Origin of the sequence: Actinotignum vesiculae, from assembly GCF_051267215.1 — a bacterium.
In the GTDB taxonomy this organism is placed as follows: Bacteria; Actinomycetota; Actinomycetes; order Actinomycetales; family Actinomycetaceae; genus Actinotignum; species Actinotignum schaalii.
Window position 1 is genome coordinate 1 of record NZ_JBOZGG010000015.1, and the last position, 45,491, is coordinate 45,491.

37 protein-coding genes are annotated in these 45,491 nt (G+C 62.2%); 16 read left to right on the plus strand and 21 right to left on the minus strand.

What is annotated here, in order from left to right:
- On the plus strand, positions 1 to 1,221 hold a 1,221-nt coding region (locus tag ACRQHG_RS07925), incomplete at its 5' end, for an Ig-like domain-containing protein (protein ID WP_435719908.1).
- Positions 1,222 to 1,432: 211 nt separating this feature from the next.
- Positions 1,433 to 2,149 carry a YczE/YyaS/YitT family protein gene (locus ACRQHG_RS07930; protein ID WP_126134898.1) on the plus strand — a complete coding sequence of 239 codons (717 nt, stop codon included), beginning with the start codon at positions 1,433 to 1,435 and terminating at the stop codon, positions 2,147 to 2,149.
- Between the two features lie 83 nt (positions 2,150 to 2,232).
- Here the strand turns inward: ACRQHG_RS07930 and ACRQHG_RS07935 are convergent, their stop codons facing one another.
- From ACRQHG_RS07935 to ACRQHG_RS07960, 6 genes are all read right to left on the minus strand, one after another.
- Positions 2,233 to 3,282 carry a glycosyltransferase family protein gene (locus ACRQHG_RS07935; RefSeq protein WP_435719909.1) on the minus strand — a complete coding sequence of 350 codons (1,050 nt, stop codon included), beginning with the start codon at positions 3,280 to 3,282 and terminating at the stop codon, positions 2,233 to 2,235.
- Positions 3,279 to 5,876, minus strand: coding sequence for a sodium-translocating pyrophosphatase (locus ACRQHG_RS07940; RefSeq protein ID WP_435719910.1), 2,598 nt, complete (start codon positions 5,874 to 5,876; stop codon positions 3,279 to 3,281). The genes ACRQHG_RS07935 and ACRQHG_RS07940 overlap by 4 nt, the downstream gene beginning before the upstream one ends.
- A 254-nt stretch (positions 5,877 to 6,130) precedes the next feature.
- Positions 6,131 to 6,886, minus strand: coding sequence for an alcohol dehydrogenase catalytic domain-containing protein (locus ACRQHG_RS07945; RefSeq protein ID WP_164545879.1), 756 nt, complete (start codon positions 6,884 to 6,886; stop codon positions 6,131 to 6,133).
- Positions 6,887 to 7,255: 369 nt separating this feature from the next.
- Positions 7,256 to 8,701, minus strand: coding sequence for an IS3 family transposase (locus ACRQHG_RS07950; protein WP_435719911.1), 1,446 nt, complete (start codon positions 8,699 to 8,701; stop codon positions 7,256 to 7,258).
- 280 nt (positions 8,702 to 8,981) lie between these two features.
- Positions 8,982 to 9,179, minus strand: coding sequence for a YbdD/YjiX family protein (locus ACRQHG_RS07955; protein ID WP_126135385.1), 198 nt, complete (start codon positions 9,177 to 9,179; stop codon positions 8,982 to 8,984).
- A 12-nt stretch (positions 9,180 to 9,191) separates the two neighbouring features.
- A complete protein-coding gene (locus ACRQHG_RS07960) occupies positions 9,192 to 11,690 on the minus strand; it encodes a carbon starvation CstA family protein (RefSeq protein ID WP_435719912.1) in 2,499 nt (832 codons plus the stop codon).
- 542 nt (positions 11,691 to 12,232) lie between these two features.
- Here ACRQHG_RS07960 and nrdD point away from each other — a divergent pair.
- The 4 genes from nrdD to tal all read left to right on the plus strand — a co-directional run bounded on the left by nrdD (position 12,233) and on the right by tal (position 16,933).
- Positions 12,233 to 14,392, plus strand: a complete 2,160-nt coding sequence (nrdD, locus tag ACRQHG_RS07965; protein WP_026429199.1) for an anaerobic ribonucleoside-triphosphate reductase — start codon at positions 12,233 to 12,235, stop codon at positions 14,390 to 14,392.
- Between the two features lie 162 nt (positions 14,393 to 14,554).
- The gene (nrdG, locus tag ACRQHG_RS07970; RefSeq protein WP_435719913.1) at positions 14,555 to 15,184 is read left to right on the plus strand and encodes an anaerobic ribonucleoside-triphosphate reductase activating protein; all 630 of its coding nucleotides are present in this window, start codon (positions 14,555 to 14,557) and stop codon (positions 15,182 to 15,184) included.
- Positions 15,185 to 15,324: 140 nt separating this feature from the next.
- On the plus strand, positions 15,325 to 15,735 hold the full coding sequence (locus tag ACRQHG_RS07975; RefSeq protein WP_026429197.1) for an OsmC family protein: 411 nt from the start codon (positions 15,325 to 15,327) through the stop codon (positions 15,733 to 15,735).
- 97 nt (positions 15,736 to 15,832) lie between these two features.
- Positions 15,833 to 16,933 (plus strand): transaldolase, encoded by a 1,101-nt coding sequence (gene tal / locus ACRQHG_RS07980; protein WP_435719914.1) that lies wholly within the window; start codon positions 15,833 to 15,835, stop codon positions 16,931 to 16,933.
- Between the two features lie 100 nt (positions 16,934 to 17,033).
- On the opposite strand, the gene ACRQHG_RS07985 is transcribed toward tal, so the two are convergent.
- From ACRQHG_RS07985 to ACRQHG_RS08000, 4 genes are all read right to left on the minus strand, one after another.
- The gene (locus ACRQHG_RS07985; RefSeq protein WP_435719915.1) at positions 17,034 to 18,671 is read right to left on the minus strand and encodes a glycoside hydrolase family 32 protein; all 1,638 of its coding nucleotides are present in this window, start codon (positions 18,669 to 18,671) and stop codon (positions 17,034 to 17,036) included.
- Positions 18,672 to 18,673: 2 nt separating this feature from the next.
- Entirely contained in the window at positions 18,674 to 19,552 is an 879-nt protein-coding gene (locus ACRQHG_RS07990; RefSeq protein ID WP_435719916.1) for a carbohydrate ABC transporter permease, read from the minus strand.
- The gene (locus ACRQHG_RS07995) at positions 19,549 to 20,532 is read right to left on the minus strand and encodes a carbohydrate ABC transporter permease (RefSeq protein WP_435719917.1); all 984 of its coding nucleotides are present in this window, start codon (positions 20,530 to 20,532) and stop codon (positions 19,549 to 19,551) included. Before ACRQHG_RS07995 ends, ACRQHG_RS07990 begins: the two co-directional genes overlap by 4 nt.
- Positions 20,533 to 20,598: 66 nt before the next feature.
- On the minus strand, positions 20,599 to 21,897 hold the full coding sequence (locus tag ACRQHG_RS08000) for an ABC transporter substrate-binding protein (RefSeq protein ID WP_435719918.1): 1,299 nt from the start codon (positions 21,895 to 21,897) through the stop codon (positions 20,599 to 20,601).
- Between the two features lie 232 nt (positions 21,898 to 22,129).
- Between ACRQHG_RS08000 and ACRQHG_RS08005 the strand changes: the two genes are divergently transcribed.
- Positions 22,130 to 23,146 carry a LacI family DNA-binding transcriptional regulator gene (locus tag ACRQHG_RS08005; RefSeq protein WP_435719919.1) on the plus strand — a complete coding sequence of 339 codons (1,017 nt, stop codon included), beginning with the start codon at positions 22,130 to 22,132 and terminating at the stop codon, positions 23,144 to 23,146.
- A gap of 15 nt (positions 23,147 to 23,161) precedes the next feature.
- Here ACRQHG_RS08005 and ACRQHG_RS08010 read toward each other — a convergent pair whose 3' ends face one another.
- Positions 23,162 to 24,271, minus strand: coding sequence for a hypothetical protein (locus tag ACRQHG_RS08010; RefSeq protein ID WP_435719920.1), 1,110 nt, complete (start codon positions 24,269 to 24,271; stop codon positions 23,162 to 23,164).
- Positions 24,272 to 24,401: 130 nt separating this feature from the next.
- Here ACRQHG_RS08010 and ACRQHG_RS08015 point away from each other — a divergent pair, with 130 nt between their 5' ends.
- Both ACRQHG_RS08015 and ACRQHG_RS08020 read left to right on the plus strand, forming a co-directional pair.
- A complete protein-coding gene (locus ACRQHG_RS08015; protein WP_435718485.1) occupies positions 24,402 to 25,343 on the plus strand; it encodes a nucleoside hydrolase in 942 nt (313 codons plus the stop codon).
- Between the two features lie 2 nt (positions 25,344 to 25,345).
- Positions 25,346 to 26,755, plus strand: a complete 1,410-nt coding sequence (locus ACRQHG_RS08020) for an MFS transporter (RefSeq protein ID WP_435718480.1) — start codon at positions 25,346 to 25,348, stop codon at positions 26,753 to 26,755.
- 47 nt (positions 26,756 to 26,802) lie between these two features.
- On the opposite strand, the gene ACRQHG_RS08025 is transcribed toward ACRQHG_RS08020, so the two are convergent.
- Positions 26,803 to 27,549, minus strand: a complete 747-nt coding sequence (locus ACRQHG_RS08025; protein ID WP_435718478.1) for a hypothetical protein — start codon at positions 27,547 to 27,549, stop codon at positions 26,803 to 26,805.
- A 315-nt stretch (positions 27,550 to 27,864) separates the two neighbouring features.
- Here ACRQHG_RS08025 and ACRQHG_RS08030 point away from each other — a divergent pair, with 315 nt between their 5' ends.
- Positions 27,865 to 29,238, plus strand: coding sequence for a class II fumarate hydratase (locus tag ACRQHG_RS08030; protein ID WP_435718484.1), 1,374 nt, complete (start codon positions 27,865 to 27,867; stop codon positions 29,236 to 29,238).
- 33 nt (positions 29,239 to 29,271) lie between these two features.
- Here the strand turns inward: ACRQHG_RS08030 and ACRQHG_RS08035 are convergent, their stop codons facing one another.
- The 7 genes from ACRQHG_RS08035 to ACRQHG_RS08065 form a co-directional block, all read right to left on the minus strand.
- Complete coding sequence (locus ACRQHG_RS08035; protein ID WP_435718477.1) at positions 29,272 to 30,294, minus strand: SGNH/GDSL hydrolase family protein; 1,023 nt, start codon at positions 30,292 to 30,294, stop codon at positions 29,272 to 29,274.
- Positions 30,295 to 30,861 (minus strand): dihydrofolate reductase, encoded by a 567-nt coding sequence (locus ACRQHG_RS08040; protein WP_435718476.1) that lies wholly within the window; start codon positions 30,859 to 30,861, stop codon positions 30,295 to 30,297.
- 9 nt (positions 30,862 to 30,870) lie between these two features.
- Positions 30,871 to 31,671, minus strand: coding sequence for a thymidylate synthase (locus ACRQHG_RS08045; protein ID WP_087069792.1), 801 nt, complete (start codon positions 31,669 to 31,671; stop codon positions 30,871 to 30,873).
- A gap of 111 nt (positions 31,672 to 31,782) precedes the next feature.
- The gene (locus ACRQHG_RS08050) at positions 31,783 to 32,241 is read right to left on the minus strand and encodes a DUF2505 domain-containing protein (RefSeq protein WP_435718475.1); all 459 of its coding nucleotides are present in this window, start codon (positions 32,239 to 32,241) and stop codon (positions 31,783 to 31,785) included.
- 94 nt (positions 32,242 to 32,335) lie between these two features.
- The gene (locus ACRQHG_RS08055; protein ID WP_435718474.1) at positions 32,336 to 32,515 is read right to left on the minus strand and encodes a helix-turn-helix domain-containing protein; all 180 of its coding nucleotides are present in this window, start codon (positions 32,513 to 32,515) and stop codon (positions 32,336 to 32,338) included.
- 86 nt (positions 32,516 to 32,601) lie between these two features.
- Complete coding sequence (locus ACRQHG_RS08060) at positions 32,602 to 32,784, minus strand: hypothetical protein (RefSeq protein WP_435718473.1); 183 nt, start codon at positions 32,782 to 32,784, stop codon at positions 32,602 to 32,604.
- Positions 32,765 to 34,411 carry an amino acid permease gene (locus ACRQHG_RS08065; protein ID WP_435718472.1) on the minus strand — a complete coding sequence of 549 codons (1,647 nt, stop codon included), beginning with the start codon at positions 34,409 to 34,411 and terminating at the stop codon, positions 32,765 to 32,767. Before ACRQHG_RS08065 ends, ACRQHG_RS08060 begins: the two co-directional genes overlap by 20 nt.
- Before the next feature lie 150 nt (positions 34,412 to 34,561).
- Here ACRQHG_RS08065 and ACRQHG_RS08070 point away from each other — a divergent pair, with 150 nt between their 5' ends.
- Complete coding sequence (locus ACRQHG_RS08070; protein WP_301575445.1) at positions 34,562 to 36,019, plus strand: sensor histidine kinase; 1,458 nt, start codon at positions 34,562 to 34,564, stop codon at positions 36,017 to 36,019.
- A 111-nt stretch (positions 36,020 to 36,130) separates the two neighbouring features.
- Here ACRQHG_RS08070 and ACRQHG_RS08075 read toward each other — a convergent pair whose 3' ends face one another.
- Positions 36,131 to 36,391 (minus strand): WhiB family transcriptional regulator, encoded by a 261-nt coding sequence (locus tag ACRQHG_RS08075; protein WP_016441656.1) that lies wholly within the window; start codon positions 36,389 to 36,391, stop codon positions 36,131 to 36,133.
- Positions 36,392 to 36,627: 236 nt separating this feature from the next.
- Here ACRQHG_RS08075 and ligA point away from each other — a divergent pair, with 236 nt between their 5' ends.
- The gene (ligA, locus tag ACRQHG_RS08080) at positions 36,628 to 39,192 is read left to right on the plus strand and encodes an NAD-dependent DNA ligase LigA (protein WP_435718471.1); all 2,565 of its coding nucleotides are present in this window, start codon (positions 36,628 to 36,630) and stop codon (positions 39,190 to 39,192) included.
- Positions 39,193 to 39,302: 110 nt separating this feature from the next.
- Here ligA and ACRQHG_RS08085 read toward each other — a convergent pair whose 3' ends face one another.
- Positions 39,303 to 40,544, minus strand: coding sequence for a phospholipase D-like domain-containing protein (locus tag ACRQHG_RS08085; protein WP_435718470.1), 1,242 nt, complete (start codon positions 40,542 to 40,544; stop codon positions 39,303 to 39,305).
- An 80-nt stretch (positions 40,545 to 40,624) separates the two neighbouring features.
- On the opposite strand from ACRQHG_RS08085, the gene gatC reads away from it, so the two are divergent.
- From gatC to ACRQHG_RS08105, 4 genes are all read left to right on the plus strand, one after another.
- Positions 40,625 to 40,921 carry an Asp-tRNA(Asn)/Glu-tRNA(Gln) amidotransferase subunit GatC gene (gene gatC, locus ACRQHG_RS08090; RefSeq protein WP_435718469.1) on the plus strand — a complete coding sequence of 99 codons (297 nt, stop codon included), beginning with the start codon at positions 40,625 to 40,627 and terminating at the stop codon, positions 40,919 to 40,921.
- Complete coding sequence (gene gatA / locus ACRQHG_RS08095; RefSeq protein WP_435718467.1) at positions 40,922 to 42,451, plus strand: Asp-tRNA(Asn)/Glu-tRNA(Gln) amidotransferase subunit GatA; 1,530 nt, start codon at positions 40,922 to 40,924, stop codon at positions 42,449 to 42,451. It abuts the gene before it with no gap.
- A 3-nt stretch (positions 42,452 to 42,454) separates the two neighbouring features.
- A complete protein-coding gene (gatB, locus tag ACRQHG_RS08100) occupies positions 42,455 to 43,954 on the plus strand; it encodes an Asp-tRNA(Asn)/Glu-tRNA(Gln) amidotransferase subunit GatB (protein WP_435718466.1) in 1,500 nt (499 codons plus the stop codon).
- Between the two features lie 150 nt (positions 43,955 to 44,104).
- A complete protein-coding gene (locus ACRQHG_RS08105) occupies positions 44,105 to 45,289 on the plus strand; it encodes an NAD(P)-dependent malic enzyme (RefSeq protein ID WP_435719921.1) in 1,185 nt (394 codons plus the stop codon).
- Positions 45,290 to 45,491 lie beyond the last annotated feature (202 nt).

Below are 45,491 nucleotides of genomic sequence, written 5' to 3' on the forward strand. Positions count from 1 at the left end.
TCGTGTGAGGCGACTGGTGGTGCTACTTGCGTGATTGGTGAGGATGGCAACGTTGTTGTCAAGGTTCCTGGTGACGCTACTCCGGGTACTGAAATCACCGTGACCGTCAAGGACGGCGACAAGACCTTCGATACTTCCAAGGTAACGGTTACCGAGCCGGACAAGCCCATCTGGAATGACGGAAGCAGTAAGCCGGGTGTCCCGGTTGATATTCCTAATACCGGCGGGCCGGTACCTGACGGCACGACGGTGGAAGTGAACGGTCCGGGTACTGCGACACTCAATCCTGATGGTTCGATCACGGTTACTCCGGATCCCGATGCGAAGGATAAGGACGAGGTCGTCGTTACTATCAAGGATCGGGATGGTAAGGAACTGGATACCGTGACCGTGACGGTGACCGATCCGGATACCGATGGTGACGGACTCACCGATGGTGAAGAGAAGAAGATCGGTACCGATCCGAAGAACCCGGATACCGATGGTGATGGCATCAATGACGGTGACGAGGTGAATGGCACCAAGAATCCGTTCAAGGATGACAAGTCTGACCCGAACGGTAAGCCTGGTAATACCGATCCGCTCAACCCTGATTCGGATGGCGATGGCGTGAATGACGGTGACGAAGTCACTGGCAAGCACAACAACGGTAAGCCGACCAACCCGAATAAGGCCGATACCGATGGTGACGGCGTGACGGATGGGGATGAGAAGAAGGATGGAACCGATCCGAACAACCCCGACACTGATGGCGATGGCCTGACGGATGGGGATGAGAAGAAGATCGGTACTGATCCGAAGAACCCGGATACCGATGGTGATGGCATCAATGACGGTGATGAGGTGAATGGCACCAAGAATCCGTTCAAGGATGACAAGTCTGACCCGAACGGTAAGCCTGGTAATACCGATCCGCTCAACCCGGATACTGACGGTGATGGTCTCACCGATGGTGACGAGGTGACCGGTGCCAAGAATGGCGGTAAGCCAACCAACCCGAATAAGGCCGATACCGATGGTGACGGTATCAACGACGGTGACGAAATCAAGAACGGCACCGACCCGTTGGATCCGAACGATCCCGGTAAGCCTGCGCCGAAGCCCAAGAAGGTCAAGAAGACTCTTCAGGTGACAGGTGCAACGAGCGTCGGTCTTGCCGGCACGGCAGCACTCCTGCTGCTCGCCGGTGGACTCGTGGTGACGCGGCGCCGCAAGGCATAAGCTGCTGAACTAATCGCATAACACAAGCGAGGGGCTGGTAGAGAATCCTCTAGAGGATGATCTACCAGCCCCTCCTTGCGGATGAAGCCGCTCGCACGAATGACGAAAGCGACCTCCGCCACGGCCCAGGAAATGCCCGCCCGCATGCACTACGCTGGTGATGCCGCGGTGTGGCACGGCGGCTTCCCTGAGATTGAAAAGGTGGCTCGTCATGTTTGAGACACTGCGCTGCGCCCGCGAATGGACGTTACGCCCGGGCAGCCTGCTGCGTCGCTCGCTGGTATGCCTCATCGGCGTGATCCTCACCGCCATCGGCATCACCGTGGCCCTCAAAGGTCACGCCGGCGTGGATCCCTTCACGGCCCTGCTCCAGGGCGTCAGCCACGTGACGGGCCTGTCCTTCTCCTGGGTGGTCCCGGCGGTCAATATCACCCTCATCGCCCTCATTTTCCCCTTCGATCACAAAGTCTTCGGGCTGGGCACCGTCCTCAACTTCACCCTGGTCGGGGTACTCGTCACCAGCTTCACCGGCATCCTCGATTCCATCTACGTTTTCACGTATTCCATCCCCGGGATGCTCGCCCACCTCGCGGTAGGGCTAGTTATTTTCGCGCTCGGGCTCTCGCTCTACATCACCCCGGATATCGGGCAGGGCGCCGCCGACTGCATCGTCCCCGTCCTCCTGCGCCGCTTCCCGGGCCACTCCTACCGCACCTTCCGCGTGGCCCAGGACTTCATCGTGGTCCTCATCGCCCTCGCACTCTTCCGCTTTGACCTCAGCAGCGGCGTGATCGGCATTGGCACCGCGATTATGGCGCTGGGAATTGGCGTCGTCGTCGATTTCTTCAACCGCACCGTCGCGTACCGCCTGGTAGGTACGACGACGCCCTACACGGCCCGCCCCGCCCCCGCTATCACCGAGGAATAAAACGCGAGGTCAAAGCGAGGCCGCAGGCGCTGGCGCCGTCGTCGTTATGTTTGCGCCTAACCCTACGCACACCGCACCGACTGCTACGAGAACCACCTCTGTACCGCGGCTGTGATTTCCCGGTCGAAGGCATCATCGGAGTGATGCGCCGCGATCCACTCGCGGAAACTCCCGCCGCAAGCCGCATCCAGATCCACCCGGCACTGCGCGGTGCGGGTAAGAACCCTGGTGAGCATGGCCGCGGCGGCCGCGGTATCGCCATCCGGATAGAAGAAGGGATAGTGCTCGGGCAGCAGGGCGCGGGCCCAGGGTACGTCCGGGAATACCCCGAGCGCCCCGGCGCCCAGCGCCTCCACGTAGGACAGCCCGTAGGATTCCTCCGCGGCCGTGGCCAGGAACGCCGTGGTATGCGCGAGAGCCTCGTAATACGAAGTGCGGGTATCGGTGAGCGGCCCCACGTGCATCCACGGCAGGCGCGAATACGTCATGGCTTTCTCGGAAACCAGATGCGCTTCGTGCAGGCGCATCTCCACCGTGAGGGGAATAAGCTCACGCACCCGGGTCAGCACATCCATAAAGAACTCGGGGCGTTTGCGCGGGGAAAGGTAGATCGCGGGGTAGAGCACCACCGGGACGTCCGGCTCGTGCCGCTCCTGCACGTGATCGAGGCGGAAACCGAGATTCACCCACCCCAGTTTCAGGCGCCCGGCCAGCGGCGGCACCGTCCACTTATTGACCATCTCGCGGATCTCCCCGGCGGTGCGCTCCGAATTCGCGAACGTGGGGAAGAGCGCGCAGGAAAGCGCCACCGGGGCGAGTTCCTCGGCGCTTTCCAGGGTCGACACCGGCAGCCACACAAAATTCATGAGGCGCGGGGTAGCGTGGCCGGCCTTGCGCAGGCGCGCCCACAGCGCCGGAGTGTCATGCACATCCATGGTGATAACAACCGTATCCGGGGCAAGATCTTGCGCGGATGCTGCCGCCGGGTTAAGAACCGCGGTGCCCGGGTTAAGAACCGCGGCGCCCGGGAAAATACGCAAGAGACGCCGCAGCAGGGTGGCGCCGGCATCCTGGCCGACTATATTTCCTTCCGGGCTGAGCTGCGCGCCGGACCAGTGCACGGCGATATTCATGCCAGGACTCCCTTCTCGGGTTCAGAGGTAGGTTCAGAGGTGAATCCGGATCCGGGTTCGGATTCTGATGCGGATTCTGACGCAGGTGCGGGCTCGTCCAGCAGCGGATCCTCCGTGGAGGCCTGGATTCGCATGCTGTAGAAGGAACGGTAAATAAAGACGAGCGCGAGGGCCCCGAAGCACACCGCCAGGCCGGTGACCACCGCGGTGAGATTCTGGGCATTGAGGCTCACGGCCAGCTCCACGGCGAGCAGGCCGAAGAGGGTGGTGAATTTAATAATCGGGTTGAGGGCCACCGAGGAGGTATCCTTGAACGGATCGCCCACGGTATCGCCCACGATGGTGGCATCGTGGAGCGCGGTGCCCTTCGCGTGCAAATCCACCTCCACGATCTTCTTCGCGTTATCCCAGGCCCCGCCCGCATTCGCCATATAAATCGCCTGGTAGAGGCCGAAAATAGCGATGGAAATGAGGTAGCCGATGAAGAAGTACGGCTCGATAAAGGCGAAGGACAGCGTGGCGAAGAAAACCGCCAGGAAAATCGTGAGCATTCCCTGCTGCGCGTACTGGGTACAAATTTCGACGACGCGCCGCGAGTCATCATGGGAAGCCCGCTCCGCATTCTTATCCAGGTGGATGGAATCCTTGATGAACTCCACCGCCCGGTAGGCCCCTGTGGTCACCGCCTGCATCGACGCCCCGGAGAACCAGAAGATCACCGCGCCCCCGCTGATAATCCCCAGCAGGAACGGGGCGTGCATGAGCGACAGCATCTCGATTCCGGCTGTCAGCCCGCCGGTCAGCCCGATAATAATGGAGAAAATCATCGTGGTGGCACCCACCACCGCGGTGCCGATGAGCACCGGCTTGGCGGTTGCTTTGAAGGTATTGCCGGCGCCGTCGTTCTCCTCCAACATGAGCTTGGCGCGATCCCACTGCGGCGCGAAACCGAAACCGGAGCGAATATCGGCGTCGATATCAGGAAGAGCCTCAATGCGGGAGAGCTCGTAAACCGACTGGGCGTTATCGGTCACCGGCCCGTAGGAATCCACCGCGATCGTCACCGGCCCCATGCCCAGGAAACCGAAAGCCACCAGCCCGAAAGCGAAAACCGCCGGCGCTAGCATGAACTCGCCCAGGGTGGCATCCGCGATCACAAACGCCCCGGCCATGAGCCCCACAATGGTGATACCCAGCCAGAAAGCGGAGAAATTCCCGGCCACCACGCCGGAGAGAATATTGAGGGAAGCCCCGCCCTGGCGCGAACTTTTCACCACTTCACGCACGTGCCGCGAGGTCGTGGAGGTGAAGACCTTGACCAGCTCCGGGATGAGCGCCCCCGCGAGAGTCCCGCAGGTGACGATCGTGGCGAGCGCGAGCCACAGTGCGCCGTCGTGCCCACCCAAAACGAGCCAGGAGATCTCGTACACGCAAGCAATGCAGAAAATCGAGGTGAGCCATACAAGTGAACTCAGAGGTTTTTCGAAATTGAGGGTGGTGGCCTGCGCGTAGCGGGTCGCGGCCAGGCGCGCATTGAGCCCGTAGGCTAGAGCCGAGGCAATAATCATCGCCACCCGCACCGTGAACACCCACACCAGCAGGGTGGCTTGCAGCGCCGGATCATGAACGGCCAGCACAATAAAGGTCACCAGCGCCACCCCGGTCACACCGTACGTTTCGAAGCCGTCCGCGGAGGGGCCCACCGAATCCCCGGCATTATCACCCACGCAATCGGCGATAACACCCGGGTTCCGCGGGTCGTCCTCATCAATTTTGAACACGATTTTCATGAGGTCGGAGCCAATATCGGCAATCTTCGTGAAAATACCACCGGCGATGCGCAGGGCCGACGCCCCCAGGGATTCCCCGATGGCGAAGCCAATAAAGCACGCCCCGGCCACATCCGCGGGCAGGAACAGCAAAATGACGAGCATCATCAGCAGTTCCAGGGAAATGAGCACCATCCCGATGGACATCCCCGAACGCAGCGGCACCTGGTGCAGCGGCAGCGGCCGCCCGCGCAGCGAAGCGAAAGCCGTGCGCGCATTAGCCAGGGTGTTCACGCGAATCCCGAACCACGCCACCGCGTAGGACCCGCCCATACCCAGCAGCGAGAACGCCACCACAATCGCGAGCTTGCCCCACGTGAAGCCCACGAGGAACTTGTAGTAGACCACGATCACCGCGGTGATGAAGGCCCAGAGCACCAGCAGGAATCGCCCCTGCTTGACCAGGTAGGCTTTGCAGGTTTCGTAAATCAGGTCCGCGACCTCGGCCATGGCCCGATGCACCGGAAGCTTACGCAGATTCATATACGTGATGAGCCCGAAGCACAGCCCCAGCACGCATACCCCCACCCCGATGAGGAGGAGCAGCCGGCCGGAAACCCCGCCCACCGCGCTCACGCCCGACAGATCAGGCAGTACGATATTTGCTTCACCTCCGTGCACAGTTGCCCCACCGGCGGGCGCGCTCGCGGATGCGGCGCACGAACCTAGGGCAACGGGAGCCAGCGCGAGCGCCCCGAGCAGGGGGAGCAGCCGGCGTGGACGCGAGGTGTTCTTGTGTGTGGATACAGAAAAACAACGTCCCATAATTACCTCGACATAAAATGATGAGGCTCCTTTGCCTCTCTTTCATCCTAGGTCGGCCGGGCGATCAGTAATAGGGACCAGGTACGACGACGCCGCACAAGTGTGCGCCACTTTCGCCGCGAGAGGCCGGTCGTCGCCGCGTCTAGGCCCGAGGTCCCACGGTGGGTGGGTCTTTCGGGGTGGGTCTTTCGGGGTGCGGCCTTTCGGGGCGCGGCCTTTCGGGGCGTCCGGACAGGCACTCTGAGCCGGGCGGGCTAGATCGCGCTTTCTGAACCGGCGAGGCACGACGTGTTTTCAGAGCTGTACTTCATTTGTCGTACGTTCGAAGTACACCTCAGGAAAAGCACCTCGCCCCGCCGCTGCGGAGACCCGGCTCGGCGGGCGCGAGAGGCGGATTGCGGAAGCGGATTGCGGATGTGGATTGCGGATGTGGATTGCCTGGCGGTGGGGTGAGGCATATCGGTATGCCGGTGTCGCGGGTGGGTGTGGTTGGCGTAGTGGTACTGGAGAACATCGGTCCTGACAGAGTGGTACTGCACGACAGAAAATCGGGTATTGGTTGTAGCTCCAATACCACTTTGTTTGTGATCGCCGCGGGTGCCCTCTCGGAGACCGGAAAATGCATCCTCTCGGCCGGAGGTCTTGTAGAAAGAAACGCTATGGCGGTGGGTGCCACAGAAAGCAACCCCATGACGGTGGGTGCCACAGAAAGCAACCCCAGTGCATGATTTGGAAAACTTAATGTATTTGCTGTTGCATTTTGTGCGGAGCGGGAAGTGGGACACCGCGGGCACGCCGAAGACTCGGTCACCGGGGCGGATATTGGTGACGGCTTCGCCCACTTCGCGCACCACGCCAACGTATTCGTGCCCGATAATGAAATCGGTATCCACTCCCATGTGGCCAGCAACAATATGGGTATCCGAGCCGCATACCGTGGTTGCGGTGATGTCGATGAGTGCATCGGTGGGGGCTTCCAGACTGAGATCCGGGATTTCCACCAGTTTCACGTGGCCAATGTCAGTGAATTAAATACCGCGCATAAAGTCCTCCTTTGGATCGCGCAATTTGTGGTGTGGCGTTCACTCTAACAGTGTTTGCCGGTGCCGGGTAGCGGGGGCTGGGCGTGCCGGGCTGGCTATGGTGGGCCGCAAAATGTACATTTCGGACCGCGAATCTCGTGAAGTGTACGTCCCTGACATAAATTCGGGCTACATATGTCACTGGCGTACATTTTGCGGGCGGGGCACGGCCGTGGGTTGGCTGCCGGTGGGCTTGGGCTACCGGCATGCCGGTGTTGAGGCCGCGCTGGTCTCAAAGTGCAAATCCTGGACTTCGAGGGGCGCAAAGTGTAAGCCAGGAACGGGGCTGCGGACTGTTTATTGGACATTATTGCTTAAAACCGTTTGACGGTGCTCCGTGATAGTTAAACCATCGAACTTCAAGGTAATACGCTTCTGGTTATAAAAGAGCATATACTCGTCTATCGCCTCGCATAACTCATCAGTTGTAGCCCACTTCTTCCCGTAATAAATCTCGGTTTTCATCCGCCCGAAAAACCCTTCACAAGCCGAGTTATCCGGACTACACCCCTTCTTCGACATCGACCGCGTCAAACCGTAACGCTGTGTAATCCCTATCCAGGAACCCGCCCGATAGTGAACTCCCCGATCCGAATGAATCACGAGCCGGTGCTCAGGCTGGCCGGCTTGCAACTCGTTTAGACGCTGGTGCGGGAGAGTAGCCAGGGCGTTTTCAAGGGAGGAATCAACCAACACTGAGGTTGGGTGTAAACCCCTCGCATAGGCCACGACTTTCCCGTCATAACAATCAATAATCGGGGAAAGATAAACCTTGCCGTTAGCTGCGTGGAACTCGCTAATATCGGTGAGCCATAACCGTCCTGGCGCATCAGCGTGGAAGTCACGTTTGACCAGGTTTTCCGGCGCGGGGCTGATCTCCCCTCCGTAACTGGAATACTTCCGGCGTGCTTTAGCATACCTGACCGGGATTTCCTCTTCCCTCATCAAACGCCGCACAACTTTCTCCGAGACCACATACCCAAGCTTTCTGAGTCCGAAATGGATACGCCGATACCCATACGTATACAAGCCCTCGCGCGCGATCTGGGCGATCAACCCACGCAAGCGAGCATGCTTGTCAGGCCCATCTAAGTGTTGAGCGGTGTAGTAGTAAGAACTAGCCGCCAGCTTGAGTTCCTTGAGGACCATGGTTAGGGGCGTGGTAGAGCGTAGCTGGTTAGCTACCCGTGTTTTCTCTACCGCTTCACTATGCTCGCTTTTGCGGGCTTTTCCTTTTTTTGCTAGCTCGAGCTGGGCTTTTAAAACACGCTCACGCACGATGAGTTCGGCTGCTAGAGCACGTAATTCTTGCGGGTCTTGGGGTAGCTGGGCTTCCAACTGGTGGCGGGTTTTCGCTTTTATCTGGTCGCGTTCTTTCTCATTCACGGGGCTTTTCCGGCCTTTCAGCTTGAACTTTGTACACCAAGCATAAATGTTGGCCGGCGTAGCGATCCCTAGATCCTGGCCGATGGTATTGACGTTTTCCCCGTTCAGGTAACGCCGGCAAGCTTCTTTCTGAGTCATGAGAGACACGCGTTGGCGTGGTTGGTGCCCATCGTTGGTTTTCCACGCCGGGTCTTTCGCGTTTTTCTTGGCCCACCGCCATAACGTTGCCTGGTCAGGATAACCCAGTTCTAGGACTGTTTGCCTTAGAGAGCCAAGCTTTTCCAGGATGGCGAGAGCTCTTTGCTTGTCTTTGGCGGAGTACCTGATCCCGTTTGCAACTCCCGGTTTCTTATTCATTGAACGATCTCCTTAAAAATCTCTAGGAAACCGTCCGCACCCCCAACAGAAAATCGGGGAAAACGGTGCGTGGATTTGCACTTTGCTGGTGGGTTAACAAGGGGACACAAAGGAAGGGGACAAAGCACCGCTCCCCGAACGGCGGACCGAAGTCCGAGGTTCGGGGAGCGGTGTTATTGGCCAGTTTCCTGCCCGGCGCCTCATGCCAGCTCAGCGTCCGGCGCCTCATGCCAGCCCAGCGCCCGGTGGCGACCGCTAGCCAGCGCCCAACGCCCAGCGCTTAGCAGCAGCCGGTGGAGACATTCTCCTCGTCGAAGGCTGCACGCTGGCGCCAGAACTCGCGCTTGGCGAGCGGCGGATGATCGGGGTGTTCACGGGCATGCCGGGCTACGTATTTGTCGTAGGCCGATTCGCCGGTGAAGTCCCGCCACAGGCTGCGAGCATGTGCCGCGAAGGCGCGAAGCTGGGTGATAAACATGGACCTGATCTCCTAGTGCTGGGCGGACTCGGAAGAATCCGCGTCGCTGGCAGAGCCCGCCTTGGCTGCGGGCGCCGTCGTACCAGAACCAGCGCCAGAACCATCGCCAGAACCAGCACCCGCACCGTGCGGTGCCGCGCCCTTACGGTGATCGAAACCGGGAATCAACGCCGGGTCGCCCACGGCGGCGTATTCCGCCACCACCTTCTTCTCCAACTTGGTCGGGAAGAGCTGGGTAGGCGCGTAGAAGTTGGATTCCTGGTAAGGATCTTCGGAATTCACGTACTTCTTCGCGGTGATAACCCGGATGATCTTGATAATCGCGCAGACCAGCACGAAGGCCACCGTGGCCAGGAAGATGACGGAGAGCCAGCCCTGGATGAAGGTGTTGCGCACAATCGCGGACTGGATACCGATGGCCTCGGTATCGCCGGCGGCCTGCGCCTTTGCGAGCGCTACCTTAGCGTTGGTGTTCTGGGTGAAGTACCCGATGGCGGCATCGGAGGAGAAAATCTTTTGCCAGGACGCCGCGAAGGTGACCACCAGGTCGAAGGCCGCGGCAATGCCCGGGATCCAGGCCCACTTCGCCCAGCCCTTATTGACCACTACCACGGTGCACAAAATAAGCGCCATCGCGGCAATGAGCTGGTTAGCCACCCCGAAGAGCGGATAGAGGGTTTGGATACCGCCGCGCGGGTCGGTCACGCCCATGAGCAGCAGCGAGCCCCAGGCCGCCACCACGATGGCCGTGGTAATCCACGCGCCCACCCGCCAGGAGGGATCCTTGAACTTGGGCAGCACATTGCCCAGCGCGTCGCCCAGCTGGAAGCGGGCCACGCGGGTCACGGCGTCCACGGCGGAGAGAATGAACAGCGCCTCGAACATAATCGCGAAGTGGTACCAGAAGCCCATCATGGCCTGGCCGCCACCTACCTGGTGCAGAATATGGGCGATGGCCACCGCGAGGGTGGGCGCACCACCGGTACGCGAGGTGACGGAGGTTTCCCCAACGTCCTCGGCGACCTTATCGAAAGCCTCCGCGCCCACGTAGGTCTTTTCATTGCCGTTCTCATCCCAGGATTCCCAGCGGGCTTCCACCGAATTACCGTGGGTATCGGTAACCGCGAGGTTTTGAACCGCGGCCGCTGAGAGCTCGGAGCGGTTATCGGTCATCTGCACGATGGCCGTGCCCGCCAGCTTATCGGTGGTGTGCTCGGAGGTATTCATACCGAAGTAGATACCCATATTGAGGGAGGAGGCCGCCGCCAGCGCCATGATCGCCACGAAGGATTCCATGAGCATGCCGCCGTAGCCGATCATGCGGACCTGGGATTCCTTCTGGATCATCTTCGGGGAGGTACCCGAGGACACCGTTGCGTGCATCCCGGAGAGCGCCCCGCAGGCGATGGTAATAAAGAGGAAGGGGAAGAGTTCCCCGGCGAATACCGGGCCGTCCGTATTTGAAGCGAATTCGGTGACGGCCGGCATTTCCACCAGCGGGCGCACGATGAGGATGCCCAGCGCCAGCACCACGATGGTGCCGACCTTCATGAAGGTGGACAGGTAGTCACGCGGGGTGAGGAGCAGCCAGACCGGCAGCACGGCCGCGAAGAAACCGTACACAATCATGCACCACACGAGGGTGGTGGGGGACAGGTGCAGGAACGCCTGGCCGAAATCGGATTCCGCCACGTAGCGGCCCCCGATAATCGCACCGAGCAGCGCAATGAACCCAACGATGGACACCATTGTGATATTGCCGGGCTGCACGAAACGCAGCCACAGGCCCATGCACAGCGCGATGGGGATGGTCATACCGACGGCGAAAACGCCCCAGGGCGAATCGGCCAGCGCGTTCACGCAGATCATGGCGAGCACGGCCAGCACGATCATGAGCATAACGAGGATCATGACCGCGGCCACGGCCCCGCCGATCTTCCCGATTTCATCCACGGCCATCTGGCCGAGGCTGCGCCCGCCGCGACGCATGGAGAAGAAGAGGACGAGCATGTCCTGGACGGCACCGGCCACGCACACCCCGAAGATAATCCACAGGGTGCCGGGCAGGTAGCCCATCTGGGCGGCCAGCACCGGGCCCACCAGCGGGCCGGCGCCGGCGATAGCGGCGAAGTGATGCCCGTAGAGCACCACGCGGTTTGTCGGGTCGAAATCGCGTCCGTTATTGATGCGTTCGGCCGGCGTCGCGTTGGAATCGTCGGGCTTCATAATGGTTTTTTGAATAAAGAGCGCGTAGAAGCGGTAGGCGATCATGTAGGTGCAGACCGACGTCACCACGAACCACGCGGTATTGACTTGTTCACCGCGATAGAAGGCGAGCATGTACCAGCCCGCAACGCCGAGGGCTGTTACGAGGACCCACACCGCGATGCGCGGCAGCGTCCACTTCGTATGCGGTTTTGTTCCGACCGGAACACCGTGGCGGTTCCGGATAATATATTTTTCCTCTTCTTCGCTATAGCTCGGAAGAGCAGTGTCAGCTGGTGCACTCATAGCTGAAACTCCATTTGTATGGGCCGGCGCGGTCCGCGTGGACGGCAGCGCTGGCATCTCGAGCGGATCCTCGGTTGAGTACCCGGGTGGCGTACGCCACCACATCCGATAATAAACGCGTGCAACAGTATTGGGTTAACTTACGTTCGCGTTAGCACGCTATTTGTGGGCTATACCACTAAAATGGTGGCTCGCGGTGATGAAGTACGACGACGCCGCCAGCTGGCTGCGGGCCGGCCTGGGGTGGAAATGGCGGTTTGGAGCCGGTTTTGCACCTATCGCAAGATGTAGGGGTGGTGGGCGGGTGGTGCCCCTATAGGTAGTGGTAAGCTCGCCCGGTGGACGCGAAACGCGGCGCCGAAAAAATGTGTTGCACATCATAAATTTGGCGGGCGCGGGGCGAGAGTGGCGCGCCGTCGCCCTTTACAGGGCCGGGCGCGGCGGGCGCGGGGAGAAAAACGCATCCGTGTGGCGCACGAAGCACACCGGTGTCATTCTGGCCGACTACTATATGTAGTGTTCGATTTTTACGGAGGCACAAGATGTTGATTGATACCTCAACGACCACGGGGGTAGTCGTCACCAAGCGTGACGGTCGGTCGGTTAGCTTTGACGCCGGTAAGATCTACCGCGCAATCGCGCTGGCAATGAACAGCCAGGGCATCGACGATTACGCATTCGTTGAGGAAGCCACCCGCACGGTGATCGATCATCTTGATGCTGCCAAGCTTGACGTTCCCACCATCCAAACGGAAGTGGAGAACGTGCTTATGGCTTCCCGCTATCCGCAGGTGGCACGCGCCTATATTGAGTACCGCCACGATCGCGATACCGCGCGCGAACAGGCCATGGATATTTCGCGCTCCCTGGATAAGCTCATGCAGCGCGATAAGACGGTGGTCAATGAGAACGCCAATAAGGACTCCACTGTTTTTAACACCCAGCGCGATCTGACCGCGGGTGCGGTGGCCAAGGCGTACGCCCTCAAGTACCTGCTGCCCCCGGCGGTGGCCAATGCGCATATTAAGGGCGATATCCACTTCCACGATCTGGATTACAACCCCTTCCAGCCCATGACCAATTGCTGCCTCATCGATATTGAAGGCATGCTCCGTGATGGCTTCCAGATCGGTAACGCCCGGGTGGAATCCCCGCGTTCCATTAACACCGCTACCGCGCAGATCGCTCAGATCATCGCGAATGTGGCCTCCAGCCAGTACGGTGGCTGCTCGGTGGATCGCTGCGATGAAGTGCTCGCCCCCTACGCGGAACTCAATTACGCCAAGCACCTCAAGGATGCCGAGCGTTGGGTTGCCGAAGATAAGCGCGATGAGTACTGCTGGGAAAAGACGAAGAAGGACATCTACGATGCCATGCAGTCCCTGGAGTATGAGATCAACACTCTCTACTCCTCGAACGGGCAGACTCCTTTCGTCACCCTCGGTTTCGGCCTGGGCACCAACCGTTTCGAGCGGGAAATCCAGAAGGCGATCCTGACCATTCGTATTAAGGGCATCGGGGCCGATGGTCACACCGCGATCTTCCCGAAGCTCGTTTTCGGGCTGCGCCGCGGCGTGAACCTCAACCCCGAGGATCCCAACTACGACGTTAAGCAGCTGGCCCTGGAATGCTCCACGAAGCGCATGTACCCGGATGTCCTCTCCTATGACCGGCTCACCGAGCTGGAAGGTGATTACAAGGCTCCCATGGGCTGCCGTTCCTTCCTGCCCAAGTGGGTGGATCCGGAAACCGGTGAGGCCGTGAACGCCGGGCGTAATAACCTGGGTGTGGTCACCCTCAACGTGCCGCGTATCGCACTGCAGGCGCGCGGGGATAAGCAGCGTTTCTGGAAGATCTTCGATGAGCGCATGCAGGTGGTCAAGGAAGCTCTGGTCTACCGCGCCCAGCGCTGCGAGGATGCCACCCCGGAAAACGCCCCCATTCTCTACCGTTACGGTGCCCTGGGTATCCGCGCGGAAGAAGGCGATGAGGACGTCACGAAGTTCTTCCACAACCAGCGTTCCACGCTTTCCATTGGCTACATTGGCCTGTACGAAGCGGCTACCGCGTTCTACGGCCCGAATTGGGAGCATAACGCGGAAGCGAAGGAATTCACCCTGGATATCGTGCGCCGCCTGAGCCAGTACGCCGACCAGTGGAAGAAGGAGTACCCCTACTGGTTCTCTGTGTACTCCACCCCGGCCGAATCCCTCACCAACCGTTTCTGCTCCATGGATCGTGAGCGTTTCGGTGCGGTTCCGGATATCACCGCGAAGGATTACTACACGAATTCCTTCCACTACGATGTGCGTAAGAAGATCACTCCCTTTGAGAAGATCGACTTCGAAGCTCCCTACGCGGAGTACACCAAGGGTGGGTTCATCCACTACTGCGAGTACCCCAAGCTGACCCACAACACCGCGGCTCTGGAAGCGGTCTGGGATTACGCTTACGATAAGGTGGCCTACCTGGGCACCAATACTCCTATTGATAAGTGCTACGAGTGCGGCTTCAACGGGGAATTCGATCCCACGGCGGAAGGTTTCAAGTGCCCGAATTGCGGCAATGATGATCCCGACCGTTGCGATGTTGTCAAGCGCACCTGCGGGTACCTCGGTAACCCGGTCAAGCGCCCCATGGTGCACGGCCGGCACGAGGAAATCATTTCCCGCGTCAAGCACATGGACGGTCCCTGCGCTTAAGCGCGGTGGGTGTTCGGTGCCGCGCGGCCTGAGCACCCTAGCGCCCAGCGCCCGGTGTGCCTAGCTTGTCGCGGGCGCACTCTCGCAAGGCTCCCCGCACTCGGCGAATGTGCCGGGCGCGGGGAGTATTGCGACTCAGGGACCGTGAGAAGGTAAGGAAGAATGCGAGAATTGCGCCTGCTCTCCACACCTCCGGAAGCTCCGGGGGTGCACCAACCCAAGCGCCCCGGCGCCTGGGATGGGCGGCGCTTATCGCGCAGCTATGTTGCTGATTACAAGCCCTTCGTCATGGTGGATGGGGAAGGGGTGCGCTGCGCCATCTACGTATCCGGGTGCCCCTTCAAATGCCCGGGCTGCTATAACGTGGCGGCCCAGAGTTTCCGCTATGGCACCCCCTATACAGAAGAACTAGAAGAACGTATCCTCGAGGATTGCGCGAAAAGCTACGTGGCCGGGGTGTCTTTCGTGGGCGGCGAGCCCTTCCTCAATACCCCGGTGCTGCTGCCCCTGGCCCGGCGTTTCCGGGAGCGCTTCGGGGCGAGCAAAACGATTTGGAGCTGGAGCGGATACACCTTCGAGCAGCTCCTGGAAGAAACCGAAGATAAACGTGAGCTTCTCTCTCACGTGGATGTGCTGGTAGACGGGCCCTTTATCCAATCCCAGTTCATTCGCGATCTCACTTTCCGCGGCTCCAAGAACCAGCGCATTATCGACGTGCCCCAAACATTTGCCGCCATGGAAGCCGGGTGCGAAGCCCCGGTGCGGCTCTGGAAAAACGGAGAGTACGACTAGCCCTGTGGCGGGTGCTGCTGAGAGCGTGCTGTGCAGAGCATGCCGCGACAGCGGCGGCGTCGTCGTTTTTCCGCTAGTGGAAAGCGCGCTCACCACGGGGCCGCGCTTTCCCGTAAAGTGAAAGAAACAAGGAGGTAGCTATGGCTCAGCTCTCTGCCCGGCGTATCGGGCATCTTCATTTCACCGCCGTTAATGATCGCGGTGCCAGCGTGGAAATCGGGAAAGGTCCCGAACAATTCACTCCCGGGGAACTCATGCAGCTGGCGGTGGCCGGTTGCCAGGCTCTCAGCGCGGATTCTCGTTTCGAGCAGCTCCTCGGGGAGGACTATAGCGCCACCTTCACGGTGAGCGCGGATGCGGACCGGGCAAATAACCGCTACACCGCTTTCCACACTGCTCTGGAGGTGGAATTCGCCGATATGCCTGAAGAACAGCGCGGTGCCCTGCTCCGGCGCGTGAACCTGGCCATTGAGCGATCCTGCACGGTGGGCCGCACCCTTGACCATCCCGCCCCGCATGACCTGGAGATCCGCAGCGCCGCGGATAACTAAGCCCCGAACGGCGCAATTAGGATGCCGCCGGGCACCGTGAGAACGATGCCAGGCATCATGAGAACGCCGCCGGGCTCCACCAAGAAAGGACACGAATATGAGTACCGCTAGCCTGAGCGCCGCCGGAGTGAGTATCTGGCTGGACGATCTATCCCGGGAGCGTATTGCTTCCGGGAACCTCGCATCTCTTATCGAGACGCATACCGTGCGCGGAGTGACCACGAATCCCACGATTTTCGCCGCGGCCCTGCGCAATGGGGAAAGCTATACCGAGCAGGTGGCCGCCACCGCCGCGGCCGGCAAGGACGGCGACGAAGCGATCTTCGACATCATTATTAAGGACGTCCAGGACGCCTGCGATATTTTCCGCCCCATTTTTGAAGAATCCGGTGGGGAAGACGGGCGGGTGTCCATCGAGGTCTCCCCGGAACTTGCGCATGACACCTCGGCCACCGTGGCCCAGGCCCGCCAGCTGTGGGACCGGGTGGACCGCCCGAATGCCATGATAAAAATCCCGGCCACCAAAGAAGGGCTGCCGGCTATTACCGAGGTGATCGGGCACGGGATCTCCGTGAACGTTACACTCATTTTCTCCCTGGCTCGCTACGGCGAAGTGGTCGATGCTTACCTGGCTGGCCTAGAAAAGGCCCAGCGCTCCGGGCATGCGCTCAGCGATATTCACTCGGTGGCCTCCCTGTTCGTATCTCGGGTGGATACCGAAGTGGATGCCCGCCTGGAGAAGATCGGCACCGAGGAAGCCCTGGCGCTGCGCGGCAAGGCCGGGGTGGCGAACGCCCGCCTCGTCTACGAAATCTTCGAGAAGAAATTCGCCTCCGAACGTTTCGCTAAGCTCGCGGCGGATCACGCGCATGCCCAGCGCCCGCTGTGGGCTTCCACCGGGGTGAAGAACCCGAACTATCCCGATACTCTCTACGTCACCGAGCTGGTGGCGCCGGCTACCGTCAACACCATGCCGGAGAAAACCCTGGAGGCCACCGCGGACCACGCGGATATCACCGGGGATACCGTGCGGGATAACTACGGCCAAGCACACCGGGTCTTCGAAGAGCTGGCCGCGGTGGGTGTGGATATGGGCGATGTGGCCGCCCAGCTTGAGAGCGAAGGCGTGGAGAAGTTTATCGTCTCCTGGAAGGAACTGAGCGAAACCGTTAGCGCCGCGCTCGCGGCTGCCCGGTAGAGCTGGTTGCCTGGTAGGGCCGGCTGCCCGCGCTTAGTTCGCCGCGTGGTGGTCAGTGCGTGGTGCCAGTGCGGAACCGCCTGGCACCACGCACAAGCGCTTAGTTCGCCGAGCTTTCAGCTTCGGCTTCGACTGCTAGTGCCGCCTCCGCCTGGGGGAAGGCATCCGTCATCTCCCATACCGAGGCCGCGACCGTGATATCACCCTCCTCAGCCAGGAGGGTGACATCACGTTTACCCTCCACAAAGGCCAGCGAGGAGAGCACCCGCTCGCCGTTCCCGGCGATCACTTCCACCGAGCCGGCATCCACGAGCACCCGGAAACTTAGCTCAGCGAGCGGAGCTGAGTCCGCAATCTCGCCGGCGCGCTCGCCCCAGAGTCGGTAGGCCGGAGCCCAGGGCGCGGCCCGGTAGCCCAGGTTGCCCACCGCCGCGCCGCGATCCACCCCGATGGTGCCGCTATTGCGATCCACGATGATGCTCACCGAGCTGGTATCCGAACCGATGCGCAGGCGCAGCCGTTCACATTCACCCGCAAGCAGAGTCACGGAAATATCCGCCGCGGTTATATCGCGGGCAAGGAGGGTAGGCGCGCTGGCCGAAAGGGCGGCGTCGTCGTTCCATAAACAGCGGCCACGCAAGCGCGCGAGGGTGGACGCGGGCCGCAAACACAGTTCACCGGATTCGAGGTGGACGCTCATCGGTACCGTGAGTTGGCCGGACCAGCCGTCGGCGGCGGAGGCCGGGGCGCGCCCGAAGCTGCCCATCCAGCCGACAAGCGTGCGCTGGCCGTTGATGAGGCAGGTCTGCGGCGCGTAAAAACTGTGACCCCAATTGAGGGTGCGGTACGGCGCGCCGGGTTCAAAACTCTCCCCGAGGCGCCAGCTGCCTAGCAGGTAACCCGCGCTATTGACGTTGCAATGCGCGAAACCTTCCGGGCGGATGCCCATGGGCGAGAAAATCAGCACCCAGGTGTCGCCGAGCGGGAAGAAATCGGGGCATTCGAGCATGAAAACCCGCGGGTCCGGGTGGCGGTAAAGCACGCGGTCGAAGGTCCAACGGGCCAGGTCGGGGGAGGTGTACATCCACACTTCGCCGCGGCGGTCGCGGCTTTGCACGCCCACGACCATGCGGTACGTATCGCCGTGGCGCCAGACTTTCGGGTCGCGGAAATCGCGCACGCCTTCCGGGGTAGGTACGACGACGCCCTTCTTCTCAAAGGTCACTCCGTCGCGTGAGATCGCCCGGCACTGCGACTGCCCGCAGCTGGCGGGTGGTGCTGCGGCGGTGGAATCGGTATCGCCGGTGGGTAGTTCGCCGGTAACAGGCGGTTCGCCGGCGGGCGGCTCCGCAACATTGCGGTTCCCGGTGTAGAACACCTCGAGGTGCCCGCAGGGGGCCTGGAGCGCGGAGCCGGAAAAGACGCCGTCGCGGTCGGCTTCCAGGGAAGGAGCCAGGGCGAGGGGGCGGCGCTCCCAGGTGGCGCCGTCGCGCGAAACCACGTGCCCCCAGTGCATGGGCCCCCACTCGGTGGAATAGGGGTGGTGCTGGAAGAACACGTGGAGTTCCTCGCCGGTGTCGACCAGGCCGTTCGGGTCGTTGATCCAGCCTGCCGGTGCCGCGATATGGAAACGCGGGTACCAGCGCGGGTTCACGGCGGCGGCAAGCTGAGCATTCGCGGTGCGAGCCCGGGCTAGCGCCGCATCGTGGTCGGCGGTGAACTCAAAGGAAAGCGACATGGTTATCCCTTAATACCGGAAGCGGCAATAGAGTTGACGAATTGTTTCTGGAAAGCCAGGAACAGCATGATGACAGGAACGGTGATCAGCGTGGAGAACGCCATGATCTGGCCCCAGGATACGTTGAGCTGCTGGAAATAGTCGATCCCGATCATCGCCGGGCGCAACTCCTCCGAGCGCACCGTCATGAGTGGCCACAGGTAGGAATTCCATGCCGGCAGGAAGGTCAGAATTGCGACGGTTGCAGTAGCCGGGCCGGAAAGCGGCATGACGATAGAACGGTAGATCTTGAACCAGCTTGCCCCGTCCACGCGTGCCGCTTCGTCCAGCTCGCGCGGAATGGAATCGAAGTACTGGTAGAAGAGGTAAATCGAGAGTGCATTGGCAATAAAGGGCACAATCTGGACCTGGTAGGTATCCAGCCAGCTCTGCGAGAAGCCGTTCGCATCCAACCACGGGAGCTTATTAACCCACCACAGCAGCGGCAGCGCCAGAGTTTCAAAGGGAACAATGAGGGTGGCGATCACCAGCGTCAGCGAAATCTTGCGGCCCCGGAATTGTAGACGGGAGAGCGCGAAGGCCGCCATGGAATTGACGATGAGTCCGAAAACCACGATGCACACCGAGATAATGACGGAGTTGAGGAGGAAGCGCCAGAAAGGTACCCGGTTGAAGACTCCGGAGTAATTATCGAAGCTGAGGTCGCCCACCGGGAGGAAAGCCTCCAGGCCGCCCATATCCCCGAAAATTTGGGTATCCGGTTTGAAACTGGAGACCACCATGAAGAGGAGCGGCAGGCCGAAAATGGCGGCCAGCCCAATACGCAGCGCCCAGATTCCAATGGTGCGGGGGATACTGCGAGATGACGTCGCGGTGCTCATGCGCGGGCCTCCTTATCGCGAGTGAGATAGCGTTGCACCAGGTTGACGGCGAGAACCAGGACGAAGAAGACCAGGGAAATCGCCGCGGCGTAGCCGGTTTGCTGCTGGTCGTATCCGGTGCGCACCGCCTGGTAGACCACCGTTGAGGTGGAATCGAGGGGCCCGCCCTTCGTCATAATATTGATCTGGGTGAACAGTGAGAACGCCGCGATGGTGATCGTAATGAGAATAAAGGTGCGGGTTTGGCGCAGGCCCGGCCAGGTCACGTGTTTGAATTGCTGCCATGGTGACGCCCCGTCCAGAGCCGCCGCTTCGTAAAGCTCGCCCGGGATCGTTTGCAGGCCGGAAAGCCAAATAATCATATGCATCCCGGCAGCCTGCCAGGCAGACATCACGATAATGGCGAAGAGGGCCCAACTGGGATCACCCAACCAATCCGGCCCAGAAATACCAATTTTGGCCAGCAGTGCGTTGAGCAGGCCATCGGGCTGGTACATGAAGAGCCACAGCATGGAGACCACCACCATGGAGGTGACCATGGGCAGGAAGAAAACGGTGCGGAAGAAATTCAAGCCCGGGAACTTCTTGTTTACGAGCAGCGCCATAATAAGCGCCAGCCCCGACTGCCCGGGCACAATAACGAGGGCGAAAATCAGGGTATTACGCAGGGACGCCCAAAAGACCTCGGTTCCAAAGAGCCGCTCGAAATTTTCCAGGCCGATGAATTGCATCGGGCGCGGGGAGATGAGGCGCGCGTCGGTGAACGCGAGAACGAAGGTCAGGACGATGGGAACCACAAGGAAAAGCAGCATGAGGATTCCCGCGGGGGCCAGCATTCCCCACCCGGCCCGTGCTTGCGCGGAGGTTTCGCGCCGGTATTTTCGCGACGGCGCAGCAGCTGGCTTGGCACGCTGAGAAAATGCTGGTGCCGACCGGAGCGCGTGCATACTCTCCGCGGTGGCCTGGGGTGCAGAAGTCATATCACTGGCCTTTCGGCAGGGCGCGTGAGCTACCACCGGCAGCTCACGCGCCTCGCGCATCAGGTGTTACTTGAAGAAGCCGTTGGCTTTTTGGTTGGCGTCAATATTCGCCACGGTTTGGTCGAGGATCTTCTTGGGATCCCCACCGTTGAGAATGTCCTGGGTTGCCTTGGTGAATTCGGTAGCGATGAAGGGGTAGCCGGCAGTTTCGGGGCGCAGCACCGCGTACTTCTTGGAGAATTCCCGGAAGATGGAGTACTTCCCGCCCTCGGCGAAGGCCGGAACTTCCGCGGTGGCGGCATCGGTTGCCGGGATATTACGGGTAGCTACCGAAACCGAAGCCACGTACTTATCCTGAGCGGCGAACTTCATGTAATCCAGCGCTCCCTCGGGGGCCGGGCACGACGGCGACATACCCCACTGCCAGGAGCCGCCGCCAATCTTCGGGCCCTTGCCAAAATCGGGCGGCGGGAGGAAGACGACGTCGTCGCCAAAAGCCTCTTCGGTGGGCTGTGCCGCCCACGAACCCATCCACAAGAAAGCCGATTTTCCGTTAATGAAGTCCTGGGTGGGATCCGAACCCGCATTGGCCGGCGTGTAGCCCTCGGTGACCAGGGAACGCATCCACTTCGCCCATTCCAGGGCTTCCGGGCCGTTGAGGGCGCCTTCCGCGCTTTCGAACTTCGAGCGGTCGATAAGATCCCCGCCGAAGCTTTGCAAGTAGGGGGAGTAGGCGTAGGGATACCATTCGCCCTGGTCAGCGGTGTTGATATCGAAAGGTACCGCGTATTTCCCGGAGGCCTTCACCTTGGCGAGTGCATCGGTGAATTCATCACGCGTCCAGGGCTGGTCCACGGTGGGGGTGCGGATACCGAATTCGTCGAGGATGGACTTGCGGGTAATGATGGAGAGGGCCACGTCGTAGTAGCCGTAGGAGTAGATCTTGTCATCGTAGCGGCCCACCGTGGTGGGGAGGAATTTATTGAGGGTGTCATCCATGCCGTCGAGCGGGGCGAGGTAGCCGGCCCACGCCCAGTTAGGAACATTGGGGCCGTCAATATCCATAATGCACGGCAGGCTATTGGAAGAAGCGGCCGCCACCACGGATTGGTTGTAGGAAGCCTGCGGGAAAGCCTGCATGGTGACCTGGTACTTATCGGATTGTGCGTTGTAATCGGCAACGATTTGCTCGATAGCGGCGAGCTCCTCTTCGTTGCCGGCATTATGAGTCCACATGGTGACTTCTTGTTTCCCGTCCGCAACATTGCCTTGGGACGAGGTACCGCCCTTACTGCAGGCGCTCAGCGTGAAAGCGAGTGCAGCGGCGGATGTTAGTGCGGTGAGTTTCCGGAATCTTTTACTCATCACCCCTCCTTGGGTTTGTTTGGCGCCCCGCCCGGGAAGCGGGAACGTGCTAAGAACCATCACGCGGCACCTTTGCACCGTGATAAATGCATTTAGCACTTGCCAGAAACTATAGGACCGGCGGTGAGTATGCGCAATGCGGGAGCGTAGGTGAGCTTGGTCACCTTGGTGATCGGATACCCTTAGCTCAGGCTGTGGCCCACAGGTGGGAAGAATGGCGCGAGGAGGTTGAATGAAGCGAGCGACGATCGCTCAGGTGGCACAACGAGCGGGTGTTTCACCCACCGCGGTGAGCTTGGTACTCAATGATCGCCCCGCGCGTCTCTCCCAAGAAGTACGGGATCGGGTGATTGAGGCAGCGGCTGCTCTCAATTACCGCCCTAACCCGGCCGCGCGTTCTCTGCGGACCAATACCACCGGGATTTACGGGGTGATCAGCCGGGACGTTACCGTCACGCGCTACGCCTCGGCCATGCTGCGCGGCATCCTCGATGCCGCTGACCAAGCGGAGAAAATCGTGTTCCTCGCGGAAGTGGGGGATAGCGCGAGCCGCGCGGAGAACTCGGTACGCGAGATGCTCAATCGCAATGTTGATGGGCTTATTTTCGCGGAAATGGGCGCGAAGATGATCACCGTTCCGGAGATCGTGCGTGGACTGCCGGTGGTGGTGTGCAATGCGGTGCCGGATCGGGAAGGAAGTTTCCCGGCGGTGCTCCCGGCCGAATACGCGGCCGGGCGACGCATGGCCAATGTGCTTATCGAGGCGGGACATCGCAACATCGCGATTATCGGCATGGATGACGAATTGCGCGAGCCGCGCATCTCCGCCACTATCGGTCATCGTTTTGACGGAATTCTGGATGCTTTTGAGGAAGCGGACCTCAAGCCGGTGAAGATTTTCCCGGGTACGCTGTGGGACCCGGATCTCGGTTACGAGGCGATGGGTGAGCTGCTGGATAACGGCCCGGAGTGCACCGCGATTCTTGCTCTCAACGACCGTATTTCTTTGGGTGCGATTCAACAGTGTTTGGGGCGCGGCATGCATCTGCCCGATGATCTCTCGATTGCTTCGTTCGACGACGACGAAATCGCGCTCTACGTTCACCCGGCCCTCACTACCATCGCAATTCCCTACTGGGAGATCGGGCAAACTGCCACCCGGCTCCTGGGTGAAGAAGGCGCGGGGGACCGCGATATTCATTTGGTGGATATGCCGCTACGCATGCGCGAATCGGTGCGCCGGCTCTAGGTGCGGGGCTGGGGCTTATTCTGCCCGCAATACCTGCGCTACCCGCCGGGCGAGCTCGGGCATCTGGCCTGGGCAATAGCGTTGGTCGATGGGCAGGGCGAGGATATACGGCCAGTCCACGCTGCGGCTGAGGTGCGGCCAAAAAGCGGGGGTGTACACTCCGCGGGCGGCCAGGCGTTCGGGAATGCTAAGCGGGTTACGCATGGCGGGCCAGCTTGACGGTAGCGCGTCTAGACGGAGGGCGAGGGCGTAGGGTGCGCTGCTCTTTGAATTGCTACTGTTGGCCGCGCCGTTTATAGCCCCGCCGTTCATAGCCCGGCCACTTCCTTCGCCATCGCCGAAAAGCGCATCCGCCGGTACGCCCTCGCTGACCAAGGCCGCGCGCAAAGCCCGGGCATTAGCCCGCCGCCGCTCCAGCGCCGCCCCGACATCCAGGTGGCCAAGAATATCCCGGGCCGTCTCGCTCATCGGGCTCGGGATGAGAGCGGCATCGATAGCGGCCTCAGCTGCGCCGTCGTGCTCTTCCCCGCGCAATTGCAGCAGCCCGCACCGCGTCGCCTCGCGCGCCAACGCATTTTCCGCAGCCGCGGCGGGAAGCGCGGCGCCGAGCGCCCAGGCGCCGTCGGGAATCGGAAACCACTTCCGCAAAGACGCCACCGCATAACGCGTCGGAACCTTGTGTATGGTTGCGGCACTGAAGGGCGCGTGCGTGAGATCGGCGACGACGGCGCCACCGCGGCGCTCCCACCCCTCGAGCATGACGCGTAACTCGGGAGCGGGCCAGGCTCCGAAGGTGGTGGAGACGAGCACCGCACAGCGCTGCGGCTCAGTGAGGAGTTCGGCGAGGCGGGCCGGGGCGGGCAGGAGATCTGGGCCGACCTGAACCCAATGGACCCGGATGCCTTCCAGTTGGAAAGGCTCAATAGCGGTGGCACACAGGAATCCAGGCGCGACTAAGCTGCGGATGCCGCGGGCGGCGAGGGCCTGGGCGATGAGGCCGAGAGCCTGGCGCCCCGATTGCACCAGCACCGCACCGGGCGGAACCGGGAGTGCGCGCGGACCGGAGCGGGGCGGGAGAGAGGTGAATTCGCCGCCGAAGGTCAGCGCGGCAGAAAACACCATCATTATCCCTTTCATTAAAGAGCCCATAACCGGCTTTTGTTTCGTATACTCATGCTATCCGGCAAGGGTGCCGGGTGGTGATGACGGTCAGCACGAAGGCCTTGACCGAATCTAAGGAGGAACCACAATGAAAATGATTCTGGACCTGGACACCGGTGTTGATGATTGCCTGGCAATCACCTACGCTCTCGGCTCACCGGAAGTCGAATTAATTGGCATCACCGGCACCTATGGGAATGTCCTCCTGGAGACCGGGGTGAAAAACGATCTTGATCTCCTCGATCTTTTTGGGCATCCGGAGGTGCCGGTCTATCCGGGCATCCCGCACGCTCGCGAAAAGGACGGTTTTGAGGTCCTCGAGATTTCCGAATTCATTCACGGCAAGAACGGTATCGGGGAGATTGACATTCCAGCTTCGAATCGGGTAGCGGAAACCACGCCGGCACCCGAATTTATGGTGGAAGCGGTGCGTGAATACGGTAGCGACGTCGTTATTGTTGCCACCGGGCCCATGACCAACCTGGCTCGTGCTATTGAACTGGACCCCACGTTCAAAGATAATGCCCGCATCGTCATTATGGGCGGGGCGCTCACGGTTCCCGGGAATTGCAATGACGTGATGGAAGCGAATATTTCCCAGGACCCGGAGGCTGCTGATCTGCTCTTCCGCTCGGGTGCTCACGTCACGATGATCGGCCTGGATGTCACCTTGCAAACACTCCTCACCTACGAACACACCCAGCAGTGGCGAGATTTGGGAACTCCGGCGGCAACAGCCCTGGCTGATATTACCGATTTCTATATCAAGGCGTATGAAACCACCGCCCCACATCTGGGTGGTTGCGGCTTGCACGATCCGCTGGCGGTGGCCGTGGCGATTGATCCTTCGCTGGTCACGCTCTTCCCCTGCAATATCAAGGTTGATCTGCACGAACCGGTGCGCGGGCGCACGATCTGCGATGAGGAGCGGCTCAACGATCCGGTCAAGACCGCGGATGTGGCCATCGCGGTGGACGTGGAGCGTTTCCTCTCCGAGTTCATGTCCCGCATCACCTCGCTGTTGAAAGGCATCTGACCGTGAACGCGCGTGATCGATCTCAGGTTGATACCGCGGCTGCCGTGCGCACGCTGCCGCAACTCATCATTATTTTCATTACCTCAATTCTCACGATCCAGGGCTTCAACCTGGTTTTCCAAGACATCGGCGCGCAGCTCAATGCGGTCGAATATGCCCCGCTCATCACCTCAATTCCCGGCATCGTGCTGGGTATCGTGTGCGTGATTTACGGTTCGCTCGGTGATTTCGTTTCCCTGCGCAAAATGATGATGGTGGGCATTGTGCTCATCGTGATCGGCTCGGTACTGGGCCTGGTGGCATCCCGATCCTCCATCTGGGTGGTTATTATTGCTCGCGCGATTCAAACCGCGGGCACCCAGGTATCCGGCTCGGTCTACCTGGTGGTCACCACCAAGTATGTTCCCGGGGTAAAGAAGGTGCTGTATTTCGGTGTCTTCACCGCGGCCTACCAGTTCTCCACGGCCATCGGGGTACTGGCGGCCGGATGGCTCATCACCATGTCCTGGGTGTGGCTCTTCGCGATCCCGCTCATTTCGGTGATCTTCATCCCCACCCTGTGGCGGGGCCTCCCGGACGTTTCCGGACAGGCCCAGCGGATCGACGTTCCCGGGTTCCTGCTGGCCGGCGTTACGGTCACGGCCCTGGTCATGTACTTCAACTCGATGAACTGGCTTTACCTGGGCGCCTTCGCGGTGCTCCTGGCCCTCTTCATCATCTACATTTCCAAGGCCAAGAACCCCTTCGTCACCCCGGAGTTCTTCCAGAATCGCCGCTACCTCATGGCGGTTTCCCTGGTGCTGCTCTTCTACTTCGGTAATTACGCCATGACACCGCTCTTCAACCTCGCCGGTGGTATTTTCCACGGCAAGACGGCCCTGGAGATGGGCTTCGTGCTGCTCGCCGGTTACGTTGTTGCGACCGTCATGGGCGTGATGAGTGGCGCGATCGTGGCGAAAATCGGTAGTGGAATGGGCATTGTACTGGCGGGCGGATCCGCCGCTATCGGTGCTTTCCTCGCCGCGTTCACGGTGGATAAGGGCCTGTGGGGCATTATCGTTTCGGCGGTGTTCCTCTTCGGCGGCTTGGGCCTGGCCTACGCCCCGGTGGTGAATACCGTGATGGGAACCGTGGATGTGTCCGAATCGGGGCGCGCGGTGGGAATGAATGACCTGGCCATGAATATTTCGCCCTCGATTGGTATCGCGATTTTGGGCTCAATGATGCCGGCGGCTGCCCGCCCGGAAGGTGTGGCCGAGGCCCAGTATCTGGCCGATTCCGCGCACAGCCTCACGCTGCTCTTCATTATCGTGGGTGCTACGTGCCTGGCGGGGGTGCTGGCTTTCTTCGCTTTCCGCCGCCAGCTTTTCCCTGCTGATGGGTGGGGAAAGGTCACGAGCGAGGAGGCGTAGCCCCTTCGCACGGCACCGCTAGGTGCGTAATTCTTATAGCGTGATTCTTATAAAAGAATAATGAGCAGAGCAATACCCAGCGCTGCCGCGAGTCCGCCCATCCCGAGGCTCAGGTAGCGCTGGGTTTGCGCGTGGGATTGCGCCTCGCTCAGCTCCTCCTGCGCCTCGGCCAGCTCATCCTCGCTGGTCTCCAGCTGGGTGCGGGTGGCGGCCAACTGCGCCCGCACCTCGCGCAGCTGCACCTCAAGGGTGCTGATCTGGCTGGTATAACGTTCCTCATGCGCGGCCGACGTGCGCGCCGAATCCACAGTCAGGCGCGCCTCCCGAGCCCGCCCCGCCGCCTCGAGGGCCGCGTAGCGCCGTCGTTCTTCTTCCACCTGCTGCTCTAAACCGCGCACGCGCGCAACCAGGCGGGCCGCGCGCCGCATCGCGTCCTCGCTGCGGGCCTGCGCGGTCACGGCACTCTGCTCCACGCCCGAGGCATAGACCACGCCCGCCTCCAATTCTTTTTCACGACGACGCAAATCCGCCACCAGGCCCTCCAGCTCGGCTACGCGGGTCTGGAGAGTGGCCGCCTCCGCGCGGGCACCCTCATGCTCGCGGCGCAGCTGGGAATTTTCGGCATTCAGCTGGGAATTTTCCGTGCGCAGCTTCTCGCACTCGGCGTGCAGCCGGTCGCGTTCTTCCCGGAGCGCTGCTTTTTCCGTGGTGGCAGAGGTGGCGGGCGCCGAGGCGCGTTTGCCGCGCGCGGGAGTATCAAGTGCCCGAGAACCGCGCCGTCGCTCCGTAGCCATGACCCTCCTTCGTCCGCGCTTGACTTTACCTAATAAACATAGCGCGCGCAGATCTTCGCGGCCCGCCCGCGGCCGGCTTTCCAGGCCAAATACCGCGAGCGTGAGCGATGCCACTTCAGTGGCGTGGGCGAGGGGGCGCAGGGCGAGCGTGGGTGGCGTGCGCGGCGGCGCGGGCAAGTAGGCGGAGGCAGCGCGCACGTAGCAGGCGCTACCCTTGGAATCATGACAAAGGATCAGCTTACCGGCGCGGCCGGCACCGCCGCCGCAACGCAGCCCGCCGCCGCAGCTCAGCTCACCCGCACGGAAACGGATTCGATGGGCCCGATCGAGGTGCCCGCCGCGCACTATTGGGGCGCGCAGACCGCCCGCTCGCTCCAGCATTTCCCCATCGGCGGAGAACGCTACACCTGGGGCGGCCCCCTCATCCACGCCTTTGGGCTACTCAAAGGCGCTGCCGCCCGCGCGAATGCCGAACTCGGGGTGCTCGATCCGCAGCTCGCCTCCCTTATCACCGCGGCAGCCAGCGAGGTAGCTGAAGGTGTGCTCGACGCGGAATTCCCGCTCAAGGTGTTCCAGACCGGTTCGGGCACCCAAACGAATATGAACGTCAATGAGGTGATTGCCGCCCGCGCGAATGAGATCGCCACCGGCCAGCGCGGCGGGAAAAGCCCGGTGCACCCCAATGACCACGTCAATAAGGGCCAGTCCTCAAATGATGCCTTCCCCACCGCGATGTATGTGGCGGTGGCTCGGGAAACGCACCGCCACCTCATCCCGGCGGTGGAGGCTCTGGCGGCCACGTTCCGCGCTCGCGCGAGCCAGTTCCCGGATGTGGTGATGGTGGGGCGCACCCATCTGCAGGACGCCACCCCGATCCGCTGGGATCAGGTGGTGGGTTCGTGGGCGGCGCAATTGGAGGGCGCGCTCGCGGGGGTGCGGGCAGCCGCGGCGGGCCTGTACCGGGTGGCGCTGGGCGGGACCGCGGTGGGCACCGGCCTGAATTCGCATCCGCGTTTCGCGGCGCGGGTCTGCGAGCTGCTTGAGGAGGCGACCGGTTTGCCGTTCCGCCCCGCGGATGATCTTCCCGCGGCGCTGGCTGCCCACGATGACCTCGTGGCGTTTTCGGCGAGCCTGCGCACTCTGGCCGCCGCCGCCATGAAGATCGCGAACGATATTCGCTGGTATGCCTCCGGCCCGCGCGCCGGCATCGGCGAAATCGTGATCCCCGATAACGAGCCGGGCTCCTCGATCATGCCGGGCAAGGTGAATCCGACCCAGGCGGAGGCCCTCACCCAGGTTTGCGTCGCGGTTTTCGGGTATGACGCCGCGGTGGCTTTCGCCGGCTCGCAGGGCAATTTCCAGCTCAACGTCTACAAACCGGTCATGGTGTTTTCGGTGCTGGAGGCACTGCGCCTCCTCGGCGACGCCCTGCGCACCTTCGAACGTTTCTGCGCGGCCGGCATCACCCCGCGCGAGGACGTCATCGCCGCGCACCTGGACCGCAATCTCATGCTGGTCACCGCACTCGCTCCTCATATTGGGTACGACGCCGCAGCCACGTTGGCGCGCGCCGCTCAGGCCAGCGGGGCGTCGCTGCGGGAGGTCGCGCTTGCTTCGGGGCAGGTCAGCGCGGCTGATTTTGACACGTGGGTGAATCCGGCGGCTATGACCGAACCGGAAGCGAGCTAGGTGCGCGGCACGACAGGTTGAGCCGGCGCGCCGTTAGGGCGTGACCGGTGTGGTTTCGGGGACGGCGAAGCCGGCTTGGGCGAGGAGCTCGCGCAGGTAGGCGTGTATTTCGCGGTACCCGCGCGCGGTGGGATGCATCCAGGCCCGAATATCCGTGGAGGTGAAGGGGGAGACGAGCCAGGTTTCTTCACTATCGTCACTGTCGTCACTGCCGCGGAAGGTGTGGGCACGCGGTTCGTGCCCGGCGAATAATGCCCGGGTGGAGGCGAAGAGGAAACGGTCAGATCCGGTTTCTTTCCGCATCTGGACGATGACGCGTTCTTGCATGGCATCCGCGGCGTCCTGGAGTTGGGTGAGGGCAGCCCCGGCATCATAGCTTTCCACGACCGGTGGGATGAGGTAGGAGTGTTCCGCGAAGAGCCGCGGATAGCCCACCAGGATAGCGGTGGCTTGGCCGTGGGAGGCGGTATCAATGGAGCGCAGGATACCGAGGGTGGCTTCTTCGATAGCCGGGAGGGCTGCGGTGGCTGTGTTCATGGCTTCTTCGCAGCTGTTCGGGGTGCGGAGCACGAAGCAGGAGCTGATGATCTGGGTGAAGTTGGCGTCGTTGCCGCCGGCGGTGAGGAAAACGACCGAGGTGGCCGGGGTGACGGCACTAACTTGTTCGGCGATATCGGATGTTCGTGCCCCGGAGCACGAGGCGTCGGTGTAGCTGGCGCCGAGTTCGCGCGCGAGCGGGGCGGAGTAGTTATCGGGGGAGCGCCGGCAGGTATCTTCTTCGTAGGTGCCGGCCCCGTTGCCGGAGGAAAAGGAATCACCGAGCTGCACGATGGTGGTGATGGGCCGCGGAGTGGGAGATGGCGGCCCGCCCGCTTTACCGGTGGGAGTGCAGGCCGCGCAGCTGAGCGCCACGGCGGCAAGGCCGGCAGCGGCCCGCGCGGTGCGTGCGCGAAAGGCGAGCGAAGTGCCGGCCTGAACCCGGCCGGAGCGAGACCGCCCGGCCCGCGCGGTGCGCGCGCTGCCTAGCCCGCGGCGCACAGCACCCACACGCGGCATTTAGGCCACCTGCCAGGCCGCATCCGAGGTAGCAGGAAGTAGATCCTCCGGGATAGCAACACCGGGGCGAGCCCAGACTTCGTACCGGTAGCGCAGCCCGGTACGCGAGGTGTGCCAGCAGTCATGAGCGGCTCCCGGTGAGCAGAGCCGCAGCTCCCATTCCGGGGTGATTGCGGGCGCGAAAATATCGGCATCTACATCGGCATCGATAACGGTGCGGATAAGTACCTGGGAGCAGTCCCGGGTTTCGGCATAGACTCCGGCGCCTCCGCATACCCAGGCGGCATCCGCCCCGGTAGCGCGGGCCAACGTGAACGCCTCCTCAAGATTCGCGGCCAGCTGCGCACCGGGAACCTCGAAATCCTCCTGGGTGCTCACCACGATGGTGGGGGAGTGTGGCATGGGCCGCCGCCCCGCAGAAATCCAGGTTTTCCGCCCCATAATAACGGGCCGCCCGCGCACCGCCGCCCGGAAAAAGGCCGAATCTTCCGGAACATTCCAGGGCAGCCGCAAGCCTTTCGCGAGGGCGTGATCACGGGCTTCCGCCCAGATTTGTGCAATGAGCATGGCTTCCTCCTAGACCGAGACCGCGCCGGTGAGCTTGGGGTGGTGCTGGTAGCCCTGGGTGGCCGAAATATCATCCATCTCATAGGAGAAGAGGGAATCGGCTTTGCGCAGCTCCAGGGTGGGGAAGGGGTAGGGTTCACGCGAAATCTGTTCGCGCACCTGATCAAGATGGTTGAGGTAGATATGGCAATCCCCGCCCGTCCACACAAAATCACCGACATCCAGGCCGACCTGCTGGGCAATCATATGGGTGAGGAGAGAATACGAGGCAATATTGAAAGGCACCCCGAGGAACATATCCGCACTGCGCTGGTAGAGCTGGCAGGACAGCTTGCCATCGGCTACATAGAACTGGAAGAACGCATGGCAGGGCTGGAGCGCCATCTTATCCAGATCAGCCACATTCCACGCGGAAACGATCATGCGCCGCGAATCCGGGTTGCTGCGCAGGGTTTCCAGGAGCTGGGAGATCTGATCGATATGCCGGCCATCCGGCGCGGGCCAGCTACGCCACTGGTAGCCGTAGACCGGGCCGAGCTCACCATGTTCATCAGCCCATTCATCCCAAATGGTGATGCCATTACGCTGCAACCACTCAATATTGGTAGAGCCGCGCAAGAACCACAGCAGTTCCCCCTTGATAGGCTTCATGGCCACGAACTTGGTGGTGATACGCGGGAAACCATCAGCCAGGTGGTAGCGCAGCTGGCGCCCGAAGACAGAGAGGGTACCCGTGCCGGTGCGGTCCCCCTTGCGAGTCCCATTGGCGAGGATATCGGCAAGCAGATCTTCATATTGGCGATTAATCATGAACCCATCCTACGTGGCTATTACGACAGAAAAACTGGCTCCGAAAAAGCTACCCGGCTAAGCCGCTTCGGCAAGGCCTCCCCGGGAAGGACAGCATGCCGAGCGAGCATCCTAGCCCTGCGCGATGATCTCGCGGATAAGCGCGGCGTCGCGCTCCACCACTTTCGCGGCGTACTGGGCCACCTTCTCTTCAATTTTCTTGCCGACGAAAGGAATGGAGACCCGCACCTCACCGGTGACCGTGACGGTGGCCGGCCCGGGGCCGGAAACCTGGAAATCGGCGCTGGCGTGGACGGGAAGTTTGGCTTCCAGCTGCGCTGCGACGTCGTTCCCACTGCGGGTGAACACGATACTGGCCGCTAAACCGGAAGAAAGGAAACGCCGCGCCTGCGTGGGAAGCTGGTCGGCGCTGACCTGCACCGTCATGACCGCACGCTCGGCGCCGGGCGTGAAGGAAGACGGTTGCGTGTGGAGCGCGGCGAGGCGGCGGTTGGCGAGTTCTTCGGACATGAGGACGGTGGCGACGGCGCTCGCGGGGGCGCTGATCTCGTAGCTATGGGAAAACTGCATGGCTGTATTTTCCCGCATGGGTGCGGCACGAGGGAAGCTCGGCCGGGTTTTTCAGCGCAGAGCCGGAGAGGCGGGGGCGTGGCGCGCGGAATGGTTACTCAGCGTCGAGGTCTCGCACGTTGTATTCGATGGCGACGCCGATAGCTACCGCGTAGGAATGCAACTCTTGCAAAGTGGGGTTGATACCCCGGCCTTCCAATTCATCGATTCGCTCCGCTGTGGTACCAAGGCGCCGGGCAACAAGTTCTTGAGAGATGCCCTTGCTTTCACGCATGTTGCTTAGCGTGTCAATGAACTGGCGATTTCGGCGGGCTTGCTCATATGAGCGTTGCGTAACTTCGGGAAGGAAGTCCATGGTTGTTACCTCACAGTCTCTTTCCGAGTCAGCAACCCGTACGCAATTTCAACACCGCCAATCACCAGCAGCAGTGCCCACGGCACCCACCAGCCGCGCTGGAGAATGATGGTGAGAAGAAGGAGGAGGCCGGCAGCAATAGAGCTCGCCCCGGCCCACATCCAGCGTTTAGTTTTCGCTGACTCCATTAGTTGTAGCTCCTTGGCTCCCGGTCGCGGCATTACGCGCAGCCTCGGTACCACGCGCAGCTTCGATGCCTCGTGCAGCTGCGGTGCCTTGCGTGGCCTCGGTACCACGCGCAGCTTCGTCGCCATGCGAGGCTGCGGCACCCCGCGCCGCTTCCTCACCGGCCAGATCGCGCGGCGCGGGCAGCCCGCGCACCCGATCCAGAAAAACATAGATAAGAAGAAGGATACCCAGATAGGGCAGCCCGGCATACCAGGCTACCGGCATGAGCCAGAAGAGCGCCACAAAAATAGCCAGGCAGCCGGCCATGACGGCCAGATTCGTCACCGGGGCGCCCCAGAGGCGAGCCGGTGGGAGCTCGAGTCCCAGCTGCTTGCGGCGTCGTCGAAAAGCAATATGAGTGGCCATCACTAAAGCCCAGGTGAGCAGGGTCCCGACCGTAGCGCAGCCGTACAAATACGAGAAGCCGGCCTGCGGGGAGGTGAGCGCCAAAATACAGGCGACCACCATTCCCACCATCGCCAAAGTCACCGCACCGCGCGGGGTGCCCTTCGGGGTGGTGCGCGCGGCAAAAGCGGGGGCCATACGGTCGGTCGCCAGCGCGTGAATCATACGCGAGGAGGTGTACAGGCACCCGTTCGCCGCGCTCAGCGCCGCCACCAGCAGCACCGCGTTCATAATATGCCCGGCGGCGGGAATCGCGGCGGCGTCCAGCGCGTGCACGAAAGGCGATTGGGAAGTATCGTGGAGCGGCTCGGCGGTGACCGTCCACGGCTGCATCGCCACCACCACCGCAATCGCCCCCACGTAGAAGAGCAGCAGCCGCCAAATCATGGTGTGCGCGGCGCGCGGAATATCGTAACGGGGATTTCCCGATTCCGCGGCCGTGACCGAGACCGTTTCAATCCCGCCGAAAGAAAAAACCGCCATGCACGCGGCAATGAAAACCGAGCCGGCGCCCAGCGGCATAAAACCGCCGTGCTCGGTGAGATTGACCAGCCCCACCGGCTCGCTCGCGGGCAGCCCCACAAAAATAATAATGAGACCCAGCAGAATAAAAACCGAAATGGCCGCCACTTTAATCATGGAGAACCAGTATTCCGCGGTGCCGTACAGCCGCACCGTGGCCATATTCAGCCCCACAATAAAAAGGGAGCAGGCCACCGTACCCACCGCGCTATTGAGCTGGGGCAGCCAGTGCTGGAGGTATTTCGCGCCGGCCGTCACCTCCGCGCCCACCGCCACAATATAGGTGACCGCCAGATTCCAGCGCGTCACAAAAGCCCCCAGGTTCCCCAGATAAGCCCCCGCGATGGTGCCGTGCCCGCCGGGAACGGGATGCGCGCTGACCATTTCCGCCAGCGCCCACACCACCGACAGCGCCAGCAGCCCGGCCAGCGCGTAAGAAATAATCGTGGCCGGCCCGGCCAGCGAAATCGTGGCACCCGCCCCGAGGAACAGCCCCGTGCCCAGCGCCCCGGATAGCGCAATCATCGCGATTTGCGGGGAGGTGAGACTGCGCGCCAGCGCGGTATGGTGCGAGGTGGCGCGGGTACGTGCGTTGGTGCGGTTAGCGGCGCTGCGCGTGCGGGCCCGGGCGCCGGGCGAAGCGTGGTGGCGTGCGGCCATGCGGGCTTCCCTTCGTGGATAGAACGACGGCGCAGCGCGGCGCCGCCCCACCCGGCCTCCACCGCCGGCGCAGCCCGGCCCTCGCACTGCCGTGAATATAACTAACGCGGAACTACTAGTGTACTCGCGCGAGCGACTACTCTTAGGGGTATGCCATCTCTCGGTCATATCTTGGAACGGTCCCAAACGCTCTCCGCTTCGCAACGCGAATGGTTGCATCAGCTGGTGGGGGACTGGCAGTTACTCTCCGATTTTTCCTTCGCGGACCTCGTGCTGGTTACCCCGCTCCAGGATGAACGCTTCATTATTGCGGCGGCCTGCCGCCCGGCCACCAATGCCACCGCGCTCGATAATGACGTGGTCAATATGACCTTCGATCCGGCCGATTCGGAGAAATTCCGGGAGATTATTGCCACCGGGCAGCGCGGCACCGTTTATATTCACGGTCTGCGTTACGAAGGCTACCCGGTGCGCCGGGCCGGTGAGGATCCCTTCGCGGTTCTCGCCCTGGTGTATTCCCAGCGTTCGCGCAAAGAAACGGTGCTGCGGCATTCTTCCTACGAGGAAATTGAAGAGCAGCTCCTCGATATGGTCACCCAGGGGCTTTTCCCCCTGGAAGGCACCCCGAGCGGTTTCCGCCACGGTGCCCCGCGCGTCACGGATGGCTTCACCCATATCGATGCCGACGGCGCGGTGATTTTCAATAGCCCGAATGCGGTGTCTAATCTGCACCGCCTCGGGATTCGTTCCACTTTCGAAGGCCAGCTGCTCGCCGAGCAAATTACCTCGAGTATTGACGCGGAAACCCGCCTGGATGATGCGCTGCCGGTGGTGCTGCTCGGGCGCGCCCCGTGGATGACGGAGCTCGAATTGCGCGGGGCGGTGCTCTCCCTGCGCGCGGTGCCGCTGTGGAAGGACGGCAAGCACGTGGGCGCGGTGGTGCTTTCGCGTGATATTAGCGAGCTGCGCCGGCGCGAATTGGAACTGGTCAGCAAAGACACCACGATCCGCGAAATCAACCACCGCGTCAAAAATAATTTGCAGACCGTATCGGCATTGCTACGGATGCAGGCGCGCCGCGCCGACGATAAAAAGGTGATCGAGGTGCTCTCCGAAGCGCAGCGCCGCGTGGAAACCATCGCCCTCGTCCACCAAATCCTCTCCCAAACCGTGGACGAAATCGTGGACTTTTCCGAGGTTCTCACCCCGCTGATCACCATGGCCACCGATATTGCCTCCACGGATGTGCGTGTTTCTTCTGAGGTGCGCGGCGAATTCGGGATGGTGGACGCCAATACCGCCACCCGCCTGGCCGTTGTCCTCAACGAACTGGTCTCCAACGCGGTGGAGCACGGCCTGCCGCACGGCGGGCATATTGTGGTGAGCGCGGACCGCGAAGGGGACGTCCTCACGGTGCAGGTGAGCGACGACGGCGTAGGCGTGCCCACCACCGGCGTCAAGCAGGGCCTGGGCACCCGGATTGTGCGCACCATGGTGGAAGGCGAATTGCACGGCACCATTAAATGGGAGGCGCGGGAAGGCGGGGGTACCACCGTCACGCTCACGATTAATGTGACGGCTGGGTTGCCGCCCACGGATGAAAAATAGTTTCCGTTCCCGGCGCGCGTAAAAATTAAGTACGAGGACGCAGAGCGCTAAGTACGACGACGCAGCCCACGCGCAAAGCACGTGGGCTGGTAGGGTTTGGGCCGGTTCGCCTTAGGAAGCAAGTTCGCGCACTCGGCGGGCGCGGGCGGTGCGGCGGCGCAGCCGGCGGCGTTCATCTTCGGAGGTGCCACCCCATACGCCTGAATCCTGGTTGTGTTCAAGGGCGTAATTCAAGCAGTCGTCACGGACGGTACATTCCTGGCATACCCGCTTGGCCCGATCCGTTTGGGCCAGGGCCGAGGCCGAACTACCAATCGGGAAGAAAAGCTCCGGGTCTTCCGTCAGGCACGCGGCACGCGAACGCCAATCCATGAATCCTCCTTTTCCCCGCCAGCGCGGGGCATTCCCGCCTCTGCGGGATATAGCCGTATGTGAGACCCATATATCTTTGCAAAGAGCGCAGCCGCGGTAAAGAGCCCACCGGTGTGATATTTCAACGCCCGTCCTTTCCGGGCTACTCACTTGTTATTCCAGGCTTAAACGACTATGGGGTGGCCCGCCGCGCGCTGGGGGTTTGAGGTGACCCGGCGGTGAGGGACAATAGGGGCATGAGCATTGACGAGGCCCGCCGCCGTTGGAATGAGATTGCCCCCACGCTAACCCGCGCGCAGATCGCCTACCATTCCGGGGCCGATCCGCTCATGACGGATGACCACTACGACCGCCTCATTCACGAGCTGCGCGATCTGGAAGCACGCTACCCGGAGCTCGCGGCACCGGATTCCCCCAGCCGCGCCGTCGGGGCACCGGTGCTGGATACCGGAGCAGCAGATGTTTATGCCACGGCACCCCTACCAGAACCTGAGGTACTTGGTAAGGTTTTGGTTCCCAAGATACTTGAGCTAGAAGTTCCAGAAGCCCAGCCCTTCGCGCCGGTACGGCACCGCGAACGCCTCTACTCCCTCCAGGATGTCTTTTCCCTCGAGGATCTGCGCGCCTGGTACGCCGCGCTCCCGGGAGTAGCTGGGGAATCCGGCGCCGCCGTCACCGCGGAAGCAAAAATCGACGGCCTCGCGATCAACCTGCGCTACGACAACGGCGCGCTCACCGTGGCCGCCACCCGCGGGGACGGCGTGACCGGGGAAGATGTCACCCGCAATATCGCCACCATCGCCGCCATTCCGCAGCGCCTGCGCGGCAGCGATATTCCGGAGGTCATGGAAGTACGCGGGGAAGTCTTCTTCCCCCTCGCCGATTTCGCCCAGTTCAATACCGAGCAGCGCGAGCGTCGCGAAGCAGCCGAACGCGAGCGCGTGGCCGCGGAACAGGCCGGGGATACCGCAGCGGTGCGCGAAGCCAACCGCATCATCCGCTCCTGCCGCGAATTCGCCAACCCGCGCAATGCCGCGGCCGGCTCACTGCGCCAAAAAGACCCGGCCGTCACCGCCTCCCGCCCGCTCTCCTTTATTGCCCACGGCATCGGGGCGCTCGCGGGCGTACCGGCCTCCCTGGCCGAAGCACTCTCCACCCAGGCCGGCGTATACGAAGCATTCGCACGCTGGGGCCTGCCCATTTCCCCCTACACCAAACTCGTTTCAAACTGGGAGGATATCGAGGCCTTCGTGGCAGACCTGGCCACCCACCGCTACGATCTCATCCACGGGATTGACGGCGCCGTCCTCAAAGTCAATAACCGCGCGGCGCAGGCCGGGCTCGGCTACACCTCCCGCGTCCCGCGCTGGGCCATCGCCTATAAATACCCGCCCGAAGAAGTGGAAACCACCCTCCTGGATATCCAGGTCAATGTGGGCCGCACCGGGCGCGCCACCCCCTACGCCATTATGGAACCCGTGCTCGTAGACGGCTCGGTCGTCACCCAAGCCACCCTCCACAACCGCGAAGAGGTAGCCCGCAAAGGCGTGCGCATCGGCGACGTCGTGATCGTGCGCAAAGCCGGGGATGTTATCCCCGAAGTGGTCGGCCCGGTCCTCCTCGAGCGCGACGGCACCGAACGCGAATGGGTCATGCCGCGCGCCTGCCCCTCCTGCGGGGCCACCCTCGCCCCCGCCCAGGAAGGCGATGTGGATATGCGCTGCCCCAATGCGCAATCCTGCCCCGCCCAACTGGCCGAACGCGTGGTCCATATCGGCTCACGCGGGGCGCTAGACGTGGAAGCCCTCGGCGAAGAAACTGCCCTCTGGCTCACCAACCCGGATGCCCGGCGCCGCGAAGCACTCATCGCGCTCGCTAGCGGCCACCGCCTGGAAATCGAAGGTGCGGACGGGCGCAAAAAAACCCTGCGTCTCGCGCGTGAAACGGCACGCGACCTGGGTATTGTGGATGGCGACGGCGCCATCCTCGACTCCGAGGTGATTATCCCGCCCGCGGTGGCCCGCAGCCTGGGCGTTCCCGAACCCCAAGAACCGGTGCTCCACAGCGAAGCCGGACTTTTCGCGGTACAAGCCGCGGACGTAGCCACCACCTGGGTATGGAAAGAAATACGCAACGCCGGCCAACCCACCGGCGACTACCGCTACGTGCGCGCCGCCTGGACCAAACCCACGTGGGGAAGCAGCGCCGGTCAGCGCGTCATCACCAAAGAAAGCGAACCCGGTAAAGCCCTTCTCACCATGCTCACCGAGCTGGAAAAGGCTCGCGGCAAAGAACTCTGGCGCAAACTTGTAGCACTCTCCATCCGGCACGTCGGCCCCACCGCGGCCCGCGCGCTCGCGGCGGCTTTCCCGGATCTGGAGCAGCTGCGCGCCGCTTCCGTGGAGGAACTCTCCGCGGTAGATGGCGTGGGGGAGATTATCGCCCGCTCCTTTAAGGAATGGTTCGAGGTGCCCTGGCATCTGGACATTATTGAGCGGTGGGAAGCCGCCGGGGTAGTTTTCGCCGATGATACCGCGGCCGCGGAGCAGGTTCCCCAAACGCTGGCGGGCATGACCATTGTGGCCACCGGTTCCCTGGAGGGCTACACCCGCGATTCGGTCAAGGAAGCGATCCTCACGCACGGCGGGAAAGCGGCCGGCTCGGTCTCTAAGAAAACCACCGCGGTGGTGGTGGGGGAGAACGCCGGGTCGAAAGCCGCCAAGGCCGAAGAACTCGGTATCCCGCGCCTGAGCGAGGCCGAATTCACCGAGCTGCTGCGCACCGGCCAGCTGCCCGCATAGAACTAAACAACGCAAAAACCGAAGGCCGCACAGTAGCGACGCGGCGGGACGGCGCTGCGGCGTCGTACCCGTTGCGGCCGTGCGCGCCCCGTGCCACTACACCAGCGCGGCTATAGCAGCGGCGCCAGCGGAGCCATGACCTTTTCGGTCACCCGCGCGAGCGTGCCGCGCTGATCCCATTCTCCCAGGGTGAGCTCGCGGGTATTCCGCAGGTCGAATTCGAAAATCTTCTCCATAACGGCCGCGAAACCGGCATCGTGAATCGACATATTAATTTCGAAATTCCCCCGCAGGGACAGCCGGTCAATATTCGCGGTCCCCACGGTGGACCAGGTGGAATCCATCGTCATGGTTTTCGCGTGAATCATGGCGTCCTGGTAGAGGAAAATCCGCACCCCGGCGCGCAGCAGCCGTTCGTAATGCGGCCGCCCCACCCAATCCGTATAAATGTGATTGGAGTACTGCGGGATAAGAATCCGCACGTCCACGCCACGTTCGGCCGCGTCGGTCAGCGCGTCGAGCATGGGCGCATCCGGAATGAAATACCCCATGGTGATCCAGGCCCGCTGCGAGGAGCGCGCCAGCGCATCCAAATACAGCGAAGAAATAGGATAAGTATTATGCGCCGGGGAATTCGTAACCGCCCGCATGCGCGAATCCCAATGGTGGGTGAGGGCGCGGCGCAGGGTGGGATGATCGCGCTTGCGGTAGGCGTTCCACATATCCACAAAAGCCACGTCCAGCTCCCACACCGAGGGGCCTTCCACGCGCAGGTGGGTATCGCGCCATTCCGTCACGTACAGGCCGCCAATATTGTAGCCACCCACGTAGCCGACGCGCCCGTCCACCGTCAAAATTTTGCGGTGATCGCGCCCTTTATCGCGCGAACGCCCGGTCAAAATACCGGTGCGCACCAGCGGGAAATTCATCCAGTGCAGATTCGCGATCCGCGGCGGATGCCGGAACGAGGGCGGCTGATTGAGATTCCCCCAGGTGTCCAGCAGCACATGCACCTGCACCCCGCGGTGCGCGGCCGCGATAAGCGCGTCGCGGAAACGGTGCCCCACATGGTCCGCTTTGACAATAAACCACTCGAAATAAATATGATCCCGCGCATTATTAATATCGGCGAGCATCGCGCGGTACACATCCGCGGCGCCCGTATACAAGATCGCGTGGTCGCGCCCGAGCTGCACCTCTTGCGGGGGCAGATGCGGATAAGAACTGACCGGTGGGGTGCGGCGTTTGCGCATTTCATCTACAACGACGACGGCGCCCGCGGCGGCCAAAGGCGCCGCGGCCGCGAGCATACCCGCCGTGCGCAGCACCCGGCGCGAAGTCCACTCAGTCATAGCGCCAATTGTAGACGCTCCCCGGTTCTCACTAATCCGCGCGTGCGCCATCGCGCGGTGCAACCGCGTAGACTTGAGCCATGTCGTCATTTTCTAAGGAAGAGGTAGCGCGCTTAGCGGACCTATCCCGCATCGCCCTGACGGATGCCGAGGCCGAAAAAATGGCCGGTGAGCTTTCCGTCATCGAGGATGCAGTGAAGGCGGTATCCGAAGTTGTTAACCCGGATATTCCCTTTACTTACAATCCGCTCCCGCTGGCCAATGTTAAACGCCCCGATATTCCGGGGGAAACCCTTGATCGTGAGGAAGTCCTCGCCGCGGCCCCGGCCGCCGAAGAAGGTAAATTCCTCGTCCCGCGCATTATGGGGGAGGAATAAATGAATAGCTTGTTGCTCAAGTCCGCCGCGGAGCTTTCCGCGCTGCTGCGCGCGGGGGAGATCACCTCCGTGGAACTCACCACCGCCTGCCTGGATCGCATCGAGGCGCTCAACCCCAAGGTGAACGCTTTCCTGTACGTAGATCGGGAGGGTGCCCTGGAAGTGGCCCGCGGGGTGGATGCCGCCCGCGCGGAAGGCCAGGAACTCCACCCGCTGGCCGGTATTCCTATCGCGGTGAAGGACAATATTTGCACCCGCGGGATCCCCACCACGGCGGCGTCGAAAATCTTGGAAGGGTGGCGCCCGCCGTACGATGCGAGCGTCGTCGTAAAAATTAAAGAAGCCCGGCTCCCTATCGTGGGCAAAACCAATATGGACGAATTCGCGATGGGGTCCTCCACGGAGCATTCCGCTTTTGGGCCCTCGCGCAACCCCTGGGATCTGGACCGGATTCCGGGCGGTTCGGGCGGCGGTAGCGCCGCGGCCGTCGGCGCGTTTATGGTGCCGCTCGCCCTCGGTTCCGATACCGGCGGGTCGATCCGCCAGCCCGCCGCGGTCACCGGAACGGTGGGAACGAAACCCACCTACGGGGCGGTGTCCCGTTTCGGTTTGATCGCTATGGCGTCCTCGCTGGACCAGATCGGGCCGGTTGCCCGTACCGTGGAAGATGCCGCGCTGCTCCAGGAGCTGCTCAGCGGGCACGATCCCCACGATTCCACTTCGCTTCCCGATACTCCTTCCGGCCTGGTGGCGGCCTGCCACGGCGAAGCCGGCAGCTGGGACGGTGCCGGAAGCGATCCGGAGCGCCCGCTCGCGGGCCTCAAGGTGGGGCTCGTGGAAGAAATGCACGGGGAGGGCTACGCGCCCGGCGTGCTCGAGGCTTTCGAAAACGCGGTGGCGCGCATGCGCGAACTCGGCGCGGAAACGGTGGAGCTTTCCTGCCCCAGTTTCCACTATTCGCTGGCCGCCTACTACCTCATTATGCCCGCCGAAGTTTCCTCCAACCTGGCCCGTTTCGACGGGATGCGCTACGGCCTGCGGGTGGAACCCGAAGAAGGGCCTGTCACCGCGGAAACCGTGATGCGCGCTACCCGCGCGGCCGGTTTCGGTGAGGAAGTCAAGCGCCGCATTATCCTGGGCACCCACGTGCTCTCCGCCGGGAACTTCGATGCCTTCTACGGCGCGGCGCTGCGGGTCCGCACCCTGGTTCAGCGTGATCTGGAGCAGGCGTTCTCCCGGTGCCACGTGATCGTATCGCCCACCTCGCCCACGGTGGCCTTCCCCTTCGGCTCGAAAACGAACGACCCGCTGGCCATGTACCTCAACGACATCGCCACCATTCCCGCCAACCTGGCCGGAATCCCGGGTATTTCGCTGCCGGCCGGGCTCTCGGAAGGGCTGCCGGTGGGCTTGCAAATTCTCAGCCCGGCCCGGGCGGACGCCCTCATGTACCGGGTGGCCGCGGCCATCAACGCCGCGCTCGGCCACAACGTCCCCGCTGCCTGCCCCGCGCGGGATTGGGAGGAATAAAGCATGGATGAACTCATGAATTACGAGGACGCCGTCGCGCGTTTCGACCCGGTAATCGGTTTGGAAGTGCACGTGGAGCTGTCCACACACACCAAGATTTTCGACGCCGCACCCGTGGCTTTCGGTGCGGAACCCAATACCGATGTGCAGCCGGTTTCTCTCGGGCTTCCCGGTTCGCTCCCGGTGGTCAATGAGGCAGCGGTGGAATACGCGGTGAAGCTGGGCCTGGCCCTCCATTCCCGTATTAACGAGCTCTCGCGTTTCGAACGCAAGAACTACTTCTACCCGGATCTGCCCAAGGCCTACCAGATCACCCAGAACGCTCAGCCGATTATCCTGGGCGGCTACCTGGATATCGAGCTGGCCGACGGCACTCCCTACCGTTTCCCCATTGAACACGCGCATCTAGAAGAAGACGCCGGGAAGAACACCCACGTGGGTGGGGCCGATGGGCGCCTCCAGGGGGCGCGCTATTCGCTGGTGGATTACAACCGTTCCGGGGTGCCGCTTATTGAGATCGTTTCCGATCCGGCTACCGGGGTGGGGAAGAACGCCCCGGAGATCGCCGGTGCGTACGTGCGCGGGATCCGCGAACTGGTGCGGGCGCTCGGCATTTCCGAGGGGCGCATGGAGCGCGGCAATATCCGCGCGGACGTCAATGTGTCCCTGCGGGAAAGCCCGGATGCTCCTTTCGGCACCCGCACCGAAACGAAGAATGTCAATTCTTTCCGCGGCATTGAAAACACCATTCGCTACGAGATTTCCCGCCAGGCCGCCATCCTGGCCGCCGGCGGCACGATTCTCCAGGAAACACGCCATTACAAGGAAGAAATCCAGGGCACCATTGCCGGGCGCGTGAAGTCCGACGCGGATGACTACCGCTACTTCCCCGAACCGGATCTGGTTCCGGTGATCTGCACTCCCGCGTACGTGGAGGAGGTGCGCGCGGGGCTGCCCGAACTGCCGGCCGCGAAGCGCGCCCGTATCACCGAGGAATGGGAGCTTTCCCCGGAGGAATTGCGCGATCTTATCAACGCCGGCGCCGTGGATCTGGTGGATGCCACCGTTCGGGCCGGGGCAACGCCCGCCGGAGCCCGCAAATGGTGGATGGGCGATATCGCCCGCTACGCCAAGGATAACGACGTCGAACTCGAGGACGCCCCCATTACCCCGGAGGCGGTTGCCGAGCTGGACGGCCTGGTCCAGAGCGGGCGCCTCAATGACAAGTTGGGCCGCCAGGCGCTGGCGGGAGTCCTAGCCGGGGAAGGCAGCCCGGAGGAGGTTGTTGCCGCGCGCAATCTGGAGATCGTTTCCGATAGCGGGGCCCTGGAGAAGGCCGTGGACGAAGCCCTGGCTGCCAACCCTGACGTCGTCGAAAAAATTCGCGGCGGAAAGGTGCAGGCCGCCGGCGCCATTATCGGTGCCGTCATGAAGGCGACCCACGGTAAGGCCGACGCCGGTGCCGTGCGCGCCCTCATTATGGAGCGCGCCGCGGCAGAATAAAGCGGCGGGGGTCAAGCGGCTCGATAAAGGCGTGGCGGTCAATGGGCCGGCCCGATAGAGCCGCGGCAGTGCACCGGACGAAACCGGGCATATCTCGTGAAGGAGGCGCAGGTGGCGCGAACACAAGCAGGGACAGAGCAACAATCTGACGTGGCATCGCCTTCGGGTGAAGCCCAGCAGTTCGCGCCACCTCCCTCCCAAAGCGAGATTTTTGCGGCCCATGAAGGCGGCAAATTAGAAACCCACGCGACGGCCGCCATCGAGAACCGCGAGGACCTGGCCCGGGTGTATACGCCCGGGGTGGCGAAAGTCTGCGAAGCGATTCACGCCCAGCCGGAACTGGCCCGCCGCTACACGGTGAAATCCAATACCGTGGCCGTGGTGACAGACGGCACCGCGGTGCTCGGCCTGGGCGATATCGGGCCGCTGGCCTCCCTCCCCGTTATGGAGGGGAAGGCCGCGCTCTTCAAGCGTTTCGCCGGCGTGGATGCCTGGCCGGTGCCCCTGGCCACCACCGGTACCGAGGAAATCATCGCGGCGGTGCGCGCCATCGCCCCCGCGTATGCCGGTATCAATCTGGAAGATATCTCCGCCCCGCGCTGCTTCGAAATCGAGAAACGCCTGCGCGCGGAACTTGATATCCCGGTATTCCACGACGACCAGCACGGTACCGCCGTTGTGGTGCTGGCCGCCCTCATCACCGCGCTGCGCGTGGTTGGGAAAAAACCAGCAGACGCACGCGTGGTGGTATGCGGAATCGGCGCTGCCGGCACCGCGATTATTCGCTTACTACTGGAATACGGGGTACGGGACATCATTGCCGTGGACCGCGCCGGCACGCTCGGTCCCTTCCGCAGCGAAATCAACCCCGGTCACGCCTGGGTTGCGGGCCGTACCAATCCCCGGCAGATCGACGGCGATGTGCGTGCGGCCTTGCAGGGTGCGGATGTGTTCATTGGCGTTTCCGGCCCTAATATTCTCGACGGCGCAGCTCTGGACACCATGGCCAAAGATGCCATCGTTTTCGCCCTGGCCAATCCCACCCCGGAAATCGCTCCCGAAATCGCGCGCGAGCACGCCGCGGTGGTGGCAACTGGCCGTTCGGACTACCCGAATCAGATCAATAACGTGCTGGCTTTCCCCGGGATCTTCCGTGGTTTGCTTGACGCTCATGCCACCGAGGTCAGTGACACGATGCTGCTGGCCGCGGCTAAGGCCCTTGCTGATCTAGTAGGGGAGGATGCCAATCCGGATTACATCATCGTTTCCGCCTTCGACGAGCGGGCTGCCGCCGCGGTGGCGCAGGCGGTTCGCGAGAGTGTGGCGGTGGCCTAGGAGACTCAGCCCGGTTCTCTCGGGTGTGTGGTGGGTGTCTCTTTGGTTTGATTTGCGTCTAGCGGGCCGGGCTTGTAAGCTTGTTATCCGTCGCCGAGAGCCGGAAACGCCTCAAAGCGACACCAAATCCTCGTGATTATGTTCTAGTCCACAGGCTTCCTGGTTTGTAAAGAACCGGGCCATGGTGGTAGGCTAACGGGGT

Excerpts from the sequence above, each read along its gene's own strand:
- ACRQHG_RS07935 (WP_435719909.1), bottom strand. The coding sequence starts at position 3,282 with ATGAATATCGCCGTGCACTGGTCCGGCGCGCAGCTCAGCCCGGAAGGA.
- ACRQHG_RS07960 (WP_435719912.1), bottom strand. The coding sequence starts at position 11,690 with ATGAGTGCACCAGCTGACACTGCTCTTCCGAGCTATAGCGAAGAAGAG.
- ACRQHG_RS08040 (WP_435718476.1), bottom strand. The coding sequence starts at position 30,861 with ATGCTCATTGCACAAATCTGGGCGGAAGCCCGTGATCACGCCCTCGCG.
- nrdD (WP_026429199.1), top strand. The coding sequence starts at position 12,233 with ATGTTGATTGATACCTCAACGACCACGGGGGTAGTCGTCACCAAGCGT.
- ACRQHG_RS08055 (WP_435718474.1), bottom strand. The coding sequence starts at position 32,515 with ATGCGTGAAAGCAAGGGCATCTCTCAAGAACTTGTTGCCCGGCGCCTT.
- ACRQHG_RS07995 (WP_435719917.1), bottom strand. The coding sequence starts at position 20,532 with ATGACTTCTGCACCCCAGGCCACCGCGGAGAGTATGCACGCGCTCCGG.
- ligA (WP_435718471.1), top strand. The coding sequence starts at position 36,628 with ATGAGCATTGACGAGGCCCGCCGCCGTTGGAATGAGATTGCCCCCACG.
- ACRQHG_RS08025 (WP_435718478.1), bottom strand. The coding sequence starts at position 27,549 with ATGGCTACGGAGCGACGGCGCGGTTCTCGGGCACTTGATACTCCCGCG.
- ACRQHG_RS08030 (WP_435718484.1), top strand. The coding sequence starts at position 27,865 with ATGGGCCCGATCGAGGTGCCCGCCGCGCACTATTGGGGCGCGCAGACC.
- ACRQHG_RS08085 (WP_435718470.1), bottom strand. The coding sequence starts at position 40,544 with ATGACTGAGTGGACTTCGCGCCGGGTGCTGCGCACGGCGGGTATGCTC.
- ACRQHG_RS07930 (WP_126134898.1), top strand. The coding sequence starts at position 1,433 with ATGTTTGAGACACTGCGCTGCGCCCGCGAATGGACGTTACGCCCGGGC.
- ACRQHG_RS07955 (WP_126135385.1), bottom strand. The coding sequence starts at position 9,179 with ATGTTTATCACCCAGCTTCGCGCCTTCGCGGCACATGCTCGCAGCCTG.
- ACRQHG_RS07940 (WP_435719910.1), bottom strand. The coding sequence starts at position 5,876 with ATGGGACGTTGTTTTTCTGTATCCACACACAAGAACACCTCGCGTCCA.
- ACRQHG_RS08050 (WP_435718475.1), bottom strand. The coding sequence starts at position 32,241 with ATGCAGTTTTCCCATAGCTACGAGATCAGCGCCCCCGCGAGCGCCGTC.
- gatC (WP_435718469.1), top strand. The coding sequence starts at position 40,625 with ATGTCGTCATTTTCTAAGGAAGAGGTAGCGCGCTTAGCGGACCTATCC.
- ACRQHG_RS07990 (WP_435719916.1), bottom strand. The coding sequence starts at position 19,552 with ATGAGCACCGCGACGTCATCTCGCAGTATCCCCCGCACCATTGGAATC.
- ACRQHG_RS08005 (WP_435719919.1), top strand. The coding sequence starts at position 22,130 with ATGAAGCGAGCGACGATCGCTCAGGTGGCACAACGAGCGGGTGTTTCA.
- ACRQHG_RS08065 (WP_435718472.1), bottom strand. The coding sequence starts at position 34,411 with ATGGCCGCACGCCACCACGCTTCGCCCGGCGCCCGGGCCCGCACGCGC.
- ACRQHG_RS08035 (WP_435718477.1), bottom strand. The coding sequence starts at position 30,294 with ATGCCGCGTGTGGGTGCTGTGCGCCGCGGGCTAGGCAGCGCGCGCACC.
- ACRQHG_RS08060 (WP_435718473.1), bottom strand. The coding sequence starts at position 32,784 with ATGGAGTCAGCGAAAACTAAACGCTGGATGTGGGCCGGGGCGAGCTCT.
- ACRQHG_RS07975 (WP_026429197.1), top strand. The coding sequence starts at position 15,325 with ATGGCTCAGCTCTCTGCCCGGCGTATCGGGCATCTTCATTTCACCGCC.
- ACRQHG_RS07985 (WP_435719915.1), bottom strand. The coding sequence starts at position 18,671 with ATGTCGCTTTCCTTTGAGTTCACCGCCGACCACGATGCGGCGCTAGCC.
- ACRQHG_RS08070 (WP_301575445.1), top strand. The coding sequence starts at position 34,562 with ATGCCATCTCTCGGTCATATCTTGGAACGGTCCCAAACGCTCTCCGCT.
- ACRQHG_RS08045 (WP_087069792.1), bottom strand. The coding sequence starts at position 31,671 with ATGATTAATCGCCAATATGAAGATCTGCTTGCCGATATCCTCGCCAAT.
- tal (WP_435719914.1), top strand. The coding sequence starts at position 15,833 with ATGAGTACCGCTAGCCTGAGCGCCGCCGGAGTGAGTATCTGGCTGGAC.
- ACRQHG_RS08010 (WP_435719920.1), bottom strand. The coding sequence starts at position 24,271 with ATGATGGTGTTTTCTGCCGCGCTGACCTTCGGCGGCGAATTCACCTCT.
- ACRQHG_RS08000 (WP_435719918.1), bottom strand. The coding sequence starts at position 21,897 with ATGAGTAAAAGATTCCGGAAACTCACCGCACTAACATCCGCCGCTGCA.
- gatB (WP_435718466.1), top strand. The coding sequence starts at position 42,455 with ATGGATGAACTCATGAATTACGAGGACGCCGTCGCGCGTTTCGACCCG.
- ACRQHG_RS08075 (WP_016441656.1), bottom strand. The coding sequence starts at position 36,391 with ATGGATTGGCGTTCGCGTGCCGCGTGCCTGACGGAAGACCCGGAGCTT.
- ACRQHG_RS08015 (WP_435718485.1), top strand. The coding sequence starts at position 24,402 with ATGATTCTGGACCTGGACACCGGTGTTGATGATTGCCTGGCAATCACC.
- gatA (WP_435718467.1), top strand. The coding sequence starts at position 40,922 with ATGAATAGCTTGTTGCTCAAGTCCGCCGCGGAGCTTTCCGCGCTGCTG.
- nrdG (WP_435719913.1), top strand. The coding sequence starts at position 14,555 with ATGCGAGAATTGCGCCTGCTCTCCACACCTCCGGAAGCTCCGGGGGTG.
- ACRQHG_RS07950 (WP_435719911.1), bottom strand. The coding sequence starts at position 8,701 with ATGAATAAGAAACCGGGAGTTGCAAACGGGATCAGGTACTCCGCCAAA.